The 56,743-nt window shown below is 72.8% G+C and carries 49 protein-coding genes (2 of these 49 running past the window's edge); 28 read left to right on the top strand and 21 right to left on the bottom strand.

Translation table 11 applies throughout. The features are described 5' to 3' along the window. Nucleotides 1–678, top strand: partial view of a lysylphosphatidylglycerol synthase domain-containing protein gene (locus J3A75_RS24350; RefSeq protein ID WP_012320526.1) — the 3' portion only. The gene continues 411 nt to the left of window position 1, outside the view; 678 of the gene's 1,089 nt are visible here — the last part of the coding sequence; its start codon lies off the left edge, out of view; its stop codon occupies nt 676–678. Between the two features lie 18 nt (nt 679–696). After that, on the top strand, nt 697–1,968 hold the full coding sequence (locus J3A75_RS24345) for an ATP-binding protein (RefSeq protein ID WP_012320525.1): 1,272 nt from the start codon (nt 697–699) through the stop codon (nt 1,966–1,968). Here J3A75_RS24345 and J3A75_RS24340 read toward each other — a convergent pair. Beyond that, the gene (locus J3A75_RS24340; protein ID WP_029359597.1) at nt 1,950–2,561 is read right to left on the bottom strand and encodes a glutathione S-transferase family protein; all 612 of its coding nucleotides are present in this window, start codon (nt 2,559–2,561) and stop codon (nt 1,950–1,952) included. The genes J3A75_RS24345 and J3A75_RS24340 overlap by 19 nt on opposite strands. A gap of 175 nt (nt 2,562–2,736) precedes the next feature. Here J3A75_RS24340 and J3A75_RS24335 point away from each other — a divergent pair, with 175 nt between their 5' ends. From J3A75_RS24335 to chrA, 4 genes are all read left to right on the top strand, one after another. Then, complete coding sequence (locus J3A75_RS24335; protein WP_209650793.1) at nt 2,737–5,211, top strand: heavy metal translocating P-type ATPase; 2,475 nt, start codon at nt 2,737–2,739, stop codon at nt 5,209–5,211. Further along, nucleotides 5,208–5,666 (top strand): Cu(I)-responsive transcriptional regulator, encoded by a 459-nt coding sequence (gene cueR, locus J3A75_RS24330; RefSeq protein WP_012320522.1) that lies wholly within the window; start codon nt 5,208–5,210, stop codon nt 5,664–5,666. The genes J3A75_RS24335 and cueR overlap by 4 nt, the downstream gene beginning before the upstream one ends. 65 nt (nt 5,667–5,731) lie before the next feature. Next, on the top strand, nt 5,732–6,904 hold the full coding sequence (locus J3A75_RS24325; RefSeq protein WP_012320521.1) for a M20 aminoacylase family protein: 1,173 nt from the start codon (nt 5,732–5,734) through the stop codon (nt 6,902–6,904). Further along, entirely contained in the window at nt 6,862–8,244 is a 1,383-nt protein-coding gene (gene chrA, locus J3A75_RS24320) for a chromate efflux transporter (RefSeq protein WP_024829232.1), read from the top strand. The genes J3A75_RS24325 and chrA overlap by 43 nt, the downstream gene beginning before the upstream one ends. A 37-nt stretch (nt 8,245–8,281) precedes the next feature. Here the strand turns inward: chrA and J3A75_RS24315 are convergent, their stop codons facing one another. Next, on the bottom strand, nt 8,282–9,682 hold the full coding sequence (locus J3A75_RS24315; protein WP_024829233.1) for a leucyl aminopeptidase family protein: 1,401 nt from the start codon (nt 9,680–9,682) through the stop codon (nt 8,282–8,284). 126 nt (nt 9,683–9,808) lie between these two features. Between J3A75_RS24315 and J3A75_RS24310 the strand changes: the two genes are divergently transcribed. The 5 genes from J3A75_RS24310 (at nt 9,809) to J3A75_RS24290 (ending at nt 17,549) form a co-directional block, all read left to right on the top strand. Beyond that, on the top strand, nt 9,809–10,627 hold the full coding sequence (locus J3A75_RS24310; protein WP_012320518.1) for a hypothetical protein: 819 nt from the start codon (nt 9,809–9,811) through the stop codon (nt 10,625–10,627). 464 nt (nt 10,628–11,091) lie between these two features. Next, the gene (gene acnA / locus J3A75_RS24305; protein WP_012320517.1) at nt 11,092–13,791 is read left to right on the top strand and encodes an aconitate hydratase AcnA; all 2,700 of its coding nucleotides are present in this window, start codon (nt 11,092–11,094) and stop codon (nt 13,789–13,791) included. A 162-nt stretch (nt 13,792–13,953) separates the two neighbouring features. Continuing rightward, on the top strand, nt 13,954–14,640 hold the full coding sequence (locus J3A75_RS24300) for a hypothetical protein (RefSeq protein WP_012320516.1): 687 nt from the start codon (nt 13,954–13,956) through the stop codon (nt 14,638–14,640). A gap of 253 nt (nt 14,641–14,893) precedes the next feature. After that, nucleotides 14,894–16,555: an OFA family MFS transporter gene (locus J3A75_RS24295; protein ID WP_024829235.1), complete on the top strand. Its 1,662-nt coding sequence runs from the start codon at nt 14,894–14,896 to the stop codon at nt 16,553–16,555. 76 nt (nt 16,556–16,631) lie between these two features. Further along, nucleotides 16,632–17,549, top strand: coding sequence for a LysR family transcriptional regulator (locus J3A75_RS24290; protein WP_024829236.1), 918 nt, complete (start codon nt 16,632–16,634; stop codon nt 17,547–17,549). Nucleotides 17,550–17,939: 390 nt separating this feature from the next. Here J3A75_RS24290 and rpmG read toward each other — a convergent pair whose 3' ends face one another. The 6 genes from rpmG to J3A75_RS24260 form a co-directional block, all read right to left on the bottom strand. Beyond that, nucleotides 17,940–18,107 (bottom strand): 50S ribosomal protein L33, encoded by a 168-nt coding sequence (gene rpmG / locus J3A75_RS24285; protein WP_012320513.1) that lies wholly within the window; start codon nt 18,105–18,107, stop codon nt 17,940–17,942. Nucleotides 18,108–18,213: 106 nt separating this feature from the next. Next, on the bottom strand, nt 18,214–19,401 hold the full coding sequence (locus tag J3A75_RS24280; protein ID WP_234740692.1) for an MFS transporter: 1,188 nt from the start codon (nt 19,399–19,401) through the stop codon (nt 18,214–18,216). Next, entirely contained in the window at nt 19,398–20,144 is a 747-nt protein-coding gene (locus tag J3A75_RS24275) for an NUDIX hydrolase (protein ID WP_012320511.1), read from the bottom strand. The genes J3A75_RS24280 and J3A75_RS24275 overlap by 4 nt, the downstream gene beginning before the upstream one ends. Further along, nucleotides 20,101–20,565, bottom strand: a complete 465-nt coding sequence (locus J3A75_RS24270; RefSeq protein WP_058606206.1) for a DUF983 domain-containing protein — start codon at nt 20,563–20,565, stop codon at nt 20,101–20,103. The genes J3A75_RS24275 and J3A75_RS24270 overlap by 44 nt, the downstream gene beginning before the upstream one ends. A gap of 23 nt (nt 20,566–20,588) precedes the next feature. Further along, the gene (gene rnr, locus J3A75_RS24265; protein ID WP_209650792.1) at nt 20,589–22,910 is read right to left on the bottom strand and encodes a ribonuclease R; all 2,322 of its coding nucleotides are present in this window, start codon (nt 22,908–22,910) and stop codon (nt 20,589–20,591) included. Nucleotides 22,911–23,047: 137 nt separating this feature from the next. Beyond that, nucleotides 23,048–23,386 (bottom strand): hypothetical protein, encoded by a 339-nt coding sequence (locus tag J3A75_RS24260; RefSeq protein ID WP_012320508.1) that lies wholly within the window; start codon nt 23,384–23,386, stop codon nt 23,048–23,050. A gap of 114 nt (nt 23,387–23,500) precedes the next feature. Here J3A75_RS24260 and J3A75_RS24255 point away from each other — a divergent pair, with 114 nt between their 5' ends. Both J3A75_RS24255 and J3A75_RS24250 read left to right on the top strand, forming a co-directional pair. Continuing rightward, complete coding sequence (locus tag J3A75_RS24255) at nt 23,501–26,584, top strand: FAD-binding and (Fe-S)-binding domain-containing protein (RefSeq protein WP_209650791.1); 3,084 nt, start codon at nt 23,501–23,503, stop codon at nt 26,582–26,584. A gap of 8 nt (nt 26,585–26,592) precedes the next feature. Next, nucleotides 26,593–27,483, top strand: coding sequence for a ketopantoate reductase family protein (locus J3A75_RS24250; RefSeq protein ID WP_029359585.1), 891 nt, complete (start codon nt 26,593–26,595; stop codon nt 27,481–27,483). A 51-nt stretch (nt 27,484–27,534) separates the two neighbouring features. Here J3A75_RS24250 and J3A75_RS24245 read toward each other — a convergent pair whose 3' ends face one another. The 4 genes from J3A75_RS24245 to J3A75_RS24230 form a co-directional block, all read right to left on the bottom strand. Next, nucleotides 27,535–27,849 (bottom strand): hypothetical protein, encoded by a 315-nt coding sequence (locus J3A75_RS24245; protein WP_012320505.1) that lies wholly within the window; start codon nt 27,847–27,849, stop codon nt 27,535–27,537. Between the two features lie 17 nt (nt 27,850–27,866). Further along, nucleotides 27,867–29,486, bottom strand: a complete 1,620-nt coding sequence (locus J3A75_RS24240) for a hybrid sensor histidine kinase/response regulator (protein WP_070999971.1) — start codon at nt 29,484–29,486, stop codon at nt 27,867–27,869. A gap of 132 nt (nt 29,487–29,618) precedes the next feature. Next, nucleotides 29,619–31,592, bottom strand: a complete 1,974-nt coding sequence (locus J3A75_RS24235; RefSeq protein ID WP_070999970.1) for an AI-2E family transporter — start codon at nt 31,590–31,592, stop codon at nt 29,619–29,621. Nucleotides 31,593–31,648: 56 nt separating this feature from the next. Then, on the bottom strand, nt 31,649–32,029 hold the full coding sequence (locus tag J3A75_RS24230; RefSeq protein ID WP_012320502.1) for a response regulator: 381 nt from the start codon (nt 32,027–32,029) through the stop codon (nt 31,649–31,651). 196 nt (nt 32,030–32,225) lie between these two features. Between J3A75_RS24230 and J3A75_RS24225 the strand changes: the two genes are divergently transcribed. The 3 genes from J3A75_RS24225 (at nt 32,226) to J3A75_RS24215 (ending at nt 35,209) form a co-directional block, all read left to right on the top strand. Continuing rightward, entirely contained in the window at nt 32,226–32,861 is a 636-nt protein-coding gene (locus J3A75_RS24225) for a glutathione S-transferase family protein (RefSeq protein ID WP_024829243.1), read from the top strand. A gap of 119 nt (nt 32,862–32,980) precedes the next feature. Beyond that, complete coding sequence (locus tag J3A75_RS24220; RefSeq protein WP_012320500.1) at nt 32,981–33,886, top strand: amino acid ABC transporter substrate-binding protein; 906 nt, start codon at nt 32,981–32,983, stop codon at nt 33,884–33,886. Between the two features lie 81 nt (nt 33,887–33,967). Beyond that, the gene (locus J3A75_RS24215; RefSeq protein WP_024829245.1) at nt 33,968–35,209 is read left to right on the top strand and encodes an MFS transporter; all 1,242 of its coding nucleotides are present in this window, start codon (nt 33,968–33,970) and stop codon (nt 35,207–35,209) included. 2 nt (nt 35,210–35,211) lie between these two features. Here the strand turns inward: J3A75_RS24215 and J3A75_RS24210 are convergent, their stop codons facing one another. Both J3A75_RS24210 and J3A75_RS24205 read right to left on the bottom strand, forming a co-directional pair. Next, nucleotides 35,212–36,450, bottom strand: coding sequence for an NAD(P)/FAD-dependent oxidoreductase (locus J3A75_RS24210; protein WP_024829246.1), 1,239 nt, complete (start codon nt 36,448–36,450; stop codon nt 35,212–35,214). Then, nucleotides 36,447–37,394 carry a LysR family transcriptional regulator gene (locus J3A75_RS24205; RefSeq protein WP_024829247.1) on the bottom strand — a complete coding sequence of 316 codons (948 nt, stop codon included), beginning with the start codon at nt 37,392–37,394 and terminating at the stop codon, nt 36,447–36,449. Before J3A75_RS24205 ends, J3A75_RS24210 begins: the two co-directional genes overlap by 4 nt. 194 nt (nt 37,395–37,588) lie before the next feature. Here J3A75_RS24205 and J3A75_RS24200 point away from each other — a divergent pair, with 194 nt between their 5' ends. From J3A75_RS24200 to J3A75_RS24185, 4 genes are read left to right on the top strand one after another with little or no spacing between them, the layout of a single operon-like run. Further along, nucleotides 37,589–38,644, top strand: a complete 1,056-nt coding sequence (locus J3A75_RS24200) for a class 1 fructose-bisphosphatase (RefSeq protein WP_070999969.1) — start codon at nt 37,589–37,591, stop codon at nt 38,642–38,644. Nucleotides 38,645–38,667: 23 nt separating this feature from the next. Then, on the top strand, nt 38,668–39,528 hold the full coding sequence (locus J3A75_RS24195) for a phosphoribulokinase (protein ID WP_024829249.1): 861 nt from the start codon (nt 38,668–38,670) through the stop codon (nt 39,526–39,528). 20 nt (nt 39,529–39,548) lie between these two features. Beyond that, on the top strand, nt 39,549–40,235 hold the full coding sequence (rpe, locus tag J3A75_RS24190; RefSeq protein ID WP_012320494.1) for a ribulose-phosphate 3-epimerase: 687 nt from the start codon (nt 39,549–39,551) through the stop codon (nt 40,233–40,235). Next, the gene (locus J3A75_RS24185; RefSeq protein ID WP_012320493.1) at nt 40,229–41,017 is read left to right on the top strand and encodes an HAD-IA family hydrolase; all 789 of its coding nucleotides are present in this window, start codon (nt 40,229–40,231) and stop codon (nt 41,015–41,017) included. Before rpe ends, J3A75_RS24185 begins: the two co-directional genes overlap by 7 nt. A 332-nt stretch (nt 41,018–41,349) precedes the next feature. Here the strand turns inward: J3A75_RS24185 and J3A75_RS24180 are convergent, their stop codons facing one another. Beyond that, nucleotides 41,350–42,390: an SDR family oxidoreductase gene (locus tag J3A75_RS24180; RefSeq protein ID WP_029359578.1), complete on the bottom strand. Its 1,041-nt coding sequence runs from the start codon at nt 42,388–42,390 to the stop codon at nt 41,350–41,352. A gap of 229 nt (nt 42,391–42,619) precedes the next feature. Here J3A75_RS24180 and J3A75_RS24175 point away from each other — a divergent pair, with 229 nt between their 5' ends. Then, complete coding sequence (locus J3A75_RS24175) at nt 42,620–43,366, top strand: YebC/PmpR family DNA-binding transcriptional regulator (RefSeq protein ID WP_012320491.1); 747 nt, start codon at nt 42,620–42,622, stop codon at nt 43,364–43,366. A gap of 189 nt (nt 43,367–43,555) precedes the next feature. Here the strand turns inward: J3A75_RS24175 and J3A75_RS24170 are convergent, their stop codons facing one another. Next, nucleotides 43,556–44,542: an alginate O-acetyltransferase AlgX-related protein gene (locus J3A75_RS24170; protein ID WP_070999968.1), complete on the bottom strand. Its 987-nt coding sequence runs from the start codon at nt 44,540–44,542 to the stop codon at nt 43,556–43,558. A 137-nt stretch (nt 44,543–44,679) separates the two neighbouring features. Here J3A75_RS24170 and ada point away from each other — a divergent pair, with 137 nt between their 5' ends. Further along, nucleotides 44,680–45,789: a bifunctional DNA-binding transcriptional regulator/O6-methylguanine-DNA methyltransferase Ada gene (gene ada / locus J3A75_RS24165; RefSeq protein WP_012320489.1), complete on the top strand. Its 1,110-nt coding sequence runs from the start codon at nt 44,680–44,682 to the stop codon at nt 45,787–45,789. 43 nt (nt 45,790–45,832) lie between these two features. Here ada and J3A75_RS24160 read toward each other — a convergent pair whose 3' ends face one another. Both J3A75_RS24160 and J3A75_RS24155 read right to left on the bottom strand, forming a co-directional pair. Continuing rightward, nucleotides 45,833–47,149, bottom strand: a complete 1,317-nt coding sequence (locus J3A75_RS24160) for a DUF5666 domain-containing protein (RefSeq protein ID WP_070999967.1) — start codon at nt 47,147–47,149, stop codon at nt 45,833–45,835. Nucleotides 47,150–47,160: 11 nt separating this feature from the next. Continuing rightward, nucleotides 47,161–48,006, bottom strand: coding sequence for a DUF6502 family protein (locus tag J3A75_RS24155; protein ID WP_012320487.1), 846 nt, complete (start codon nt 48,004–48,006; stop codon nt 47,161–47,163). A 152-nt stretch (nt 48,007–48,158) separates the two neighbouring features. On the opposite strand from J3A75_RS24155, the gene J3A75_RS24150 reads away from it, so the two are divergent. The 4 genes from J3A75_RS24150 to J3A75_RS24140 all read left to right on the top strand — a co-directional run bounded on the left by J3A75_RS24150 (nt 48,159) and on the right by J3A75_RS24140 (nt 49,944). Beyond that, on the top strand, nt 48,159–48,488 hold the full coding sequence (locus tag J3A75_RS24150) for a hypothetical protein (protein ID WP_070999966.1): 330 nt from the start codon (nt 48,159–48,161) through the stop codon (nt 48,486–48,488). Then, complete coding sequence (locus J3A75_RS37090; RefSeq protein WP_012320485.1) at nt 48,485–48,613, top strand: hypothetical protein; 129 nt, start codon at nt 48,485–48,487, stop codon at nt 48,611–48,613. The genes J3A75_RS24150 and J3A75_RS37090 overlap by 4 nt, the downstream gene beginning before the upstream one ends. Nucleotides 48,614–48,649: 36 nt before the next feature. Beyond that, nucleotides 48,650–49,387 carry an outer membrane protein gene (locus J3A75_RS24145; RefSeq protein WP_012320484.1) on the top strand — a complete coding sequence of 246 codons (738 nt, stop codon included), beginning with the start codon at nt 48,650–48,652 and terminating at the stop codon, nt 49,385–49,387. Nucleotides 49,388–49,566: 179 nt separating this feature from the next. Next, nucleotides 49,567–49,944: a hypothetical protein gene (locus J3A75_RS24140; RefSeq protein ID WP_029360505.1), complete on the top strand. Its 378-nt coding sequence runs from the start codon at nt 49,567–49,569 to the stop codon at nt 49,942–49,944. A gap of 19 nt (nt 49,945–49,963) precedes the next feature. Here the strand turns inward: J3A75_RS24140 and grpE are convergent, their stop codons facing one another. From grpE to J3A75_RS24125, 3 genes are all read right to left on the bottom strand, one after another. Further along, on the bottom strand, nt 49,964–50,578 hold the full coding sequence (grpE, locus tag J3A75_RS24135; RefSeq protein WP_012320482.1) for a nucleotide exchange factor GrpE: 615 nt from the start codon (nt 50,576–50,578) through the stop codon (nt 49,964–49,966). A 103-nt stretch (nt 50,579–50,681) separates the two neighbouring features. Continuing rightward, nucleotides 50,682–53,474, bottom strand: coding sequence for a [protein-PII] uridylyltransferase (locus tag J3A75_RS24130; protein ID WP_024829253.1), 2,793 nt, complete (start codon nt 53,472–53,474; stop codon nt 50,682–50,684). Nucleotides 53,475–53,525: 51 nt separating this feature from the next. Then, nucleotides 53,526–54,944: a TAXI family TRAP transporter solute-binding subunit gene (locus J3A75_RS24125; RefSeq protein WP_012320480.1), complete on the bottom strand. Its 1,419-nt coding sequence runs from the start codon at nt 54,942–54,944 to the stop codon at nt 53,526–53,528. 224 nt (nt 54,945–55,168) lie between these two features. Between J3A75_RS24125 and J3A75_RS24120 the strand changes: the two genes are divergently transcribed. Next, a complete protein-coding gene (locus tag J3A75_RS24120) occupies nt 55,169–55,705 on the top strand; it encodes a regulatory protein RecX (protein WP_107645307.1) in 537 nt (178 codons plus the stop codon). A 76-nt stretch (nt 55,706–55,781) separates the two neighbouring features. Then, a protein-coding gene (locus tag J3A75_RS24115) for a putative DNA modification/repair radical SAM protein (RefSeq protein WP_012320478.1) crosses the window boundary here: on the top strand, nt 55,782–56,743 show its 5' portion. It continues 250 nt past the right edge of the window; 962 of the gene's 1,212 nt are visible here — the first part of the coding sequence; the start codon lies at nt 55,782–55,784; its stop codon lies off the right edge, out of view.

The following is a 56,743-nucleotide window of genomic DNA, read 5'->3' as shown; positions in this document are numbered from 1 at the left end:
TGGATCTACGCGCGGCAGGGCCTCTCGACGGCCAAGATCGCCGCGCTCACCGTCATCGCCGGCTTCACCTTCTGGCTCGGCATGGGCGTGGTGCTGGGCCTGAGCCTGATCATCGAGGCCGGCCAGCTCGCCGGGCTCGCCTTCACGTCGATCCGGATCAACCAGGGTGTCGGCCTCGCGGCGCTCGCCCTGGTGCTCGGCTACCTGGCCTGGGTCTCGGCCAAGAAGCGCAGCATCACCGTGAAGCACTGGCGCCTGGAGCTGCCCGGGGCGTCCGTGTCGATCGGCCAGATGATCGTCGGCATCGGCGACGTCTGCGCGGCGGCGGCTGTGCTCTACGTCCTGCTGCCGCAGGAGACGACGCTGGGCTTCACCACCTTCCTGGCGATCTACGTGCTGGCCGCCATGCTGGGGATCGCGTCGAACGCGCCCGGCGGCATCGGGGTGTTCGAGGCCACCGTGCTCCTCGCCCTGTCGAGCCTGCCGCGCAACGAGGTGCTGACCTCGCTGCTGCTGTTCCGGGGCTGCTACTACGTCGTGCCGTTCGTGACCGCCCTGGCGATGCTCGGCCTCTACGAGATCGTGAAGCGTGCGGGCGGTGCCCGCGATCCCGGCCCGCCGGAGGGCACGGCCGGGCCGTCCGGCCGGGCGTGGCGCGACGAGTCCGAGTCCCGCTGATCGGCCGGCGCGCCCGCCATGTCCGGCCGCCTGCGCAGCTCCCCCGCCTGGACTGGCGCCGCGATCGCCGCGGGCCTGCTCGGGCTCGCCACCGCCCTGGCCGGGCGGCTCGACCTCCCGCTGATCCTGATCGGGCTCGCGGCGGTCTGCCTGGGCGGCTGGCTCGGCGGGCGCGGCCGCGAGGCCCCCGTCGCGCGACCGGCCGCCGCCACGCCGCGCCACGCCGTCGCCGAGGCGCTGCTCGCCCACGTGCCGGACCCGGTCATCCTCGTGGACCGGCGTACCCTGGTGCTGGAGGCCAATCCCGCCGCCCGGGCGCTGCTGCCGGCGCTCCATCAGGCCCGGCCCCTGTCCTTCGCGCTCCGCGACCCGGAGGTCCTCGACGGCATCGAGGCGGTGCTGAGTTCCGGCCTCCCGCGCCGGGTCGCGCTGTCGACCCGGGTGCCGCTGGAGCGGACCTTCGAGGTCCAGATCGGCGCGCTGCCGATGCCCGACGGGTCCGGCGTGAGCGCGCTGCTGTTCCTGCGCGACCTCACCTCGGCCCGGCGTCTCGAGGCGATGCGGGTCGATTTCGTCGCCAACGCGAGCCACGAGCTGCGCACGCCGCTCGCCACCCTGATCGGCTTCATCGAGACCCTGCAGGGTCCGGCCCGCGACGACGCGCAGGCCCGGGAGCGCTTCCTGGAGATCATGCGCGTCCAGGCCCAGCGGATGACGCGGCTGATCGACGACCTGCTGTCGCTGTCGCGGATCGAGCTGCGCGAGCACGTGGCGCCCACCGCGGTGGTCGATCTCGGGGCGCTCGCCCGCCAGATGGTCGACGCCCAGGGCCTGCCCGCCGAGGCGCGGGGCGCCACGATCCGGCTGGAGGAGGGGGCGGGCCCCTACGCGGTCCCCGGCGACGCCGACGAGCTCGCCCGGGTGATCGAGAACCTGATCGAGAACGCCGTGAAGTACGGCGGCGGCCGGATCAGCGTCGGGCTCGCCCGCGAGGACGACCCGCGCCTCGGGCGCCGCGTCGTCCTGTCGGTGGCCGACGACGGGCCGGGCATCCCGCCCGAGCACATCCCGCGGCTGACGGAGCGCTTCTACCGGGTCGACGTCGCGTCGAGCCGCGCCCGCGGCGGCACGGGCCTCGGGCTCGCCATCGTCAAGCACAGCCTCAACCGCCACCGCGGGCGGCTCGCCATCGAGAGCGCGGCCGGGGAGGGCACGACCGTGCGGGTCAGCCTGCCGGAATACGGCGCCGCGCCGCCGCAGGCCGCGGCCGATCAGGCCGGCCCGGCGTAGGGGCCGATCCCGAGCCCGCCCTCGACGCGCCCGACCCAGGCGCGGATCGCCGGGTAGTCCGCGAGGTCGAAGCCGCCCTCGTGGGCCATGCGCGTGTAGGCGACGAGCGCCACGTCGGCGAGGGTCAGGGTGCCGCCCGCCATGAAAGCCGAGCGCGCGAGGGTTCGTTCCATCAGCCGCAGGGCGTCGGCGCCGCGCTCGGCGAGCTTCGGGTCGAGATCCTCCGGCGACCGCGCGAGATAGTGGAGCTGGTAGCGGCGGACCGCGATGTAGGGCTCGTGGCTGTACTGCTCCCAGAACATCCACTGCAGCATGCGGGCGCGGGGCAGGGCCTCCGCGGGCACCAGCGCCGAGCCCTCCGCGAGGTAGACGATGATCGCGTTCGATTCGGACAGCACGGTGCCGTCGGACAGGACGACGATCGGCACGCGGCCGGCGGGGTTCAGGGCGAGGAACTCGGGCCTGCGCGTCCCGCCGCCCGGGACGTCGACGTCGCGCCAGAGCGCCGGGATGCCGAGATGGGCCGCGACCCACTTGACCTTGAGGCAGTTCCCGGAACCCGGGTCGCCGTAGATCGTCAGCGCTTCGCCCATCCGTGTCCCCGCCGCTCCGGTGGCGCGGACCTTGGCCGGGCGCGCGCGATTCGACAACGGCGGCGGCCCCGCATCGGCGGGCCCGACCGGGGAGGTCGCCCGCCAACCCCTTGACCTTCCCATGATGGGAAGCCCCATCTGACCGGGCATGGACGCTTCGAACCGGATCACTGCCATGTCGAAATCCGTCGCCCTCACCCTGCCCGTCGAGGGCATGTCCTGCGCCTCCTGCGTCGGCCGCGTCGAGCGCGCCCTCGCGGCGCTGCCCGGCGCCCGAGACGTGGCGGTGAACCTCGCCACCCACCGCGCCAGCCTCGTCCTCGACGGCGCCACGGGCCCGGGCGACGTCGCGACGGCGCTCGCGGATGCCGGCTACCCCGTCCCCGAGACGCAGAGCCTGCTGGCCGTCGAGGGCATGTCGTGTGCGAGCTGCGTGGGCCGGGTCGAGCGTGCGCTGGCCGCCGTTCCGGGGGTGACCGGGGCCAGCGTCAACCTCGCCGCGGGCCGGGCCGCGATCCGCCATCCCGAGGGCGTGGTGCCGATGGACGCGCTGGTGGCGGCCGTCGAGACGGCCGGCTACGAGGCCCGGCCGGTCGAGGCCGGCCATCCGGCCGACCCCTCGGCCCGTCAGGCCGAGGAGGGCCGCGCCCTGCGCCGCGACCTGATCGTCGCCGCCCTGCTGTCGGCGCCCGTCGTGGTCCTCGACATGGGCGGCCACCTCCTGCCCGCCCTGCACGGAGGCCCCGTGACGGCCCTGATCCAGGCGGTGCTGGCCACCCTGGTCCTCGCCGGCCCGGGGCGGCGCTTCTTCCTGCGCGGCGTTCCGGGCCTGCTGCGCGGCCATCCCGACATGAACGCCCTGGTCGCCCTCGGTGCCGGCGCCGCCTACCTGTACTCGCTGGTCTCGACGCTGGCGCCCGATCTCCTGCCGGCGGGGGCGGCGCACCTCTACTTCGAGGCGAGCGTCCTGATCGTCACGCTGATCCTGCTCGGCCGGACGCTGGAGGCGCGCGCCAAGGGGCGCACCGGCCAGGCGATCGCGCGGCTGATGGACCTGACGCCGAAGACCGCCCGCGTCGTCCGCGACGGTGCGGAGAACGAGCTCCCCCTCGACGCCCTGCGCGTCGGCGACGTGGTCCGGGTGCGCCCGGGCGAGCGCGTGGCGGCTGACGGCGCCGTGGTCTCGGGCACCAGCCACGTCGACGAGAGCATGGTCACGGGCGAGCCGGCCCCGGTGCGCAAGGGGCCCGGCGATCCCGTTGTCGGCGGGACGCTCAACGGCCGCGGCAGCCTCGACCTCCGGGTCGGGGCCGTGGGCGGCGCCACCGTGGTGGCGCAGATCGCCGCCATGGTGGAGCGCGCCCAGGGCGGTAAGTTGCCGATCCAGGCGCTGGTCGACCGCGTCACCGGGCGGTTCGTGCCGGCGGTGATCGGCATCGCCGCGGTGACCTTCCTGGCCTGGCTGATCCTGGCGCCGGCCCCGGCCCTGGGGCCGGCCCTGGTGAACGCCGTGGCGGTGCTGATCATCGCCTGTCCCTGCGCCATGGGGCTGGCGACGCCCACCGCCATCATGGTCGGCACCGGGCGCGCGGCGGCGCGCGGCGTGCTGTTCCGCGACGGCGCGGCGCTTCAGGGCCTGCGCGACGTGCGGGTCGTGGCCCTCGACAAGACCGGCACCCTGACCGAGGGGCGCCCCCGGCTCACCGAGATCGTCCCGGCCGCCGGTGTCGCGGAGGACGCGGCGCTGGCCCTCGCCGCCGCGCTGGAGACCCGCTCCGAGCACCCGCTGGCCGGCGCCGTCGTGGCGGCGGCCCGCGACCGCGGCCTCGCCACGCCCGAGCCCGACAGCTTCGAGGCGGTGGCGGGTTTCGGGATCTCCGGACGGGTCGCGGGCCGGGCCGTGGCCCTCGGCGCGCCGCGCTACCTGGATCGCCTCGGAGTCGCCCTGGACCCGGATCTCGCCGCCCGGGCCGCGTCGCTGGCGGGCGCGGGGCGGAGTCCGATCCACCTCGTCCTCGACGGCCGCCACGCGGCGATCCTGGCGGTGGCCGATCCCGTGAAGCCGGGCGCCCGCGCGGCGGTGGCAGCCCTGAAGGCGCGCGGGCTCGCGGTGGCGATGGTCACGGGCGACGATCCCGTCACGGCGGCCGGCGTGGCGCGGAGCCTCGGCATCGACGCCGTGGCCGCCGGCGTGCTGCCCGGCGGGAAGGTCGAGGCCGTGCAGCGGTTCCGGGCCGCGCACGGGCCGGTGGCCTTCGTGGGCGACGGCATCAACGACGCGCCGGCGCTGGCCGAGGCCGATGTCGGGCTGGCGATCGGCACCGGCACCGACATCGCCGTCGAGAGCGCCGACGTGGTGCTGATGTCGGGCGACCTGGAAGCCCTGGTCGAGGCTCTCACGCTGTCGCGGGCGGTGATGGCCAACATCCGCCAGAACCTGTTCTGGGCCTTCGCCTACAACGCCGCGCTGATCCCGGTGGCGGCGGGCGTGCTGGTGCCGTTCGGCGGCCCGGCCCTGTCGCCGGTCCTGGCCGCGGGCGCCATGGCGTTCTCGAGCGTGTTCGTCCTCGGCAACGCCCTGCGGCTGCGCCGGGCCGGCGGGCGGCCCGCGGCGGCCGCGACGCCGGCCCTCGCCGCGAGGCCGGCATGAGCGCGGCGAACCTGACGATCGGCGAGGCGGCGCGCCGCACCGGCGTCTCGGCCAAGATGATCCGCTGGTACGAGGCGACCGGCCTGCTTCCGCCGGCCGCCCGGTCCGAGGCCGGCTACCGCCATTACGGCGAGGCGGACCTGCACACGCTGCGCTTCATCCGCCGCGCCCGCGACCTCGGCTTCAGCGTGGGCGCGATCGCGGATCTCCTGGCGCTCTGGCGCGACCGGGCCCGGCCGAGCGCCGGGGTGAAGGCGATCGCGCAGGAGCAGATCGCCGATCTGCGCCGCCGCATCGCCGAGATGGAGGGGATGGCCCGGACGCTGGAGCATCTGGCGGAGGCCTGCTGCGGCGACGCGCGTCCAGAATGTCCGATCCTCGATGATCTCGCGGCGCCGGATCACGGGCCGACGCGGCAGCGGGCGATCCGCGCGCTCGCCAAGCGTGGCCGTTGACGGCGGCTCTGGCCCCGGCTTTGCTGGTCCGACCCACCCGCAAAGGCCACGAGAGCCCCGACCCGATGCCCGTCCTCGAACGGATCCACGCCTTCGCCGACACGATGACGGCGTGGCGGCACGACCTGCACGCCCATCCCGAGCTGCTCTACGACGTCGACCGCACCGCCGGCTTCGTCGCCGAGACGCTGCGGTCCTTCGGCTGCGACGAGGTCGTTACCGGTATCGGCCGCACCGGGGTGGTCGGCGTCATCCGCGGCCGGGGACGCAGCTCGAACCGCGCCATCGGCCTGCGCGCCGACATGGACGCCCTGCCGATCCAGGAGGTGCGCGACCTGCCCTACCGCTCGACCGTGCCGGGCAAGATGCACGCCTGCGGCCACGACGGGCACACCGCCATGCTGCTCGGCGCTGCCAAGTACCTCGCCGAGACCCGGGATTTCGACGGGGCGGCCGTGCTGATCTTCCAGCCCGCCGAGGAGGGCGGCGGCGGCGGCGAGGCGATGGTCGACGACGGCCTGATGGAGCGGTTCGGGGTCGAGTCGGTCTACGGGATGCACAACATTCCCGGCATGGCGGTCGGCACCTTCGCGATCCGGCCGGGGCCGATCATGGCCTCGACCGACCGCTTCACCGTCACGATCGAGGGACGGGGCGGGCACGCGGCCCTGCCGCAGAACGCCGTCGACAGCGTGCTCGTGGCGAGCCACGTCATCATCGCCCTGCAGAGCATCGTGTCGCGCAACCTCGACCCGGTGCAGTCGGCCGTCGTCTCGGTCTGCGCGCTGGAGGCCGGCGAGGCCTTCAACGTGCTTCCGCAGACCGTCACCATGCGGGGCACGATGCGCACCCTGTCCCAGGCCGTGCGCAGCCAGATCAAGGCGCGGATCGAGACCCTGGTGGCCGAGATCGCCGGCGGCTTCGGCGCGCGGGGCCGGGTCGAGTACGGGGCGAGCTACCCGGTGACCGAGAACCATCCCGCCGAGACCGACTTCATGGCCGGCGTCGCCGCGGCGCTGGTGGGTGGGGAGAACGTCGACCGGGCGGTGGCGCCGATGATGACCGCCGAGGACTTCTCCTACATGCTCGGCCGCCGCCCCGGCGCGTACATGTTCATCGGCAACGGCGACAGTGCCTCGCTCCACCACCCGCACTACGACTTCAACGACGCGGCCGCGCCGTACGGGGCTTCCCTGTGGGCGCGCCTGATCGAGACCGGGCTGCCGCGCAGCGCCTGAGCGCGCCGCCCGCCGCCCCGTCGCTGGCCGAGGCCGTCCCGGTCTGGCTGCGGGTGGCGGCGCTCTCCTTCGGCGGGCCGGCCGGGCAGATCGCCGTGATGCACCGCATCCTGGTGGACGAGCGGCGCTGGATCTCGGAGCGGCGCTTCCTGCACGGGCTCGGGTTCTGCACCCTGCTGCCGGGGCCGGAGGCGCAGCAGCTCGCCACCTATATCGGCTGGCTCATGCACGGGCCGGCGGGCGGCCTCGTCGCCGGGGGGCTGTTCGTGCTGCCCGGGCTCCTCGCCCTGATGGCCCTGAGCTGGCTCTACGTGCTCTACGGCCATGTCGACGCGGTCGCCGGGCTGTTCTTCGGCCTCAAGGCGGCGGTGCTCGCCATCGTGCTGCACGCCCTGTGGCGGCTCGGCGGCCGCGCCCTGCGTGACCGGACGGACCGGCTCGTGGCCCTCGCGGCCTTCGTGGCGATCTTCGCCCTCGCGGTGCCGTTCCCGCTGGTCGTGGTCGCCGCCGGCGCGCTCGGCCTCGCCCGCGGCCGGCGCCCGGCCGCCGAGCGCGCGGTGGATCCGGCGGAGGAGGCGGACGTCCTGATCGGCGAGGCGGCGCTGCCGCGGGAGCGCGTCGGCGCCGCGTCCTCGCTGCGGACGGCCGCGCTCTGGCTCGCGGTCTGGCTCCTGCCGGTGGCGGCGCTGCTGGTCCTGCCCGGCGTGCCGCCGGTCTTCGGGCAGGTGGCGCTGTTCTTCTCCAAGATGGCCCTCGTGACCTTCGGGGGCGCCTACGCGGCGCTCGCCTACGTGGCGCAGCAGGCCGTGGAGCAGTTCGGCTGGCTGAAGCCCGGCGAGATGCTCGACGGACTCGGGCTCGCCGAGACCACGCCCGGCCCGCTGATCATGGTGCTCCAGTTCGTGGGCTTCCTGGCGGGCTTCCGGGCGCCCGGCGCCCTGCCGCCGCTGCTCGCCGGGACGCTCGCCGGGCTGCTGACGACCTGGGTCACCTTCGTGCCGTGCTTCCTGTGGATCTTCGCCGGCGCGCCGCTGATCGGGCGCCTGCGCGGCAGCCGCCGGCTGGCCGGCGCCCTCTCGGCGATCACCGCCGCGGTGGCGGGCGTGATCCTCAACCTCGCGGTGTGGTTCGGGCTGCGGACGCTGTTCGCCCAGGTCGAGACGGTGCCGCTCGGGCCGCTCAGGCTCGACCTGCCGGTGCCGGGCAGCCTGGACCCGGCCGCCCTGCTGCTGACCCTGGCGGCGATCCTCGCGGTCTTCCGGTTCGGGCTCGGGACGCTCCAGACCCTGGCGCTGTGCGCCGGGGCCGGGATCCTGCTGCGGCAGGCGGGGCTCGTTTGAGCCGCTCCGTCGTCCCGAGCGCAGCGAAGAGCGGCGATCAGCCGCCGTAGCGGGCCTTGAGCAGCGCGTAGGTCAGCCGCGCGGTCTGGACCTCGCCGCCCTCCGGCCGGCCGGGCTTGGTCGAGGGGTTCCAGCCGTAGAGGTCGAAATGGCCGTGCGCCCTCGTGTTGGGCGCGAAGCGGCGCAGGAACAGGGCCGCGGTGATCGCCCCCGCGAACGGCCCGCCGGAGACGTTGTTGAGATCGGCCACCTTGGAGTCGAGCAGGCTCGCGTAGGGCGCGTGCAGCGGCATGCGCCAGACCGGATCGATCGCCGTCCGCCCGGCCCGCGCCACCGCCTCGGCCAGCGCGTCGTCCTCCGTGAAGAAGGCCGGCAGGTCCGGCCCGAGGGCCACCCGGGCCGCACCGGTCAGGGTCGAGAAGTCGAGGATCAGCTCGGGCGCGTCGGCGTCCGCGAGGGCGAGCGCGTCGGCGAGGATCAGCCGGCCCTCCGCGTCGGTGTTGCCGATCTCGACGCTGAGCCCGGCCCGGCTGGGCAGCACGTCGCCGGGGCGGAAGGCGTTGCCCGCGACCGCGTTCTCCACCGCGGGGATCAGCAGGCGCAGGCGCAGGGTCAGGCCCGCGCCCATGACCATGTCGGCGGCGGCCAGCGCCGCGGCGGCGCCGCCCATATCCTTCTTCATCAGCAGCATCGCGGCCGACGGCTTGAGGTCGAGGCCGCCGGTGTCGAAGGCGACGCCCTTGCCGACCAGGGTCACGCGCGGCGCGTCCGCCGGCCCCCAGGTCAGGTCGATCAGCCGCGGTGCCCGGGGCGAGGCGGCGCCGACCGCGTGGATCAGCGGGTACCCCTCGGCGAGGGCCGCGCCCTCCGTCACCGTGACGGTGGCGCCGTGACGGTCGCCGAGTGCCCGGGCAGCCGCCTCGATCTCGGCGGGTCCGAGATCGTTGGCCGGCGTGTTGACGAGATCCCGGCCCAGCGCGACCGCGGCGGCGATCCGCTCGACCTCGGCCGCGTCGATGCCGGCCGGCGCCGCGAGCCGGGCCTTGGTCCCGCCGCCGGACCGGTAGCGGCCGAAGCGGTAGCTCCCCATCAGCCAGGCGAGGGCGGCCTCATGCGGCTCGGCGGCGTTCTCGAGGCGGAAGATCCCCTCCGGCAGCAGCCCCGGCAGCTTGCCGACGAGGAGACGGTCGTAGGCGGCCGCCTCCGGATCGCCGAGGCCGAACAGGACCCGCGCGAGGCTGCCGTCCGGGCCGGGCAGGAGCGCGAGGCTGCCCGCCTTCGGCGTGAAGCCGATGGCCTGGGCGAAGCTCCGCTGGGCCGGCTCCAGGCCGGACTCGACGACCGCCCAATCCCCCGTCGTGACCAGCGTCACCGGTACGGCCTGGGTGTCGCCGGGCAGGAGCCCGCGGGTCGTCGCCGGAATCTCGGCCTGGGTCATGTGCCTCTCGCGTGCCGCCCGGAGCGGCGGCTTAACCGGTGATTAGGGTTAACGCTCTATCACCGGCCGGCCGGGAGCGTGAAGCGCGTGCCATCGCGTCCGGTCCAGATGCCGGCGGAGCGCACCATGATGACGGCCCTGTTCCGGGTCACCCAGTCCCAGGCCCGTGCCGGACGCCGCGCGGCCCTCGCGGCCGCCGTCGCGCTCGGCCTCGCCGGCTGCAACACCGGCTCTCCGGAAACGACCGGCTCGATCGGCCCCCTCGGCGGCCCATCCGCGGCCGCCGCGGCGCCCTCGCGGCAGGACGTCGACCGGCTGGCCGAGCGCTTCAACGCCGACCCCGCCGACGGGCGCACGGCGATGGCCTACGCCCGCGCCCTGCGGGCCACCGATCAGATCAGCCAGGCCTCGGCGGTGCTGCAGCAGGCCGCCCTGCGCAACCCGCGCGACCGGGCCCTTCTCGGCGCCTACGGCAAGTCGCTGGTCGAAGCGGGCCGCTTCCGCGAGGCGATCGACGTGCTGGCCAACGCGCACACCCCCGCCAATCCCGACTGGCGCATCCTGTCGGCGCAGGGCTCGGCCTCCGCCCAGCTCGGCGAGCAGGCCCGCGCGCAGGGCTTCTACGAGGCCGCCCTCAAGATTCGGCCGAACGAGCCCTCGCTCCTGTCCAATCTCGGCCTGTCCTACGCGCTGTCGCGCAACCTCGATCAGGCCGAGCAGACCCTGCGGCTCGCCGCCGACCAGCCCGGCGCCGACGCGCGGGTGCGGGCAAACCTCGCCATGGTCCTGAGCCTCAAGGGCCGCTTCGCCGACGCCGAGGCCGTCCTGCGCCGCGACATGAGCGCCGAGGAGGCGGCCACAAACGTCGCGTCCCTGCGCCGGCTCGCGGCCCAGCCGAACCGGTCGAAGGCGCTGTCCGGCGCGGGCGCGCCGGGGCAGGGGTGATCGGCGACCCGACGGCCGGCCGCGCCGTCATTCCAGGGGGCCGAAGGCGAGGCCGGAGGCCAGGACCAGCGTCGCAGCCGGATCGCCCCGCGCCGGCGACTCTGGGTTCCGGGCTCCGCTGCGCGGCCCCGGAATGACGTTGCACTGCGGCGCGGGGCTGGCCCCGCGGTCACAGGGGACGGCCCGCGCCAGCCGACCGGAGCCGTATCTCTGCGCCCCGCGCCCGACAGGAAAACGCGCCTGTCATGACGACCCGGTAGCGGCCAGATTCGAAAAGTTCTATATCCCTCCGCGGCTGCGCCGCGCGGCATCACGGGCGTCCAAATCGCCCCCGCGCATCGTCCTGCCCGGGCACTCCCGGGGCGGCGCGCGCCCGTCGGGCGCTACACAGGCCGAACACAGATCTCGTAGCGCAGGTCTTGCCTGCGCGTGTTCGACAACCCGCAGCGAGGATAGAACCAGCCGTGCCCTCACTCGACAGCTTCAAGGCCCGCCAGACGCTCGAAGCCGGCGGCAAGACCTACACCTACTACTCCATTCCCGCGGCCGAGAAGAACGGCCTCGCCTCCGCCGCCGCGCTGCCCTTCTCCATGAAGGTGATCCTGGAGAACCTGCTGCGCTACGAGGACGACCGCTCGGTCAAGAAGGCCGACATCGAGGCCGCCGTCGGCTGGCTCGACCAGAAGGGCAAGGCCGAGGTCGAGATCGCGTTCCGCCCCTCGCGGGTGCTGATGCAGGACTTCACCGGCGTGCCGGCGGTGGTCGACCTCGCCGCCATGCGCGACGCCATGGTGGCGCTCGGCGGCGACCCGCAGAAGATCAACCCGCTGGTGCCGGTCGATCTCGTGATCGACCACTCGGTGATCGTCGACGAGTTCGGCACCCCGAAGGCGCTGGCCGACAACGTCGCCCTGGAATACGAGCGCAACGGCGAGCGCTACACCTTCCTGAAGTGGGGCCAGTCGGCCTTTGACAACTTCTCGGTGGTCCCCCCGGGCACCGGCATCTGCCACCAGGTGAACCTAGAATACCTTGCCCAGACCGTCTGGACGAAGTCGGAGAACGGCGCCGACGTCGCCTATCCCGACTCGCTCGTCGGCACCGATTCGCACACCACCATGGTCAACGGCATGGCCGTGCTGGGCTGGGGCGTCGGCGGTATCGAGGCCGAGGCGGCCATGCTCGGCCAGCCGCTGTCGATGCTGATCCCCGAGGTCGTGGGCTTCAAGCTGTCGGGCAAGCTGCCCGAGGGCACCACCGCCACCGACCTCGTGCTCACCGTCACCCAGATGCTGCGCAAGAAGGGCGTGGTCGGCAAGTTCGTGGAGTTCTACGGCCCCGGCCTCGACGACATGGCCGTCGCCGACCGGGCCACGATCTCCAACATGGCGCCCGAGTACGGCGCGACCTGCGGCTTCTTCCCGGTCGACCAGAAGACCATCGACTTCCTGAAGGTCACCGGCCGCTCCGACGATCGGATCGCCCTGGTCGAGGCCTACGCGAAGGCGCAGGGCATGTGGCGCGACGCCCAGACCCCCGACCCGGTCTTCACCGACACGCTGGAGCTCGACATGGGCGAGGTCCGGCCCTCGCTCGCCGGCCCGAAGCGCCCGCAGGACCGGGTGCTCCTCGACGGCGCCAAGGCGGGCTTCGCCGCTTCCATGGAGACCGAGTTCAAGAAGGCCGCCGACCTCGCCCGCCGCTACCCGGTCGAGGGCACCAACTTCGACATCGGGCACGGCGACGTGGTGATCGCCGCGATCACGAGCTGCACCAACACGTCGAACCCCTCGGTGATGATCGGCGCGGGGCTGCTGGCCCGCAACGCCGTCGCCAAGGGCCTGCGCTCCAAGCCCTGGGTGAAGACCTCGCTCGCGCCCGGATCGCAGGTGGTCGGCGAGTACCTGGAGAAGTCCGGCCTGCAGGAGCCGCTGGACGCGCTCGGCTTCAACCTCGTGGGCTTCGGCTGCACGACCTGCATCGGCAATTCCGGCCCGCTGCCGGAGGCGATCTCGAAGGCGATCAACGACAACGACGTCGTCGCCGCGGCGGTGCTCTCGGGCAACCGCAACTTCGAGGGCCGCGTGAACCCCGACGTGCGGGCGAACTACCTCGCCTCGCCGCCGCTGGTCGTCGCCTACGCGCTCGCCGGCTCGCTCCAGATCGACATCACCACCGAGCCGCTGGGCCAGGGATCCGACGGCAAGCCGGTCTACCTGAGGGACATCTGGCCGTCCTCGGCCGAGGTGCAGCAGTTCATCGAGGAGAACATCACCTCGGCGCTGTTCAAGTCCCGCTACGCGGACGTGTTCGGCGGCGACCAGAACTGGAAGGACGTCGAGGTCACCGAGGCCGAGACCTTCGCGTGGAACCCGGGCTCCACCTACGTGCAGAACCCGCCCTACTTCGTCGGCATGGAGAAGACCCCGAAGCCGGTCGAGGACATCGAGGGCGCGCGCATCCTCGGCCTGTTCCTCGACTCGATCACCACCGACCACATCTCGCCGGCGGGCAACATCCGCGCGGCGTCGCCGGCCGGCGAGTACCTGCAGTCGCACCAGGTGCGCGTGCAGGACTTCAACCAGTACGGCACGCGGCGCGGCAACCACGAGGTGATGATGCGGGGCACCTTCGCCAACATCCGCATCAAGAACCAGATGGTGAAGGACGCCTCCGGCGGCGTGGTCGAGGGCGGGTGGACGCACTTCCAGCCGTCCGGCGAGAAGATGTTCATCTACGACGCGGCGATGAAGTACGCCGAGCAGGGCACGCCGCTCGTCATCTTCGCCGGCAAGGAGTACGGCACCGGCTCGTCGCGCGACTGGGCGGCCAAGGGCACGAAGCTGCTCGGCGTCCGCGCCGTGGTGGCCGAGAGCTTCGAGCGCATCCACCGCTCGAACCTCGTCGGGATGGGCGTGGTGCCGCTGGTCTTCCAGGGCGACACGAGCTGGCAGTCGCTGGGCCTGAAGGGTGACGAGACCGTCACCATCAAGGGCCTCGCCGGGGAGCTGAAGCCCCGCCAGACGCTGACCGCGGAGATCAAGTCCGCCGACGGCTCGGTGAAGCAGGTTCCCCTGACCTGCCGCATCGATACGCTCGACGAGCTCGAGTACTTCCGCAACGGCGGCATCCTGCCCTACGTGCTCCGCTCGCTCGCGGCCTAGCCTCCTGCGGCGGCCCTCGGGCCGCCCGACCGACCCATGAGGCGGCGCTCAACCGGGCGCCGCCTTATTTGTTTCACAGGCCCGGCATTTCGCTTGCGCACAACCTTGTTTCGCGCGCGAGGCGCCCCATAACCCGGCTCCCGAAGCCAGGATGGGACCTCGATGAAGCATCTCAGCAAGACCCTCGCCGCCGCCGGCCTGACAGCCCTGCTGTCGAGCGCGGCCTTCGCCGCGCAGGTCGAGCGCGTCCGCGGGACCGTCGACAAGGCCGACGGCAGCACGCTCACGATCAAGACCGAGGACGGCAAGACCGAGACGGTCGACGTCGCCGGCGCCAAGTTCGCCTGGGTGGTCCCATCCAGCCTCGACGCGATCAAGGACGGCGTCTTCATCGGCACCGCCACCAAGGGCGAGAACCCGATGACCGCCCTGGAGGTCGTGCTCTTCCCCGAGTCCATGCGCGGCACGGGCGAGGGCCATTACGGCTGGGACTCGATCACCGACCACACCGCGGGCGCCGGCGCCAAGGTGAAGAGCGCGATGACCAACGGCACCGTGAAGGCCGAGTCGTCGAACGCCCCGAAAGTGAAGAGCGCGATGACCAACGGCACCGTGAAGGCCGACAAGGCCGCCTCGGGCGGCGAGCGCACCCTGACGGTGAGCTACGGCAAGGATGGATCCAAGGAGATCGTGGTGCCGTCCTCGGCGCCGATCGTCGCCTTCGAGCCCGCCGACAAGGCGATCCTGACGCCCGGCTCCAAGGTCTTCGCCGTGGTCGCCAAGGACGGTCCCAAGGCGGAGGGCAAGCTCGTGGCGGTCGGCAAGGACGGCCTGACCCCGCCGATGTGAGAAGGACCGCGGGGCCGGGCGCCGGACAAGACCGCTGCCCGGCCCCGCGGAGATCTCCGCGCGGTCGGCTGCACGGCAGAGCCGGTTCCCGACCGCGCCTCGCCACCCGTGCACGCGGAATATGCATACAGGCGGCGGCCAACGGGATTAAAAACGCCGGCTCAGCGTGTCGCGCGCTGGCACCCTGCACACAGATCGCGCATGGTCGCCCGCCGAGCGGCCCGCCAACGAGGCCGCGGCGGAGGAGTCCATCATGAGTGCTGGAGTGGCAGGCGCGATCGCGCCTGAGGGAACGCCGAGTCTGCTGTCGCGCGAGCGGATCGTCGCCAAGCCGGGCTTCAATCGCTGGCTGGTGCCGCCGGCGGCCCTGGCGATTCATCTCTGCATCGGGATGGCCTACGGTCTGTCGGTGTTCTGGCTGCCGCTGACCCGGGCGCTCTCCGTGGGCAAGCCGGCGCCCGCCGCCTGCCCCGACATGGGCGTGATGACGGCCCTGTTCACCACCACCTGCGATTGGCGCGTCAGCGACCTCGTCACGGTCTTCTCCATTGGCATCGTCGTGCTCGGCCTCTCGGCCGCGCTGTTCGGCGGCTGGCTGGAGCGGGCGGGCCCGCGCAAGGCCGGCATCGCGGCGGCCCTCTGCTGGGGCGGCGGCTTCCTGATCGGCGCCTTCGGCGTCTACATCCACCAGCTCTGGATCGTCTGGCTCGGCATGGGCCTGATCGGCGGCGTCGGGCTGGGCCTCGGCTACATCTCGCCGGTCTCGACGCTGATCAAGTGGTTCCCGGATCGCCGCGGCATGGCAACCGGCATGGCGATCATGGGCTTCGGCGGCGGCGCGATGATCGGCTCGCCCCTGGCCGACAGCCTGATCAAGGGCTTCCGGACCGCGGATTCGGCCGGCGTCTGGCAGACGCTGGCGGTGATGGGAGTCGGGTACATCCTGTTCATGCTGGGCGGCGCGTTCGGCTACCGGGTGCCGCCGGCCGGCTGGCGGCCGGACGGCTGGACCAGCCCGACTGCCAAGAACGCCATGATCGCCTCGGGGCACGTCCACCTGCGCGACGCCCACAAGACCTTCCAGTTCTGGATGATCTGGCTCGTCCTGTTCCTCAACGTGTCGGCCGGCATCGGCGTGCTGGCCCTGGCCTCGCCGATGCTCCAAGAGATCTTCGGCGGCGAGCTGATCGGCCTGCCCGGCACCGGCTTCTCGGCCCTCGACGCCGGCCAGAAGGCGCAGGTCGCGGCCATCGCGGCCGGCTTCGTCGGCCTGCTGTCCCTGTTCAACATCCTGGGCCGGTTCTTCTGGGCCTCGATGTCGGACCGGATCGGGCGGAAGGGCACCTACGCGATCTTCTTCGCGCTGGGCGGCCTCCTGTACGCGGCGGCGCCCTGGGCCGCCGGCATCGGCTCGCAGGCGCTGTTCGTCGCGATCTTCTGCGTGATCCTGTCCATGTACGGCGGCGGTTTCGCGACGGTGCCGGCCTACCTCGCCGACGTGTTCGGCACGCAGTTCGTGGGCGCGATCCACGGGCGCCTGCTCACCGCGTGGTCGATGGCCGGCATCGTCGGGCCCTTCGTCATCACCAAGATCCGCGAGGCGCAGGTCGCCGCGGGCGTGCAGGGGGCCGATCTCTACGGCCGGACCATGTACGTGCTGGCGAGCTTCCTGGCGGTCGGCTTCCTCTGCAACCTGCTGGTCCGGCCGCTGGCGCAGCGCTGGTTCATGTCCGATTCCGAGCGGGCCTCCCTGGACGTCCGCGCGGGCGCCACGGCCTCGGGACCGTCCGGCTCCTTCGGCATCGGCCGCGGCGGGTTCAGCGCCGGGGCCGCCGTGGCCTGGGCGGTGGTCGGCATCCCGATCGTCTGGGGCATCGGCATCACCCTGTCGAAGGCGTTCATCCTGTTCCGCTGAGCGGGCGCGCTCGGTTGTGGCGGGCACGGCGGGTCGCTAGGTTTCCGGCGCCTCGCCGTGCCGGGATGCCGTCGTCGTGATCGACAAGCTGGACTTCCTGCTCGCGCTCGCCCGCGAGCAGCATTTCGGGCACGCCGCCGAAGCCTGCGGCGTGACCCAGCAGACGCTCTCGGCCGGCGTGAAGCAGCTGGAGAACCGCTTCGGCGTGCAGCTCGTGCTGCGCGGCTCCCGCTTCCAGGGCTTCACCCCCGAGGGCGAGCGGGTCCTGGAATGGGCGCGGCGCATCGTGGCCGACGCGCGGGCCATGCACGAGGAGGTCACCGGCCTGCGCCGGGGCCTGACCGGCCACCTGCGCATCGCCGCCATCCCCACGGCGTTGCCGATGATCGTGAACCTCACGACGCCCTACCGCGAGCGGCACCCGGACGTGCGGCTGACGGTCGAATCCGCCACCTCGGCCGACATTTTCTCGTTGATCGAGAACCTGGAGGCGGATGCGGGCCTGACCTACCTCGACAATGAGCCCCTCGGGCGGGTGATCTCCGTTCCCCTCTACCGGGAGCGCTACCGCCTCGTGACGGCGATCGGCGGCCCGTTCGACGATCGCGCCAACGTCACCTGGGCCGAGACCAGCCGGCTGCCCCTCTGCCTGCTCACGCCGAACATGCAGAACCGGCGGATCATCGACCATCAGATCCGGGAGGCGGGTGCGGATCCCGCCGCGACCCTCGAATCGAACTCGATGATCGTGCTGCTGACCCATGTGCGCACCCTGCGCTGGGCCTCGATCATGCCGGAGATTCTGGTCGACGCCCTCGGCCCCATGGCGGGCGTGCGTAGCCTCCCGATCACCGCGCCGGACCTGGAGCACACGATCGGCCTCGTCGCCCCGCGGCGCGAGCCGTCCACGCCGATGGTCACGGCCCTCGTCTCTATCGCGCGGTCCCTGGCGCGGACGCTCGATCCGGATCTGGCAGCGTCGGGGCCCGCGTGAGCGATCGGCTCCGCGCCCGGACCGGGGCGCGGCGTGCCGGGAGCAATCCGCGAGTCGCACGGAGCGCGTGCACCGGCAGCGTCAGGAGGAGCCAGAGCGCGAGTACCGCCGCGGTGATGAGAAGCGCCAGCAGGATCCGCTGCATCGAACCCGCCCTCCACCTGTCGGGCTGGCCGAACCCGCGGGCCGGTGATCGGCCGGCGAATCGAGCAGCCTCCGGGACGAGCGACGGTTAACGATTCGTGCTGGTGCCAGGCTGTCGGCCGTTCGGGCCGCGGCGCTCCGAGTTCGCCCGGCCGCGGGCGGGATCGCGGTGTCGGGCAAAGAAAAAGCCGCCCCGTGTCGGAGCGGCTTCCCGTCGGCCGTGGGGCCGCGATGCGGCCCGCGGGCTTACTTGATCTTGGTTTCCTTGAACTCGACGTGCTTGCGCGCGACCGGATCGTACTTGCGCATCGTCAGCTTCTCGGTCTGCGTGCGGGAGTTTTTCTTGGTGACGTAGAAGTAGCCCGTGTCGGCGGTGGAGACGAGCTTGATCTTGACGGTGACGGCCTTGGCCATGGCGCGGCGCTCCTGCAGGGTGCGGCATTCCGCGTGAGCGAAACGCAAATGGCCGGGAGGGCCCGGCCGAATACGGGCGGGTGAATGCCCGATCGGGCCCGGCAGGTCAAGAGCGGGCGCGTCGGCGCTCCGTCGCGGCGAGCCAGCCGGCGAAGGCCAGGAACAGGGCGAGCAGCGCCAGCGCGAACCCGTTCGGCGGCACGAGGTCGAGCCCGCCGCCGATCACCGGCGGTCCCAGCATCAGGCCGACATTGTAGAGCACCACGAAGGCCGCGTTGGCGCCCGCGAGGTCGTTCAGCGGCGTGCGGTCGCCCAGCATCGCGAGGCCGACCGTGTAGAGGGTGCCGGCGATGCCGCCCCAGACGAGGAGGAGCAGACCGAACGCCGCCGGATGGCCGGCCGCGAGGGGGATCAGGGCCGAGCCCGCGGCGCCCGCGAGGCCCGCGCCGAGGAGCACCGCGCCCCGGTCGAGGCGGTCGGCGAGCCAGCCGAACGGGATCTGGAACAGGACGTTGCCCAGCGCGATCAGGCTGACGAGGCCGGCCGCCCCCTGCGCGTCGTAGCCGAGGCGCAGGCCGTAGAGCGGCAGGATGGCGAAGATGCCGGTCTCCACCGCCCCGTAGGCCAGGGCCGCCGCCAGGGCGCCGGGGGCGAGCCGGACGTAGCCGAGGATGCCGCGGCCGGAGCCCGTCTCGATCGTCGGGGACAGGCCGCGGGCCAGGGCGATGGGCAGGCCGCCGGCCAGCATGAGGGCGGCCCCCGTCGCGTAGGGCGCCAGCCCCTCGGTGCCGACCAGGGCCAGCAGCAGCGGTCCGACCGCGAAGCCCGCCGCCAGGACGGTGGCGTAGATGCCCATCACCAGACCGCGCCGCTCCGGCGGGGCGGCGGCGTTGATCCAGTACTCGGAGAGGACGAACAGCGCGCCGAGCGTCGCCGAGAAGACGAAGCGCAGGGGGAACCACAGGGCGATGCCCGGCAGGAGCGGGAACAGCGCGAGGCTGACCGCCCCGACGAGGAGCGCCAGCCCGAGCAGCGGGGCGACGCCGACCCGCGCGGCGAGGCGCGGCACGAACGGCACCGTGCAGATGCTGGCGATGCCCGCCACCGCGGTGTTGAGCCCGATCAGCGTGCTCGAGGCGCCGCGACGCTCCATCTCGATCGAGAGGAGCGGGATCGACAGGCTGAGGCCGATGCCGACGACGGTGACGCAGGTCACGGCCGCCGAGATCGCCGCCACCTCCTCCGACCTGATCCCGCGCCGCTGCTCCTGCTCCAATCCGTTGGAACCGCTCACAAGGCCACCCGCTCGCGCCGCCCGTAGCGCTCGTAGTGGAAGGGGATCATCCGGTAGGGCGCGAAATCGGCGGCGATCTGCGCCTCCAGATCGTCCAGGATCGCGCGGGTTATGGTGGGCAGGTCGAGCTTGCGGGCGGCGTCGAGCCTGACCCAGGCGAGCTCGGTGAACTCGGCGTCGGCCTGGACCCGCCCCGGCTCCTCGGCCGCCACCATGCGGCGGTCGACGGTGAAGAAGCGCGTGTCGAAGCGGCGCACCCGCTTCGGCGGGGTGATCGCGCGGGCGACGAGGTGCAGCGCCTCGAGGTCCGGCAGGACGCCGTGCCGCGCGAAGCCTTCCCAGCCCGCCGGAACGTCCTCGGGAGCGCCGTGCTCGGTCGTGCCCAGCAGCAGGCCGGTCTCCTCGTAGGTCTCGCGGATGGCGGCGAGCGCCAGGGCCCGGCCGAGATGGTGCGGGGGCCGGGAGACCTGCCGGGTCAGCGCCGCCTCGGCGTAGTCGGGCAGCGCCCCAGCCACCGGCATGTGGCGGTCGCCGAGCTCGATCCGACCGCCCGGGAAGACGAACTTGCCCGGCATGAAGGCGAGGTTCGGGTTGCGCCGGCCCATCAGGACCTTCGGGCTGCCCCGTCCGCGCCGGTCGATCACGATCATGGTCGCGGCGTCCCGCGGCCGCAGGCGCGCGGCAGCGGCGGGCTTCCGCTCAGGAGCTGTGGCGATCTGGGGCTCCTGCTGCGGCAGCGGCAAGGCGTGTCTCCTCCGGTCCTGGGGCGGGGCGGCTCCGCGGTAGCGTGGCGAAGCCGTGCATGCCAAGGGCGTATTGCAGCCCGACGACGGCGCCCTTCACGGGCTGGAGCAGGACCAGCGCGAAGACCAGGGTGAAGACCGGCCAGACGCCCATCTCGACCCAGAGCGGCACGTCGTAGGCGCTCTCAGTCTCGAGGATCAGGTAGCCGACGATGTGGGCGACGATGAAGATCACCACGTAGGGCGGCAGGTCGTCGGCCCGGTGGTGGTGCAGCTCCAGGCCGCAGACGTCGCATGCCGGCCGCACCTTGAGGAAGCGCCCGAAGATCCGGCCTTGGCCGCAATGCGGGCAGCGGCCGATGAAGCCCCGGGCCATCGCGGGGATCAGGCGGGTGCGCTCGGGTATCGCGTCGGCGGCCATGTCCAGGGTCTACACCGCCCGGGTCAGCGGCGCGAGCCGCGGTGGCGCGACCCGGTGTTGCGGATGCCGGGGGGGCGGCCGGGCGGCGCGGCCTTGAAGGCCCGGCCGCCGGCCTTCTTGCCGGGCCCGGCAGTCCGGCCACCGGAGCGGGTCCGGCCCTCGCTGAGCAGCTCGAAGCGCAACGCCCCGGCCACCGGTGCGGCCTCCACGAGCCGCACTTCGACCCGGTCGCCGAGGCGGAACGTCTCCCCGGTGCGCTCGCCCACCAGGGCGTGGCGGCCCTCCTCGTGGCGGAAATAGTCGGCGCCGAGCTGCGAGACCGGCACGAAGCCGTCCGCGCCGGTCTCGTCGAGCTTGATGAACAGGCCGGCCCGGGTGACGCCGGCGATCTGGCCCGCGAAGGTCGCGCCGACCTGGTCGGCGAGGTGGTGGGCGATGAGCCGGTCGATCGTCTCGCGCTCGGCCGCCATGGCGCGGCGCTCGGCCGCCGAGATCTGCTCGCCGATCTGCGCCAGCTCGCCGAGGGAGACGTCGCTCGCGAGCCCGTCCGATCCGAGCCGGCAGGCGGTGATCAGCGCCCGGTGCACGATCAGGTCGGCGTAGCGCCGGATCGGCGAGGTGAAGTGCGCGTAGCGGCGCAGGTTCAGGCCGAAATGCCCGAGATTCTCGGGGGCGTAGACGGCCTGGGCCTGGCTGCGCAGGATCACCTCGTTGAGGAAGACGCCGTGCTCGGTCTCGGCCGCCGTGGCGAGGATCCGGTTGAACAGGGCGGGGCGCAGCGCCCCTTCCTTGGGCAGCTTGATGCCCACCGAGGCCAGGACCTCGCCGAGCGCCCGCATCTTCTCCAGGGCGGGCTCGTCGTGGACGCGGTAGATCAGGGGCTGTCGGGCCTGCTCCAGGGTCTCGGCGGCGGCGACGTTCGCCTGGATCATGAACTCCTCGATCAGCCGGTGGGCGTCGAGGCGCTCCGGCACGATCACCCGGTCGACCGCGCCCTCGGGCGAGAGCAGGACCTTGCGCTCGGGCAGGTCGAGGGCCAGCGGCCCCCGGCGGTCGCGGGCCGCGCGCAGGGCCGCGTAGGCCGCCCAGAGGGGGCGAAGGGCCGTCTCCAGAAGCGGCCCGGTCGCATCGTCCGGGCGCCCGTCGATGGCGGCCTGCGCCTGCGCGTAGGCGAGCTTCGCGCGGGAGCGCATCATCACCCGGTGGAAGCCGTGGCGGCGCTTCTCGCCGTCGGCGGCGATGACCATCCGCACCGCCAGCGCCGGCCGGTCCTCGCCCTCGCGGAGGGAGCAGAGGTCGTTCGAGATCCGCTCGGGCAGCATCGGCACGACCCGGTCGGGGAAGTAGACCGAGTTGCCCCGTTCCAGGGCCTCGCGGTCGAGGCTGGAGCCCGGCCGGACATAGGCGGCCACGTCCGCGATGGCGACGGTGAGGATGAAGCCGCCGGGATTGGCCGGGTCGGGATCGGCCTCGGCCATGACGGCATCGTCGTGGTCCTTGGCGTCCGGCGGGTCGATGGTCAGGAGGGGCCGGTCGCGCCAGTCCTCGCGGCCCTTCAGCGTGGCGGGCCTGGCGGCGTCGGCCTCCGCCAGGGTCGCGTCGGCGAAGACGTGCGGGATGTTGTGGAGGTGCAGCGCGATCAGGCTCACCGCCTTCTCGGAACCGAGCGAGCCCAATCGCTCGCGCACACGCCCCTTCGGCAGGCCGAACCGGGTCTCGCGCTCCAGCGAGACGCTGACGAGGTCGCCGTCGCGGGCCTGCCCCTCCTCGCCGGGCGGGATCAGGATCTCGCGGCCCTGCGCGCGCTTCTCGACGGGCACGATCCGGCCGCCCTGCGCGCCGGCCCGGTAGACGCCGATGATCTCGGCCTTGTTCTTCCCGATGACCTTGACGACCCGGCCGGCGTAGCCGCCTTCCGCGTCGCGCTCGACCCGGATCAGGGCGCGGTCGCCGATGCCCGGGGCCGGGCGGTTGCCCTTCCGGGGGCCGCGCGGCTGCACCAGAACGATGGCGGGCGGCTTGCCGGTCCCGGTCCACTCCACCGGGATCGCCAGGAAGTCGCCGTGGCGGTCGCGGGAGCGGATGTCGGCCAGCACGACCGGCGGCAGGTGGCCCGCCGGGGCGAGGCCGCCGCGGCCGCGGTCGAGGGCGCCGTCCTCTTCGATCTCCTTCAGGACGCGCTTCAGGTCGATCTTTGCGGCCCCCTTGATGCCGAAGGCCTTGGCGATCTCCCGCTTGCCGACGCACTCCTTCGACTCGGCCACGAAGGCGAGGATCTGCTCACGGGTGGGGAAGGGCTGCGGAGCGGCGGGCTCGGCCGCCGGGGCGGTGGTGCGTCGTGCCAAAAGGGGGGTGCCGGAGAGTTCTGCGATAGACGGGACCCGCGTGCGGGCGCGGGACCGAGGCGTCGGTCCTGTGAGGCTAACATGGGTGTCCGGCCCGCGCGCGGCAACGCCGTGCCGGCACTCCTCAACAGGCGCGATCAGCCGGTCGAGGCGCTCTTGCGGATGCGCGCCACGGCCTGATCCACGTCGAGGCCGGGTGCGAGGAGCTCGTCCAGGGTGAAGGGGCAGGCGCGCGGCAGGGTCAGGTTCACACGGCCCTCCAGCGGCGCGAGTTCCGGGCTCTCCGCCGCCTGGACGGCGAGCGTCCAGGCGCCGTCCATCCGCAGGCTCTCGGGCTCGGGCGGGTCGCCCGCGAGGTCGGCGAGCTTGGCGCGACCCGCGTCGCGGCAGGCGCGGCTCAGGCCGTCATCGGAGAGAAGTGCGGCCTTGATCAGCTCGGCCAGGGCATCCCTGACCCGTTCGACGCTCGCGTTCATGGGCATCCGTCTCGAAGGCCGCGGCCGGTCGCAGGTGCGTGGCAAGCCGGATGCCAGCGCGCCTCGTCCCGTCGCCGATGGTCTCCCGCGATCCGTCGGGTGTAGAAGGCGCGGATGATCCCGGTCCTGACCCGCCACACCGAGGCCGTGCCGCTCTACGCCGCGGCCTGCGCCGAGCTGCGCCTGCGCGGCTTCGAGGGCGACCTGACGCTGTCGGATGCCGACCGCACGGTCTTCTCCACGGACAACTCGATCTACCAAGTCGCGCCCGGGGGCGTGGCGTTTCCGCGCACCCGCGACGACCTCGTGCGCATCGCCAAGCTCCTCGACGACCCGCGCTTTTCCGAGATCGTGATCCGGCCCCGGGGCGGCGCGACCGGCACCAACGGTCAGTCGCTGGGCCACGGCCTCGTGGTCGACACCTCCCGGCACATGAACCGCATCCTGGAGATCGACGTCGTCAACCGCGTCGTCCGGGTCGAGCCGGGGGTGGTGAAGGACCAGCTCAACCGGGAGCTGGCCAAGCACGGCCTATTCTTCGCGCCCGAGCTCTCCACGTCGAACCGCGCCACGATCGGCGGCATGATCTCCACCGATGCCTGCGGGCAGGGCTCATGCCTCTACGGGAAGACCCGGGACCACGTCCTGGCCCTGACCTGCGTGCTCACCGACGGCACGGTCTGGACCGCCGAGCCCCTGGACGCGGAGGGCCTCGCCGCCGCCAAGGGCCGCGACGACCGCGTCGGCGAGATCCACCGCACCGTCGACGCCGTCGTCACCGAGAACGCGGCGCTCATCGCCGAGCGCTTTCCCAAGCTCAACCGCTGCCTCACCGGGTACGACCTCGCGCATCTGCGCGACGCGGCCGGCCGATTCGACCTCAAGAGCGTGATCTGCGGCTCCGAGGGGACGCTGGCGCTGATCGCCGAGGCGCGGCTCAACGTTCTGCCGATCCCGAAGGCCGCGGTCCTGGTCGCGCTGTCCTACGTGGATTTCGACGCGGCGCTCCGCGACGCGCAGGCGCTGCTGCCCTTCGGCGCCGCCTCGGTCGAGACCATCGACTCGACCGTGCTGGCGCTGGCCCGCAAGGACCCGATCTGGGCCGAGGTGCGGGCCTTCTTCCCCGACGACCCGGCCGGGCGACCGGTGGACGGCATCAACCTCGTGGAGTTTGTCGGCGACGACGAGACCGTCGTGGAGGCCGCCCTCGCGCGGCTCACCGGGATGCTGGAGGCCGAGCGCTGCACCGACACCAAGCGCCTCGGCTTCACCATCGCCCGGGGCGAGGCGATCGAGCGGCTCTGGACCATGCGCAAGAAGGCGGTGGGCCTGCTCGGCGCCGCCAAGGGCGACGCGCGCCCGATCCCGTTCGTCGAGGACACGGCGGTCCCGCCGGAGCGGCTCGCCGACTTCATCGCGGAGTTCCGCGCGCTGCTCGACGGCAAGGGGCTCCGCTACGGCATGTTCGGCCACGTCGATGCCGGCGTGCTGCACGTCCGGCCGGCCATCGACCTGAAGGATCCGGCCCAGAACGGCCTGATCCGCGAGGTCACGGAGGGCGTGGTCGCCCTGACCGCCAAGTACGGCGGCCTGCTCTGGGGCGAGCACGGCAAGGGGTTCCGCTCGGAATTCGTGCCGGCGACGTTCGGGCCGCTGATGCCGGCGCTGGAGGCGGTCAAGCGCGCCTTCGACCCGGGCGACCGGATGAACCCGGGCAAGATCGCCTCGGCCAGGGGCGCGGGCCTCACCCGGATCGACGGCGTGCCGCGGCGGGGCGAGCAGGACCGCGCCATCCCGGCGCCGGTCCGGCACGACTTCGACGCGGCGCTCCACTGCAACGGCAACGGCGCCTGCTTCAGCTTCGACGCGGACGAGGCCATGTGCCCGTCCTGGAAGGCGACGCGGGAGCGGCGCCACTCGCCCAAGGGTCGTGCCTCCCTGATGCGCGAGTGGCTGCGCCGCGCGGCGGAAGCCGGGGTCGACCCGGCAGCCGAACTGGCGCGGCAGCGCGCCGGGTGGCTGCGCGACGTGGCGGCGACCCTGCGGAGCCGCCTCCGCGGCCGGTCCGAGGCCGACGACTTCTCCCACGCCGTCAAGGAGGCGATGGACGGCTGCCTCGCCTGCAAGTCATGCACGGGGTCGTGCCCGATCAAGGTCGACGTGCCGACCTTCCGGGCCAAGTTCCTGGCGCTCTACCACACGCGCTACGCGCGGCCGCTGAAGGACCATCTCGTGGCGGCGCTGGAGCCGCTGCTGCCGCTGGCGGCGCGGGCGCCGCGCCTGAGCAACGCGATCCTGGCCAATCCGGTTGCCCGGCTCGCTCTGGCCCGGGCCGGGCTGGTGGCGATCCCGGCCCTGTCGCCGGTCGCTCTCGCGGCGCGGCTGGCGGAAAGCGGCGTCGCCGTCGCGACCTCGGACGCCCTGGCCCGACTGGACGCGCAGGAGCGCGCGCGGTCCGTGCTGGTGGTGCAGGACGCCTTCACCAGCCACTTCGACGCGGCGGTCGTGGCCGACAGCTGCGACCTCCTCGTCGCCCTCGGCTTCCGGCCCTGGCTCGTGCCCTACCGGCCGAACGGCAAGCCGCTGCACGTGCACGGCTTCCTGGCGCGGTTCGCCGCCGTCGCCCGGTCCAACGCCGCGATGCTGCGCGACCTCGCCGGGCACGGCGTGCCCCTGGTCGGGATCGACCCGTCGATGACGCTGACCTACCGGTCGGAGTACGCGCAGGCGCTGGGCGGCGATCTGCCGAAGGTCCACCTCCTGCAGGAGTGGCTCGCCGCCCGGCTCGACCGGATCGCGCCGGGGCAGGGCGGGCGCACGCTGCGGTTGCTGCCGCACTGCACCGAGCGCACAAACGCGCCGGGTGCGGTGCGGGACTGGCAGGCCGTGTTCGCCCATCTCGGCCTGCGGCTCGAGGTGCCGGCCGCCGGCTGCTGCGGCATGGCGGGGACCTACGGGCACGAGGCGCGCCACCGCGCCACCTCCGAGGCGATCTACGGCCTGAGCTGGGCCCGCCACGTCGCCGAGGCGCCCGGCTGCACGCTGCTGGCGGACGGCTATTCCTGCCGCTCGCAGGCCAAGCTGGTCGACGGCGTGCGGCTGCGGCACCCGGCCCAGGCGCTGCTCGAGCATGTCCGTGCGGCCGCGGCGGCCGCCGCGCCGTTCCATCCCGAGCGCGCCGCGGCGGTGGCGCCGTGAGCCCCGCCATGAACGTCGCGGTCGTGGGGGCCGGCGCGGTCGGCTGTTACTACGGATTTCTCCTGGCGCGGGCCGGCCACGCGGTGACGCTGATCGGCCGTCCCGCCCTGGTCGAGGCGGTTGAGAAGGACGGTCTCGTGCTGGAGAGCGCGGCCGGGACGGCCTCGGTGCCCGTCCGGGCGACCGATGCGGGGGCGGGCGTGTCGGGCGCCGACCTCGTGCTGGTCTGCGTGAAGTCGGGCGACACCGAGGCGGCGGGCGCGATGATCGCCCCCCACCTCGATCCGGCCGCCACGGTCCTCAGCCTCCAGAACGGCGTCGACAACGCCGAGCGGCTCGCCGCCGTGCTGGGCCGCCCGGTCGTGCCGGTGGCGGTCTACGTCGCCACCGCGATGGCGGGCCCCGGCCACGTCCGGCACAACGGACGCGGCGACCTGATCCTCGGCGCGTCCGAGACGAGCGCGCGCGTCGCCGCCGCGTTCGCGGCGGCCGGCATCCCGACCACCGTCTCGGCGAAGGCCGTCGACGCGCTCTGGGCGAAGCTGATCATCAACTGCGCCTACAACGCCCTGTCGGCCCTGACGCAGCTGCCCTACGGCCGCCTGGTGGAGGGCGATGGCGTGGCCGCGGTCATCGCCGACGTCGTCCAGGAATGCGCGCGCGTCGCCGAGGCCGAGGGCGTGTCGGTGTCGCCCCGCATCCTCGACGACGTGATGGCGCTCAGCGCCGCCATGGCCGGCCAGCGCTCGTCCACCGCCCAGGACCTGGCCCGCGGCCGGCCGAGCGAGATCGACCACCTCAACGGCACGATCGTGCGCAGGGGCGCGGCGCACGGAATCCCGACGCCGGTCAACCGGCTGCTGCACGCGCTGGTCAAGCTCGCCGAGCGGCGGGACTGAGGTCGTCCTTGCACGGGCATGGACGTCGGCGGCCCGGTCCGCGGCGGGCGGTCACGCCCGCGCGGCGGCGTTGGCCTTGCGGGTCGCGGCGGCCTTCCGGGCGGAGGCGGAGCGCTCCGCGGCCGTCCGCCCGGCCGAGGCCTTGCCGCCGGACGCGCCGCCCTTGTGGGCGGCCGGGTGGCCGGTGGCCTTGCCGCGGCCCGATCCGCCCGGCTTCTTGCCGCCGCCGTCGTCCTTGTTGACGGTGGCCCAGGCCCGGGCCTCCGCCTCCTTCTCCGGCACGCCGCGGGACTCGTACGACTCGGCGATGTGCTCGGCCTTGCGCTTCTGCTTGTCGGTGTATTTCGACTTGTCGCCCTGGGACATGGGCCGTCTCCCGAAGCTCAGCCCACGCCGGTCGGACCGTCGAGGATCGCGCGCACGCGGCGGATCAGCTCCGTGCGACGGTAGGGCTTGTTCAGGAGATCAAACTCCGAGCCGCCGATATCGGTTCGCTCCAGGCTCGCCTCCGCGTAGCCCGTCGCGAGCAGGACCTTGAGCTTGGGCTGGCGGCGCCGGGCCTCGCGGGCCAGCAGCACCCCGTTCATGCCCCCCGGCATGATCAGGTCGGTGAAGAGCAGATCGACCTTCCCGCTCGAGTCCAGGATCTCCAGCGCCTCGCGGGCGTTGCTCGCCACCAGCGTCGTGTAGCCGAAGTCCCGCAGGATCGTGCGGGCGAGTTCGGCCACGTCCTCGCGGTCGTCGACGATCAGGATCGTCTCGGTGCCCTGGCGGTCCACGGCCCGCAGCGAGACCTTCGCGGGCGCGTTGACGTCGCCGTCGGTCGCGGGGAACGACAGGCGCACCGTCGTGCCGGCCCCCACCGCCGACTCGATCTGCGCGGCGCCCCCCGACTGCTTGGCGAATCCGTAGACCATCGACAGGCCGAGGCCCGTGCCCTTGCCCTCCTCCTTGGTGGTGAAGAACGGGTCCATCACCCGGGCGAGCACGGCGGGCGGGATGCCGGTGCCGGTGTCCTTGATGGCGATGCTGACGTAGCGGCCGTCGCGCAGCGGCCCGATCTCGCGACCGCGCGAGGCGACCTCGCTGTTCTCGGTGGAGATCCGGACGGTGCCGCCCTCCGGCATCGCGTCGCGGGCGTTGATCAGGACGTTCAGGATCGCGACCTCGGCCTGGGTCGGGTCGACGCGGCAGTTCCAGAGATCCGGCGCGAGATCGAGTTCGACCTTCACGGCCTCGCCCACCGAGCGGGCGACCATCTCGCCCATGCCCTCGATCAGGGTGTTGAGGTTGACCGCGCGTCCGTCCAGCCGCTGCTTGCGGGCGAAGGCCAGCAATTGCTGCGTCAGCGTCGTGGCGCGCTCGGCCGCCTGCCGGATGTTCTCGGTGGCGCGGCCGAGCCGCGCGCGGTCGGCGTCGGGCTTCTCCAGGCCGGCCGCCAGGATGTCGACGTAGCCGACGATCACCTGCAGCAGGTTGTTGAAATCGTGCGCGATGCCGCCGGTGAGCTGGCCGAGTGCCTCCATCTTCTGGGCCTGACCCAGCGCCTCCTCGGCGTCGCGGCGGCGCGAGACGTCGAGCTGCGAACCGAAGTAGTACACGAGCTCGCCGTCGGCATTGTAGACCGGAGAGACGAACAGGGCGTTCCAGAACGTCGAGCCGTTCTTGCGGTAGTTCAGGATCTCGGTGGCGAATTCCCGCTTCTCGGCGATCGCCGCGCGGACCTGCGCGACGCTGTCGCGATCGGTGTCGGGACCCTGGAGGAAGCGGCAGTTGCGCCCGATCAGCTCTTCCGGCGTGTAGCCGGTCATCGCCAGGAATGCCCGGTTGGCGAAGATGATCGGGTTGTCGGGCTGGCGCGGATCGGTGACGATCATCGGCATCCGCGTCGTCTCGACGGCCGCGAAGAAGATGTCGCTCTTGCGGTCGCTGATGTCGCTCGGGGCGCTGTCCCGGATCGGCGGACTCGGCCCGGAGGGCGGCGTTTCTGGCGTCTCAGACATGCGAGGCGGTCGTCACCTTCCAGGCCGGGAAAGACCTCTGCGCGCGGTCGATCACGAAATGCGTGCGCGAGATTAGCGGCCGGACGGCCGAAGTCGACCTTGTATCCCCAGCGGCGGTGTCGCGCGACGAGCTCATGCCGCGGCGGGCCGCGCCGCCTCGGAGGGCGTGCCCACGGGCGCCGGGACGAGCCGGGGCGGCGCGGGTTCACGGCAGGCGCCCAGCACCGCCGACAGCGCCTCGTTGAGCGACGTCACGAGAAAATCCGCCGAGGTCGCTCGGCGCAGCCGCTCCAGCGTCGCCGGATCGCGCTCCCGCCAGAAGCCGACCATGATGCGGACGCCCGGCACCGCGGCCCGGGCCTGCCGGACGGTGAACCGGATCTGCGACAGGCTCACCGGCTCCAGGTAGGAGAAGCAGATCAGCGCGAGGCCGTCCGGGTTCTCGGGCCGCTCCCCGGCGCGGATCGCCGCCATGGACAGGATCTGCGAGGCCAGCCCGTGGCGCGCGAGGATCTGGCTCAGCATCAGCGTCGCCGCCTCGTCGAATGGGCCGCGGCTCGACACGCACAGGACCGGCGTCGCGCTGCGCCAGTTCGGCGCGAGGTCCTCGCGCTCGAGGACGATGCCGGCCACCTGCCGGTCGGGTCCGACGGCCGCCAGCGCCGCCGCGGTCTCGGTGTCGGGCCCCCGGCCGGATCCCCGCCGGGACCGGCGGCCGACCGGTGCCGTGCCGAGGCGGTCCACCACCGTCCGGATCGCCGCGCCGACCTCCTCCTGCCGCGCGCGGTCCAGGGTGCCGCGCGACAGATCCTCCTGCGCCAGCAGCAGGCCCGCGAGGGCGACCTCGTCGTAGTAGGTGACGAGGGCGCGTTCCTTCAGGAACTGCCAGCCCTGGTCGATCGCCTCCACCGGGTCGCCGGCCAGCATGCGCTGGTAGAAGATCTCGGGCGGCGACAGCGCGGGCTGATCGCCGAGCAGCACGTCGAGGTACCAGAGCCGCTCCACGTGCCGGCCCAGCACCACCAGGCACACGGTGAGCGGCGTGGCCAGCACGAGGCCGATCGGCCCCCAAAGGAACGTCCAGATCGTCGCCGCCAGGATGACGGCGACCGGCGAGAGGCCGGTGGAGTGTCCGTAGAGCAGCGGCTCGACCACGTGGCCGCAGATCGGCTCGACCACGAGGAACAGGGCCGCGGTGGCGATCACCATGCTCCAGCCGGGATCGACGGCGGCGGCCAGGATCAGCGGCAGCAGGGCGCTGATCGCCGCGCCGATGTAGGGCACGAAGCGGAGGATCGCCGCGAGGACGCCGAACAGGGTCGGGCTCGGGACGCCGATCACCCAGAGTCCGAGGCCGATGACGAGGCCGAAGGCGATGTTGAGGGCGAGCTGGGCCAGGAAGAAGCGGCTCAGCCGGCTCGTGGCGTCGTCGATCGCCGCCGTCGTGCGCCGCAGATCGCCCGAGCCGCCGGCGAGCCGGATCGCCCGGTTCCGCAGGTCCTCGCGCTGGAGCAGGATGAAGATCGTGAAGATCAGGATCAGGCCCGTCGTGGCCAGCGGGTGCAGGATCGGGCCCGCGAAGGTCTGAAGCGTGTCGACGACGCTGGCGCGGGCGGGGGTGAGCTCGACCGTCAGGGGATGCGTGCGCGATCCGGGCTCGCCGCGGACCTCCGCGGCCGGCGGCGGCTGCAGGGTGGCGCTGAGATCCTGCACCATGTCGACGATCCGCGAGAGCGTGCCGGTCCCGGCCGTCGCCCCGCGCAGATCCTTGATCTTGGTGCGCATCACCTGGGTGTAGCGCGGCAGGTCGGAGGCGAGCTGGGACGCCTCGCTGGCGATCAGGCTGCCGATGCCGAACAGGGCGCCGAAGACGATCACCACCACCAGCAGGACCGCCGGGGCGCGGGGCACGCGCAGCCGCCGCAGCACGCGCACCGCCGGCACGAGGACGAAGCTCAGAAGGATCGCCAGCGTCACCGGCACGAGGATCTCGCGCGCCAGGTACAGGGCCGCCATCGTGGCGACGACGAGGAGGATCGACGCCAGCGCAACGAAGATCGGCAGGCCCTGCCGCAGGCGCTGGGCAGTGACGGGATCCTCGCTCACGGACACGCTCCACTCACATCGGGTCTCGGGGCCACAGGTCGCGCGTCCGTCGCGGGTCAGCTCGCCTGCGCGGTCTCGCCCAGGGCGGCGCTGATCTGGCTCAGCAGCTTCGAGAAATCGACGGGCTTCGGGTGGTAGTCGTCGCAGCCCGCCTGGATCGCCTTGTCGCGGTCGCCCGACATGGCGTGGGCCGTCAGCGCGATGATCGGGATCGCCCGCGTGTCGGTGCCGGATTTCAGCGTCCGGGCGACCGACCAGCCGTCGAGGACCGGCAGGTTCATGTCGAGGAGGATCACGTCGGGCTGGCCCGAGCGGGCCTGCCGGACGCCGGCCTCGCCGTCATGCGCGAGGATCACCTCGTAGCCGCGCCGCTTGAGGCGCCGGGAGAGGAAATCCCAGATCTCTTCGTGGTCCTCGACCAGCAGAATCTTCGCCATCAGAACTCGTAACCCCCGGCTCGCGTCGTGCCGGCCGGATGCCCAACGCGCGGCAACGCACAATCGCCCAACGTTCCTGCCGCGATTCCGGTCCCTGGAGAAGTGGCGCTCCGGTCCGCGGTTGACCCGTCGGTTCGCCGGTAAGAGCGTGCACGCCCACGAATCGACAATCCTCGGACGGGACGGAACGGCCAGTATGCCTGACATCGAGCTCTATCATTCGCCCAATACCCGCTCGTCGGGCGTGCGCGTGCTGCTCGAGGAACTCGGCGTCCCGTACCGGCTGCACGCGCTCAACATGCGCGCCGGCGAGCATCTCCAGGACGCCTACCGCGCCGTCAACCCGATGGCGAAGGTGCCGGCGATCCGCCACGGCGACGCCCTGGTGACCGAGCAGGCGGCCGTCTACCTCTACCTCGCCGACCTGTTCCCCGAGGCGGGGCTCGCCCCGGCGCCGACCGAGCCCGACCGGGCCACCTACCTGCGCTGGATGGTGTTCTACGGCTCCTGCTTCGAGCCGGCGGTGATCGACCGGTACCTTCAGCGGGAGCCGGGCCCGCGCGCCATGTCGGCCTACGCCGATTACGACAGCGTCATCGCGCGGGTGAGGGAGGCCCTGACGCCCGGCCCGTACCTGCTCGGCGCGCGCTTCAGCGCCGCCGACGTGCTGTGGGGCGGCGCCCTCGGCTGGACGACGGGCTTCGGCCTCGTCGCGCCCGATCCGGTGCTGAGCGCCTACGTGGAGCGCATCCGGTCCCGCCCGGCCTCCCGGAAGGTCGCGGCCGCGGACGCGCAGCTCGCCGAGGCGCACCAGGCGGCCGCGCCCGCCTGAGCGCGGCCGGACTCTTGCTGGGGCTCGGGCCGGGGGGCGGTTCCGGCGCGCGGTCCGGTCTCCCGCCGCCGGCTCACTCCGCCGGGCGGCCCCCTCGCGCGTCCGGAACCCGTCGGCCCATGCGTCTGCTCGCTCCCCTCCTCGCCGCGCTCCTTCTCGCCGCCCCTGCCGAGTCCGCCGAGCTCACCGGCACGCTCAAGAAGATCCACGACAACAACAGGCTGGTCCTCGGCGTGCGCGATACCGCCACGCCGTTCAGCTACCTGGACCAGAACCAGAAGGTCGTCGGCTTCGCGGTCGACATCTGCCTGAGGATCGCCGACGCGGTGAAGCGCGAGCTGAAGATGCCGGGCCTCGAGGTCGGGATGGAGTTCGTCAACTCGTCGTCCCGCATCCCGCTGATGACCAACGGCACGGTCGATCTCGAGTGCGGGACGACCACCAACAACGCCGAGCGCAAGAAGCAGGTCGACTTCACCAACACGCACTTCCTGACGGCGACCCGCTTCGTGTCCCGCAAGGACCAGCACATCGCCGGCCTGGACGACCTGCGCGGCAAGACGGTCTCGTCGGTCGCCGGCTCGACCAACATCCTGATGCTGATCAAGGCCAACAACGAGCGCAAGCTCGGCATCACGGTGATCGCCGCCAAGGACGTCCCGGAGGGATTCCTCATGGTCGAGACCGGCCGGGCGGCGGCCTTCGTCATGGACGACGTGCAACTCAGCGTGATCGCGGCCCAGTCCAAAGAGCCCGCCGCCTACGTGGTCAGCGAGGAGACCCTGTCCAACCCGGAGCCCTACGGGATCATGCTGCGCAAGGACGACCCGGCCTTCAAGGCGGTGGTCGACCGGGCGACGGCCGATCTCTACCGGAGCCCCGAGATCACGGCGCTGTACGACCGCTGGTTCCTGAGGCCCGTGCCGCCGCGCGGCCTCAACTACAACGTGCCGCTGTCGTCGGCCCTGCGCTGGGCCTTCGCGCACCCGACCGACAATTCGGATCCCGCGTTCTACGCGCACTGATCTGTCGCGCGGCGGGGTTCCGCTCCGGCGAGGGAGATGCGATGCCGCGAGTCTGATCCCGCCCGCGTCGCGAAGCGTGCCATGACCGACAGCACAGAGCCGGCTCTCTCGTCCCGTGCGGCCGTCTCCGCGCCGCCGGCCACGTCGATCCCGCGGCTGATCCTCGTGCTGGCCTGCGCGGGGTTCGGAAGCACCTTCGCGCTCCGCTCGGTCGAGCCCCTGGTCGGCGTGCTCGCGCGGGATCTCGCGAGCGACGCCCACACGGTGGCGCTCCTCTCCACCGCCTTCGCGTTGCCCTACGCCTTCATCCAGCCGGTGCTCGGCCCGATCGGCGACGCGCTCGGCAAGGAGCGGGTGATGAGCACCTGCCTCGCGGTGCTCGCCGTCGCGCTGACGCTGTGCAGCGTCGCGCCGGATATCGGCAGCCTGTTCGGCCTGCGCATGCTGGCGGGGGCGGCCGCGGGCGGCTGCATCCCGCTCTCGCTGGCGCTCCTGGGCGACCGGGTGCCGATGGAGAGCCGTCAGGTGGCGATCGGGCGCTTCCTCGTGGCGGTGATCCTCGGCCAGCTCTCGGGCTCGACCTTCGCGGGCCTGATCGAGGCGGCGATCGGCTGGCGCGGCGTCTTCGCGGTCACCGCCGCGGTGGCGGCCCTGGCCTGTGCGGCGACCGTCTTCGGCTTCGACCGGGCCGGCCGGGCCCCGGCCCGCCGCCCCGCCTTCGGCGAGGCGGTGACGCGCTACCGGACGATCCTGCGCAATCCGCGGGCGCGGGTGCTGTTCGCGGCGGTGTTCATCGAGGCGATCGCGATCTTCGGCGTGTTCCCGCATCTCGCGCCGCTGATCGAGGCGCGGGGGGAGGGTGGCCCGCGCGAGGCCGGTCTGGTCCTGGCGGGGTTCGCGGTCGGCGGCCTGCTCTACTCGGCGCTCGTCGGGCTGCTGGTGCGGCTGCTCGGCCTGCCGCGGATGCTGATCGGCGGCGGGCTGATCTGCGGCGCATCGCTCACCGTGGTCGGGCTCGCGGGCTCCTGGCAGGTCGACTGCGCCGCGCTCACCGCCATGGGCCTCGGCTTCTACATGCTGCACAACACCTACCAGACGCAGGTCACCGAGGTCGCGCCCAAGGCCCGCGCCTCCGCGGTGGCGCTCCACGCCTTCTCGTTCTTCTGCGGTCAGGCGCTCGGCGTCGCGGTGATCGGGCAGGCGCTGCTCCGGCTCGGCCAGCTCGGGGCGCTCCTGGGGTGCGCCGTCACCATCCTGGCGCTCGGGATCGCCACGGCCATCGCCCTGCGGCAGAAGCCGGCGCCGGTGGCGTTCCCCGGCTGAGGTCAGGGCCGCCGCAGCGCCAGACCTTTCAGGTCGAAGTCCGGATCGGCCGCCTGGTCGGGCGTCAGCGGCGTTCCGGCCGTGAGCAGGCGCCGCGCGATCATGTGGTCGCCCGCCCGGTCGACGGATTCCACCGCGCTCAGGTGCCCGTCGCGGAAGCGGAAGACCGAGAAGGCGTCGCCGGTCCCGCGGACGACGCTGGCATCGCCGGGCCCCGACAGGCCGGCGATCTGCAGCTTGTGGGGACCCTGGTCGCTCCAGAACCACGGCAGCGCGCCGTAGGAGGCGGGCTTGCCGGTGAGCCGCGCCGCGAGGCAGCGGCCCTGGTCGATGGCGTTCTGCACGGACTCGATCCGCACCGTCCCGTCCGGCGTCAGCCCGCGGGCGAAGGGGATGGGGAAGCGGGCGCAGTCGCCGATCGCCGAGATGGCCGGGTCGGGCGTCGCCAGGAACGCGTCGACCCGCACGCCGTCCTCGGCCGGCAGGCCGGCCTCCGCGGCGAGTTCCCGGTTCGGCAGGACGCCGATCCCCACGAGGATCAGGTCGGCCGCGAGTTCCCGTCCGTCCGCCAGGGCGACGCCGGCGGCGCGGCCGTCCCGCCCGACGATCGCCGTCACGCCGGCCCCGAAGGCGAAGCGCACGCCCATCGCCGCGTGGGCGCGGCGGAAGAACGCGCCCATCTCGGACGAGACCGCCCGGGCCATGGGCCGCTCGGCCGCCTCGATCACCGTCACCGGGAGGCCGCGCGCGGCCGCGACGGCGGCGAATTCGAGCCCGATGAAGCCGGCCCCGACGACCACGATGGCCCGGGCCGTCGCGAGCGATTCCTTGAGGGCGTCGGCATCCGCGAGGCCGCGCAGCTGGCGCACGCCCGCGAGCTCGGCGCCCGGGACCGGCAGGGGGCGGTTGCGCGCGCCGGTGGCGAGCACGAGGTGGTCGTAAGGGAGGTCGGTGCCGTCCGAGAGCTGCAGGCGGCGCGCATCCCGGTCGATCGCGACGGCGCGGAGCCCCGGACGGTGCGCGACGGCGTGCTCGGCGAAGAAGCCGGGCGGGCGCAGGAACAGGCCCTCCTGGTCGGTCTTGCCGGCGAGGTAGGCCTTCGAGAGGGGCGGCCGCTGGTAGGGCAGGGCGGCCTCGTCGCCCACCAGGGTGATCGGGTCCCCGAACCCGCCCTCCCGCAGGGAGGCGGCGAGCTGGAAGCCGGCCTGCCCGGCCCCGGCCACGACGACGCCGGCGCTCACGCCCTGGCTCCCGCCGGCACGAGACCGCTCTGGGCGACGCCCGGGAGGCTGCGCGCGCCCTCCGACATCAGGTAGGACCAGACCGCGGAGGCGGCCGGACCCAGCACCTTGTCGGCGCGCCGGACCGCGTACCAGTCGCGCCGGATCGGCAGGCCCCTGACGTTGAGGAGGACGAGGCGCCCGCTCTCCAGCTCGGCCGCCACGGAATGCACCGAGAGCAGCGCGATCCCGAGCCCGGCCATCACCGCCTGCTTGATGGTCTCGTTCGACCCGGTGTCGATGTCCAGCGGCGCCCGCTTGACCAGGACGCCGCTCATGAACTCCTCGAAGACCATGCGGGTGCCCGAGCCCTCCTCGCGCAGGAAGAACGGCTGGTCGGCGAGGTCCTCGCGGTTCAGGTCGGTCCTGCCCGCCAGGGGATGGCCCGGCGGCGCGATCAGCACGATCGGGTGCGGCCCGAACGTGGCGGCCTCGATCGGGAAGTCCCGGGGCGGGCGGCCCATCAGGGCGAAGTCGATCTCGTAGCCGCGGAGTGCCTCCACGGTCTGGCCGCGGTTGCGCACCGACAGGCTGATCTCGACGCCGGGGTGCTTCTTGACGAAGCCCGCGATCACCTGCGGGGCGAAGTACTTGGCGGTGGAGACGACGCCCAGTGCCACGCGCCCGCCCTCCGCGCCGCGCAGGGTGCGCAGGCGGTCGGTGCAGGTCTCCAGCACCGTGTTGATGCTGTCGATCGCCCAGAGCATCTCGCGGCCGGCATCCGTCGGCTTGAGGCCGCCCGGCGTCCGGTCGAACAGCAGCAGACCGGCCTCCTCCTCGAGCTGTCGGATGCGCGCATAGAGGGCGGCCGAGGTGACGTTCAGCTCCTGCGCAGCCCGGGTCATGGTGCCGAGGCGGGCCACGGCAGCGACCGCCTGAAGCTGCTTGAGGGAGAGGTTGCGCATGGCGGATTTCTCGGCGGACATCTCGTTTTTTTCGTCCTATGGCACAAGATCGCACAGAAATCTTGAAGGCCCGGCCGCGGGTTCCTGTCGATCCGGCGGCAGAGACCGCTATCCTGGCAGCGAGGCGGCCGCTACAGAGCCGGCGCGGAACGCGCGATCCCGGCGGACGGGATCCGAGCAGGAGGAGTAGGCCGATGGCAATTTCAGCGGCGATCGGGACCCCCCTCGAGACCTGCCTGGCGCAGGCCGTGGACGCCAATCCGGCGCTGAAGGACGCCGCCGCGGTGGTCGCGGCCGTGGCGCGGTCGGCGGTGGAGATCAGCGAGCGGATCGGGCGCGGCGCGCTCGGCGGCGACCTCGCGGCGGCCGGCGATCACAACAGCGACGGCGACGTCCAGAAGGCCCTCGACGTCATCGCCCACGAGAGCGTGACCGCGGCGCTGCGGGGCGCCCCGGTCGCCGAGGTCGCCTCCGAGGAGGCCGAGGAGGTGATGCGCCTGAACCCGGACGCGCCTCTGGCCGTCGCCATCGACCCCCTCGACGGCTCCTCCAACATCGGCGTGAACATGGCCGTCGGGATGATCTTCGGCATCCGGCCGTCGATCAAGGATCCCGCGAACCCGCTGGCCTCGTTCACGACCCCCGGCTCGACGCAGATCGCCGCGGGCTTCGTCACCTACGGCCCGGCCACCGCGCTGATCCTGACGCTCGGCGAGGGCACCCAGTCCTACGTGCTCGACCGTGCCGAGGGCCGGTTCAAGCTGACGAGCCCGGCCATGTCGGTGCCGGCCTCCACCAAGGAGTTCGCCATCAACGCCTCGAACGCCCGGCACTGGGACGCCCCGGTGAAGGCCTATATCGAGGATTGCCAGCGCGGCACCGAGGGGCCGCGCGACAAGGACTACAACATGCGCTGGCTCGCCTCCCTGGTGGCCGACATCCAGCGCGTTCTGACCCGCGGCGGCGTGTTCCTCTATCCGGGCGATGCCCGGAAGAACTACGCCCGCGGCCGCCTGCGGCTGCTCTACGAGGTCGCCCCCGTGGCGATGCTGGTCGAGCAGGCCGGGGGCGCCGCCACCGACGGCCAGACCCGCATCCTCGACATCGTGGCCAACGGCATCCACGAGCGGGCGCCGCTGGTCTGCGGCTCCACCGAGGAGGTGACGTGCGTCGCCACCTACTATGCCGGCGGCAAGCCCGATGCCGGCCGCTCGCCGCTCTTCGGCCAGCGCGGCCTGATGCGGTCATAACCGCACCGTGAAGTCGTAAAGGCATGTCGGCGCGGCACCCCATCATCTCGGTGACCGGCTCCTCCGGGGCCGGGACCACCTCGGTGCGCAACACCTTCGAGCAGATCTTCCGCCGCGAGGACGTGCGGGCGGTCTTCATCGAGGGGGACGGCTTCCACGCCTTCGACCGCGACACGATGCGGGCGATGATGGCGAACGAGCCGACACTGTCCCACTTCGCGCCGCGGGCCAACCTCCTGCCCGAGCTGGAGGCGGTGTTCCGCAGCTACGCCGAGTCCGGGACGGGCCGGACCCGTCACTACGCCCACGATCAGCACGACGCGCAGGTCTACGGCATCCCGGAGGGCAGTTTCTCGGACTGGGAGACGTTCCCCCCCGATTCCGACCTGCTGTTCTACGAGGGCCTGCACGGCTGCGTCGCCGATCAGGACGTCGACATCGCCCGCTACGCCGACCTGAAGATCGGCGTCGTGCCGGTGATCAACCTCGAATGGATCCAGAAGCTGCACCGGGACCGCTCGTTCCGCGGCTACTCCACCGAGGCGGTGACCGACGTGATCCTGCGGCGCATGCCCGACTACGTGCAGACCATCTGCCCGCAATTCTCGTTCACCGACATCAACTTCCAGCGGGTGCCGACGGTCGACACGTCGAACCCGTTCATCGCCCGCTGGATTCCCACCGCCGACGAATCGATGGTCGTGATCCGCTTCAAGGACCCGAAGGGGATCGACTTCTCGTATCTCGTCTCCATGATTCACGACAGTTTCATGAGCCGGGCCAACTCCATCGTGATCCCCGGCGGCAAGCTCGACCTGGCGATGCAGCTGATCCTGACACCGATGATCATGCAGCTCGTCGAGCGCCGCCGCCGGCTGGCCTGAGCCGATCCCGAAAGCCTCCCATGCTCGCACCCGTCATCGCCCCGTCGATCCTGTCCGCCGACTTCTCGAAGCTCGCCGAGGAGACGCGCGCCGTGGACGCGGCCGGGGCCGACTGGATCCACCTCGACGTGATGGACGGCCATTTCGTGCCCAACATCACCTTCGGGCCGCCGGTGGTGAAGGCGCTCCGGCCCCACACCCAGAAATACTTCGACGTGCACCTGATGATCGCGCCAGCGGATCCGTACCTGGCGGCGTTCGCGCAGGCCGGCGCCGACGGCATCACGGTCCACGCCGAGGCCGGGCCGCACATCCACCGCTCGCTTCAGACCATCCGCGACCTCGGCAAGCGCGCCGGCGTGGCGATCAACCCGGGTACGCCGGCCGCCATGGTCGAGCCGGTGCTCGACCTCGTGGATCTCGTGCTGGTGATGACCGTCAATCCCGGCTTCGGCGGCCAGAGCTTCGTCAAGGGCGCGATGGAATCGGTGGCGCGGGTGCGCGCCATGGTGGCGGGCCGGGACATCCGCATCCAGGTCGACGGCGGGATCGATCCCGAGACCGTGAAGGTCGCGAGCCGCGCCGGGGCCGACACGTTCGTTGCCGGCAACGCCGTGTTCAGCGGCGGCCCGGACGCCTACGCCGAGCGCATCGCGGCGATCCGCGAGGGCGCGGAGGGCGCCTCCGGTCGCGACCTGTCGTGCTGAGGGCGCTGATCTTCGACGTCGACGGGACCCTCGCCGAGACGGAGGATCTGCACCGGCAGGCGTTCAACCGCGCCTTCGCGGAGCTCGGCCTGCCCTGGCGGTGGGACGAGGCGCTCTACGCCGACCTGCTGGCCGTCATGGGCGGCAAGGAGCGGCTCGCCCACTTCATCGACAGCGCGCACCCGGCGGACGCGGAGGCGCTCCACGCGCGCGCGCCGGAGATCCACGCCCGCAAGACGCGCGCCTACGGCGACCTCGTCGCGCAGCACGGCCTGCCGCTGCGTCCCGGGATCGCCCGGCTGATCGCCGAGGCCCGGGCGGCGGGAATCCGGCTCGCCGTGGCCACCACGACGAGCCGCCCGAACGTCGACCGGCTGCTCGCCGCCAACTTCCCGCCGGGCGCCGCGCCCTTCGACGTGATCGCGGCCGGCGACGAGGCGAGCCGCAAGAAGCCCGCACCCGACGTCTTCCTGCTGGCGCTCGCCGGTCTGGGCATCCCGGCCTCCGAGGCGGTGGCCTTCGAGGATTCGGCCGCCGGCATCAGCTCGGCCCGTTCCGCCGGTCTGCCGGTCCTGGCGACCCGGAGCCGGTACACCGAGAGCCACCGGCTCGACGGCGCCTTCTCGGCTGTCTCGGATCTCGGCGAGCCGGAGCGGCCGCATCGGCACCTCGCGGGCGTCGCGTGGCCCGGCGGGGTCGTGGATCTGGCCGCCCTGATCCGGTGGCACGAAGCGCCGGACGGTCAGAGCGCGCCGTTCGAGGCGATGGGCACCGGCCGGTAGCCCGACCCGTCGCCTGCGCCTGATCGGCATCGCGATCGTACATCACGTGCCAGTCCGGGTGCTTCAGGAAGAGGGTCGGGATGTCGGTCACGTCGGACCGGGCCAGAGGGCGTCCGTCCCCGATGCGATCGCGACTGCCGTGTGGCCCGGCCTTCGGCCGGGCGCCGCTGCCGAGACCCAGGGCAGCCCCGCCGGCGAGCGCGCCGCGCACCGGATCGCGACGGTCCGTGACCGGCACCGGATCCTCCCAGAGGCCCGCGCCCACGGGGCGCGACGTGGCCCCGTGGGCGAGGCCCTCGCGGCGGCGCGACGGGCCCGCGAAGGCCCGGGTCCTAGCGTCGGCCCAGCCGGCGGTCGGCGCGGGCATCCGCACGTCCGTGCGCCTCGGTGGCGAACAGCATCGTGCCGGCGACGACACCGAGCGCGGCCGCGAGCCCGAACTTGAGCCAGCGGGGATCGGCCGCCGCGACGTCGCCGGTCGCGCGGGCGTCGAAGCGGCCGTGGGCGCCGGGATCGGTGTCCACCGGGTCGTAGAGGTTGTCGGGGCGGTTCTTCTGTGCCTGCACGCCGGTCATCTCCCCGCGATAGCCGTGCCGGGCGAGGTAGCCGTCGATCCAGCCCGGAATCAGCATGTTCCCGATGATCGCCTTCCAGGCCGAGGCCCCGATCCACATTTCCCGCGGCGCGTCGTGCGCCGCTCGGAAGACGTGCCGGGCGATGGCCTCGGGCTGGTAGATCGGCGGCACCGGCTCGAGCTTGCGCGGCAGCCGCGAGCGGGCCCAGTCGAACTGCGGCGTGTTCACGGCCGGAAGCTGCACCATCGTCAGGCGTACCCGGCTGCGATCGTGCAGCAGCTCGCTGCGCAGGGAATCGACGAAGCCCCGCACGGCGGCCTTCGCGGCGCAGTAGCTCGCCTGGAGCGGGATCGACCGGTAGGCGAGCGCCGAGCCGACATGCACGATCGTGCCCCGGTCGCGCGGCACCATGTGGCGGAGCGCCGCCAGCGTGCCGTGCACCTGGCCGAGATAGGTCACCGCGGTGGCGCGGTGGAACTCCTCCGGGCTCGTCTCCTGAACGGGCGCGTAGACCGTCACCATCGCGTTGTTGACCCAGACGTCGATGCCGCCGAACGCCTCGGCCAGCTCGTCGGCCGCCTGGGCGACGGCCTCCGCGTCGGCGACGTCGGCCGCGAAGGCCAGGGCCCGGCCTCCGGCCCGCTCGACGTCGCGGATCGTGCCCCGCAGCCCCGCCTCGCCGCGCGCGATCAGCCCCACGTTCCACCCGTGCCGGGCGAACTCGTGGGCGACAGCGCGGCCGACGCCGGCGCTCGCACCCGTGACCATGACCGTGCTGCGTCCGTTCCGGCTCGACATCGGGTTCCCAGCTGCGCGTGAAGTCCAGCGCCAACGCCCGAGGCGGCCGTTCTTTCCGCGGTCACGGGATTGCGAAGTCCGGGCGAGCCTGTCCGCCGACGCTGTATCGGACGGCGGCGGGCGCGTTGCTTCGTCCGAAGGCGGCGGCCTATATACGGCGCGACCTCACAGCCGCGACGGCGGGGTCCCGCACGCCCGCCCTCGCCAACGAACAAAAGTCTGAACCGTCATGGCAGGCCATTCGCAGTTCAAGAACATCATGCACCGGAAGGGCCGGGTGGACGCCGTCCGCTCGAAGGTGTTCGGCAAGCTCGCCCGCGAGATCACGGTGGCGGCCAAGCTCGGCACGCCCGACCCGGCGATGAACCCGCGCCTGCGTGCCGCGATCCTGGCGGCCCGCGCCGAGAACATGCCCAAGGACAATATCGAGCGCGCCATCAAGAAGGCCGCCGGCGCCGACGGCGAGAACTACGAGGATATCCGCTACGAGGGCTACGGGCCCGGCGGCGCCGCGCTGATCGTCGAGGCGCAGACCGACAACCGCAACCGCACCGCCTCGGACGTGCGCTCGGCCTTCACCAAGTCCGGCGGCAGCCTCGCCGAGACCGGGGCCGTCGCCTTCATGTTCGACCGCGTCGGCGTGATCGCCTATCCCGCCTCCGTGGCCGATGCCGACACGATGCTGGAGGCGGCGATCGAGGCCGGCGCCGACGACGTCAGTTCCGGCGAGGACGGCCACGAGGTCATCTGCGCCCAGGATTCCTACGGCGAGGTCACGAAGGCCCTCGAGGCGCGCTTCGGTGAGCCCGCCCGCACGGGCCTGATCTGGAAGGCGCAGAATACCATCAACGTCGACGACGAGACCGGCGAGAAGCTGATCCGCCTCGTCGAGGTGATCGAGGATCAGGACGACGTCCAGCACGTCTACGTCAACTTCGCCCTGTCGGACGCGCTGGTCGCGAAGCTGCAGGCCTGAGAGGCGTCGCCGCCCTGCCGGGTCTCGCTACCCGTGAGACGAACGCACCGCCATTCCGGTGCGCCGCAGGCGAGCCCCGGCTCGAAGGGGCCCGCCGAGGTTCTGAATGCCGGGCGCTGCCACGCAGTCCCGGAATGACGGAGCTCCCGCTCCGGGACGCGAGACGGTCTTGAAGCCCACGTCCGTTCCTCAGGTGCCGGCCGCCGCGAGCTCGGCCCCGAAGCGGTCCTGCGCGTAGCGCTCCACCGAGAAGGTGTCGTCGGGCAGCTGAACCATGAAGCGCTCGGCCACCTCGGTCAGCACGATGTTGGGGCGGACGCGCTCGATGTACGACCAGTCCAGCGAGGTGCTCCAGACGAAGTGCACCTCGCGGAACGTCTCGGCCAGCATGATCGTCAGCATGTACGGCATGACGTGAGAGAAGGAATCGCCGAACAGCGCCAACCGGCGCGGGTCGGTGGCCTTCGTGTTCCCGTAGATCACGTGCGCACCGACATGCAGCGTGTGCAGCAGGCCGGCCTTCTCCCGGGCTTCGACGATCGGGCTGCCGTAGATCCGGACCGCGTCCTGCTGCATCTGGACGGTGCGCGAGCGCGCCCGCCGGGGCGGATCGAAGGCGCTGCCCAGATCGCCGTCGTGGTCGGTCTCGAAGGACGGCCGCTCCCGCAGATCCTGCCGGGGCTCGGCGCCCAGCGCCCGGCAGATCTCCGCGTAGGCGAGATAGCAGCCGTCGGCGGACCAGTGGGTGTCGGTCCGGCAGTAGAGGTCGGCCGCGTCGCGCTGCGCCCGCATCGGCGTGACCAGGTCGATGCAGGTCTGCTGCCAGCGCTTCCGTCGGCGCCAGGCCGCGTACAGACCGACCGGACCCGGGAAACGGCCCGCCGGGGGCTCGCTGTGGAGGAGCCGGTAGGCCGGCGACGCGCTCGGCCGGATGGCGAGCCCGTCGAGCCGGTGATCGTAGATCATCAGCTTCTCCGGGGCGACGACGTGGCGGTACAGGATCCCCTGGGCGCGCAGGCGCCGCTCCCGCGTCGTCACGAGGCTGCGCCACTGCCAGATCAGCTCGGTCGTCTCCTCCGGCCGCTCGTACTGGCCGAGCACGTCGTTCGTTCCCGTCTTCAGGAACAGCCAACCGTCCTGGCCGACATGGATGTGGTCGGGCGTAGTCGAAGCCATGGCGCACTCGTGGGGGCGAAACGCCCGTCCCGGCGGCCGCCGCGGATATCGAATTCGGCCGCAAGGAGCGGGATGCCGGCGCGGCAGCGGACCGACACAGTCCTGCGCGCGTCATCCACCACCCGGCAGGCCCCGTCATGCCCCTCCTCAACGCCTACGCCAAGCCGCATAGTGCCGCCGCCATGAGCCCTGTACCCGCGACAGACCCCGACGATGCCGCGCGCTGGGCAGCCCTCGCCGCCCGCGACGCGCGGGCCGACGGCACCTTCGTGTACGCGGTCCGCACCACCGGGGTGTACTGCCGGCCGAGTTGCGCCGCGCGCGCGGCGCGCCCCGAGAATGTCAGCTTCCACCGGACCTGCGCCGAGGCCGAGGCGGCCGGCTTCCGGCCGTGCCGGCGCTGTCGTCCGGACGAGCCCGCCCTCGCCGAGCGCCGGGCCGAGGCGGTCGCCCGCGCCTGCCGCTCGATCGAGACAGCCGAGACGATGCCGTCCCTCGCCGCGCTCGCGCGCGCCGCCGGCCTGAGCGCCTACCACTTCCACCGGGTTTTCAAGGACGTCACCGGCGTGACCCCCAAGGCCTACGCGGCCGCCCACCGCGCCGCCGCGGTGGCGCGGCGGCTGCCCGGCGCCGCGTCGGTGACGGAGGCGCTCTACGAGGCCGGCTACGGCGCGGCGAGCCGGTTCTACGCGGGTGGCGCGCCGCGCCTCGGCATGGCGCCCGCCGCCTACCGGACGGGCGGCGCGGGCCTGCGCATCCGGTTCGGCATCGGCGCCTGCAGCCTCGGGGCGATCCTCGTCGCCGCCACCGAGGCGGGCGTCTGCGCGATCCTCCTCGGGGACGCGCCCGAGCCGCTCCTGCACGATCTCCAGGACCGCTTCCCCGCCGCGGAGATCGAGGGCGGCGACCCGGCCTTCGAGGGCTGGATGGCGCAGGTCATCGGGTTCGTGGAGGCCCCGGGCACCGGCCTCGACCTGCCGCTCGACATTCGCGGCACGGCGTTCCAGCAGCGGGTCTGGGCGGCGCTGCGCGAGATCCCGGTCGGCTCCACCGCGACCTACGCGGAGATTGCCCGGGCGATCGGCCTTCCGACGGCGACGCGCGCCGTCGCGCAGGCCTGCGGGGCGAACCCGGTCGCGGTGGCCATTCCGTGCCACCGCGTCGTGCGCTCGGACGGCGCCCTGTCGGGCTATCGCTGGGGCGTCGCGCGCAAGCGCGCGCTGCTCGATCGGGAGGCGGAGGCCTGAAGCGTCCCTGTCCCGCGCGCTCCGGTGCTCAGCACACGCTGCCCTAGCGTCGACCACCGCCGGGACCGCCAGGACCGCCGAAGCCGCCGCCGAAGCCGCCTCCGCCCGGGGCCGGGCCGGGTCCGCCGGGCGGCCCGCCGAAGCCCCCGGGTCCGACCGGGAACGCCCCGGGGCCTGCGGACGGCGCGCCGCCGAAGCCGCCGCGGGGCGCCCCGAAGCCGCCGGGGCCCTCCGATCCGGGGACGACCGCACCGCCCGGCCGGGTGTCGATCGCGGGGCCGCGCGGCTCGCCGATGCCGCCCAGGCCACCCTGGCGGCCGCCGGACCCGGCGCCGAAGCGGCCGGGCAACTCGTCGGGGAGGTTGCGCAGGTCGAGCCGGTCGCGCTCCCGCTCGAACCGCGGGGCGTCCGGTTGCTGCGGCTCGGGCGCGACGCGGTTCTCGATCCGCAGCCGCTCCACCGTCAGGTCCCCGTCCCGCGCGATCGCCGCGGTCAGCACCGCCCGCACGCTCCCGTCGCGCGGAACCCGCGCGACCGGACGGCCCGCCACGGCGTAGCCCGCGCCGATGTCGAGCCCGCTGCCGGCCCGGCCGATATAGGCCTCGATCGACACCCGCTTCAGACCCGGCGGGAAGGGCAGGCCGACCTGCGCGGCGCTGGTCACGGTGAGGACTCCGTTCGCAGCACGGCCCGTCACCAGGGCGCGCTTGCCCGGCGGCAGGGCGTCGGCGCCCGCGAGCCGGAGGCCGCCGATCCCGAGGCCGCCCGCGAGACGCCGCACCGGGCCGGCGACGCGGTCGGGACCGGAATCCCGCGGCTCGATCAGGCTCGCCACGATCACGCCGTCGGGCCGGCGCAGCCCGCTCACCGCGACCCGCGCGCCCGGCTGCCACGCGCCGCTGAGACCGGCGGTCGAGACCCGTTGCCCGAGCACCACGAGCCGCCCCGGCGCGACCGATTCCACCGGCCCGACCACCTCGCTGGTGACGTCGATCCGCCGCGTGGCGAGCCCGCCGCCCTCGGACCGCGCCACCACGTGGACGACCTGCCCGATCTTCAGGTCGGCGGCTCTCGCGGCCGTGCCGTCGATGCGCACCTCCACCTCGGGTGGGTAGGCGATGCGCAGGTCGTTGACGACGATCGAGCCGAAGCGGCGGATCGTGCCGATCACGCCGGTGCCGCCGATGCCGCGGTCGCCCTCGCCGAGGGACCCGTTCCGCGGCTCGTCGGTCCGCATCATGCCGGTGCCGCCGATGCCCTGGTCGCGCGGCGATTCCTGCGACCGGATCGTGCCGGGCAGCAGGGTCGCGGCGCCAGCGAGCAGGCGCAGGACGAACCGGCGGTTGAGCGAGGCGCGCACCGGCCGGCCTCTCACCGCTCGTCCGCTTGCCGCGCCGGCGGCGCCGCCTCGGTGTAGACGTAGAGGCCGAAGTTCCAGCGATGCGTGCCGCCGGGATCGGTCTGGCAGGCGGCGTGCGCCTCCCGGTTGGCCTGCTGCAGCGCCTCCATGGCGATCTCGCGGGCGCGTTCCTCGAGCCTGATCGCGAGGTCCTCGGACAATCCGTCGTAGTGGACCGCCCGCTCCAGGAAGCGGGGCGCGTCGCCGACGATGTTGGCGACCGCGGCCGCGATGTGGTCGTGCAGGTTGCGGCCGAAATAGTAGAGCTGCGGCCCCTCGGCGCCGTCGCCACGGGGGACGTAGGCGGCCTCCGCCAGCACGATCCGGTCCTGCGGATCGGTGAAGGCCAGCCCGCGGTCGAGCCACTCGTCGAGGACAGCGCGGGGCCGGAGATCCCGCGTCACGCCCGCGACCAGCGACTCGAACGAGGGCGCGCCGCCCTCGGCCGTGCGCGGGAGCTTCAGGGGCTGGCCCTGCGGATCGGTGAAGGTCGGGTCGGCGATCCAGCGGGCGATGATCCGACTGGTGCGGGAGACGACCGCCGGCACGGCGCTGACCGGAGCACCGGCGCCCCGCAGGCGCCGAACTTCCTTGCGGTGGATGCCGGTGAGGAGGGAGACGCGGCTGTCGGTCTGCTCCTTGCCGGTGAGAGCGAAGTCGTACTCGGCGACGTTCACGTAGAGCTCGCGCAGCAGGTCCGTGAGCGCCGGGAAAGTGATGCCGCGGGCGACGAGCAGGCGCACGAGAGGGCGCAGCAGCCGCGCCAGCGGCGCGTGCAGGCTGGCGCCCTCTCGCGGTGTATCGGCAGTCTCAGACATCGGCGCATCGTGACGGCTCGCGTCGTGGGATACAATCCCACCAAGTGTGGCGGCGCACACGCGACCGCTCTTTTCGCGTTGACGTGGGATTTTTGCACACGTACACCGATCTCGTGGTCAAATTTCCCACGCCAGTCCGGAGGCACCGGCCGATGACGGTTGAAACGCGCATCCTCGTGGCGAAGTCCCTGCCGCCGCTCACGCTGCCCGTGGCCCCGGCGGGCCGCCCGCGCCCGAGCGACACCCTTCCGCGGCTCCGGCGCCTCGTCTGCGTCGTCGCCGCGCTCTCGCTGCCCGTCCTCGGTGTCGCTGTCGCGGAAACGGTCCACCGCGCCAGTTCATCGCGGGCGCCGCAGGCCGCCGCTCCCGCCTTCCCCTCAGGCGGGGCGGCGGCACCCTCGAACGCCGTCGTGCCCGGGCGCGCCGCGCGGACCGCGAGGATCGCGGCCCGTTCCGACGAGAACCAGTGGGTCCGGTCGTGAACGCCCTGTTCGTCTCCGGGAGCGCCCGCGCTGTGCCGACCTGCGGCGGAGCGGCCATCCTCGATCTCGCCCTCTGCCTGATCCTGTCCGTGACCGTCGTCGGCCTGCTCCTCCTGGCCCTCTGATCCCGCGGCGCCGCCGCGTTCCAGAACGAGACACCCATGAACGCTCGAATTCACGCAGCCCTCGCGGGCGCCGCTTTCGGCTGCCTGGCCCTCGCCGCCCAGGCGGCGGATCTGCCCCGCCGCGCGCCGCCGCCGCCGCCGCCGTCGCTGCCGGTCTTCACCTGGACCGGCTTCTACGCCGGCGTGAACGCCGGGTACGCGTTCCCGACCGGCAGCGGCGGCTTCACCGACCCCACCTACGGCACCGTCACGGGCGGCGGCCGGTCCGGCGGCTTCGCCGGCGGCGGCCAGGTCGGCTACAACTATCAGTTCACGCCGGGTTCCGGCGTCGTCGTCGGCGTCGAGACCGACATCCAGGGGACGGCCTTCGCCAAGGCGGACGCCGCCTATCTCGGCACCGCGCCGTACTACAGCGTCCGACCGAGCCTCGACTATTTCGGCACGGTCCGCGCCCGGCTCGGCTACGCGTTCGACCGGGTCCTCGTCTACGGCACCGGCGGCTTCGCGTACGGCGGCGGGGCGCGCTCGACCTACGCGGCCTCCTACCCCTACACCCTGCCGTCGACCGACCGGACCGGCTACGCGGCCGGCGGCGGCATCGAGTACGCCTTCACCGAGAAGCTCTCCGCCAAGGTGGAGGCCCTCTACCTCCATCTCGGCCGCGGAACGACCGCCGCCACGTACTACAACGCCAGTGTTCCGGCATTTTATGGCGCCGGCAAACAGGATTCCGGCCTCGCGTTGGTCCGGGCCGGTGTGAATTACCGATTCTGAGTAGTATTCGCAGGCCGAGAGCTTGACGGGACGGCCGGGCTGGGCCGCAATGCCCGGCGTTCGGCTTCGCGAATCCGTCGGCCGCGCGAGCCTGTCCACGGCCGAGGGCTGTCGGTGAAGCCGGATACCGCGCGGGTCGCGCCCCGCGGGACCAGGGTCTCTCTCCGAGAGGATCGGCCGTGAGCATTCCCAGCACGACCTCCCTCACGACAAGGCTGCTCGCCGTCGCGCTCGCCGCCTGCGCCGTCCCGGCGCGGGCCCAGGAGATCGTCCCGCCCGGGCCCGCCGGGCGGGGCGCCATCTTGATCTACGGGAACTTCTGCGGCCCCGGCAGCCGCGGCCCCGGCTACCCGCCGATCGACGCGCTGGACCTCGCCTGCGCGCACCACGACGCCTGCTCCCCCGAGCCGACCGCGGGAACGCTGCCGACCTGCGCCTGCAACCACCGCCTCCGCGTCGAGGCGGGGCTCGTCGCCCGGGATCCGGCCGCGCCGGCCCAGACCCGCCAGACCGCGCAGTTCATCTCGGATTTCGCCGCGGCACTGCCCTGTCAGTAGGGCACGCCGCGGTGACCGCTCAGGCGGCGTCGGCCGGGTTGGCGGCCGCCTTCGGGCCACCCTTGGCGACGCCGACCAGGGCCGGGCGCAGCACGCGCTCGCCGATGACGTAGCCCGCCTGCACGACCTGCACGACGGTGCCGGCCGGAACCTCCGCGTTCGGCACCTCGAACATCGCCTGATGGCGGTTCGGGTCGAACTTCTGGCCCTGCGGCTCGACGATCTTGACGCCGTGGCGCTCGAGGGTCTTGGCGAGGTCGCGCTCGGTGAGCTCGATCCCGTCGATCAGCCCCTTCAGGGCGCCGTCGGCCGTGGCCTTCGCGTCGGCCGGGACGCTATCGAGGGCGCGGCGGATGTTGTCGGCGACGTTGAGCACGTCCCGGGCGAAGTTGGTCACCGCGTAGGCGCGCGCGTCGGCGACCTCGCGCTCCGTCCGGCGGCGCAGGTTCTCCATCTCGGCGAGGGTGCGCAGCGTCCGGTCCTTGAGCTCGTCGCGCTCGGCGGTCAGCAGGGCCAGGGCCTCCGCGACCGGATCGACGGTGGCCGACTCGCTGCCCTGACCCGCGGGCGCGGGATCCTGGGCCGCGCCGGCACCGGCTTCGACCGTGGTCTGGCGCTGGTCATCCTGGGGCATGTCGTTGCTCGTCATCACGTTTCAGTCGTGGGCGGGAATCGGTGAGGGATGATGGAATCGGCGCTGATATCTGGCCACGGGGCCGCGAAATCAACCCGCACGCTCACGCCTCGCGCGGCGGCGGCGCCGCCACGAGCGCCTCCAGACCCTCGGCCTTGAGGGTCGCGACGTCGTGCGCGAACACGTCCATCACGGCGGCCCGGATCGCGGCCTGCCGGTCGGGCTGCGTCACCCGCGTGCCGGTCAGGTCGGTGACGTAGAAGACGTCCACGGCGCGCTCGCCGAAGGTCGCCACGTGCGCCGACGTGATGTTGAGCGACAGCCGGCTGAAGGCGGTGGTCAGCTCGTAGAGCAGGCCCGGCCGGTCGAGGCCGGTGATCTCCACCACGGTCTCCCGGCTCGACAGGGCGTTGTCGATGATGACGTCCGGCGGGACCGGGAAGGTCTTGGCGCGGGTGCTCGTCGGCGGGTGCTTGTCGGCCACGAGGTCGGCGATCTTGATCTCCCCCTTGAGCGCCCGCTCGATCGCCGCGGTGATGCGCTTGGTCCGCCGCAGCTCGTCGTCGTCGCGCTCGAAGGCGCGGGAGATGAAGATCGTGTCGAGGGCGAACCCGTCCGTGGTGGTGAAGATCTGCGCGTCGACGATGTTGCTGCCGGCCGCCGCGCAGGCGCCGGTGACGATGGCGAGCAGGCGGGGATGGTCCGGCGAGTAGACCGTGATCTCGGTCACGCCCCGGACGGGATCGAGGGCCACGTCGGTCGCGCTGGTCCGCCCGTCGCGCACGACGTCGCGCAGGAAGATCGCGTTCTTGAGCTGGCGCGTGCCGTCGACCTTGAGCCAGTAGGCCTGGCTGTGGCGGGCCGCGTAGGTGTCGAACTCCTCCGAGCCCCAGCCGGGCAGCTGCTCCCGCAGGCCCATCTGGACGAGGCGCACCCGGTCGGTGCGGGCGATCTCGGAATGGCCGCCCGACAGGTAGACCTCGGTCTCGTCGTAGAGCGTGCGGAGCAGCGTGCCCTTCCAGGCTGTCCAGACGCCGGGCCCCACGGCGGTGATGTCGGCCACCGTCAGGATGGTCAGGAGCTTCAGCCGCTCCAGGCTCTGCACGCTCGCGGCGAAACGCTCGATGGTCTTGGCGTCCGAGAGGTCGCGGCTCTGCGCGGTCATCGACATCAGCAGGTGGTGTTCGACGAGCCAGCGCACCGTCTCGGTCTCGGCCTGGTTCAGGCCGAAGCGCGGGCAGAGCTTCTCGGCGATGGCGGCGCCCGCGATGGAGTGATCCTCCGGCCGGCCCTTGGCGATGTCGTGCAGCAGGATCGCCACGTAGAGCGCGGTGCGGTTGTGGATCGAGTGCACGAGGCGCGAGACCAGCGGGTAGGTCTCCTGGGCACGGCCCGACTCGATGTCCGCCAGCACGCCGACCGAGCGCAGCAGGTGCTCGTCCACGGTGAAGTGGTGATACATGTTGAACTGCATCATCGCGACGATGCGGCCGAAATCCGGGATGAAACGGCCGAGCACGCCCGCCTCGTTCATCTCGCGCAGCGCCTCCTCCGGCGCGTTCCGCGAGGTCAGGATCTCGACGAACAGCCGGTTCGCCTCGGGGTCCACGCGCAGCGACGGGTTGACGAGGCGCAGGGACCGGTTGGCCAGCCGCTTGGCATCCGGGTGGATCGCGAGGTTGTGCCGGTCGGCGAGCCAGAACAGCCGGATCAGGTTGACCGGGTCGCGCTCGAAGGCGTCCTCCGCGCGCAGGTTCACCCGGCCGTGGTCGATCCAGAAATCCTCCGCCTCCATGGCGGTCGCCCGGAAGCGGTCGCGGAACCGGCCGATCCAGCGGTCGAGCACCGGCGTGCGCTTGGCGTGGCGCGCCTCCAGCTCCGCGCAGACGATGGCGGTGAGATCGCCGACATCCTTGGCGATGCGGAAATAGGCCTTCATGAAGCGCTCGACGCCGGAGAGGCCGCCGCGGGCCTCGTAGCCGAAGCGCTCGGCGATCCGCGGCTGCAGGCCGAAGGACAGGCGCTCCTCGGCGCGCTTCGTGGCGAAGTGCATGTGGCAGCGCACCCGCCACAGGAACTCCTCGCAGCGCTCGAACAGCGCGTACTCCTCCGGGGTGAACAGGCCGGCGCTCACGAGCTCGATCTGGTCGCGGACCCGGTAGGTGTACTTGGCGATCCAGAACAGCGTGTTCAGGTCGCGCAGGCCGCCCTTGCCGTCCTTGACGTTGGGCTCGACGAGGTAGCGCGAGGTGCCGGCCTTGGACACGCGCATGTCGCGCTCGCGCAGCTTCGCCTCCACGAACTCGGCGGCGGAGCCGACCACGAGTTCGGCGTCGAAGCGCGTCACGAGCTCCTCGTAGAGGACACGGGTGCCGAACAGGAACCGCGCCTCCAGGAGGGCGGTGCGGATCGTCATGTCGGCCCGCGCCTCGCGCAGGCACTCCTCGACCGAGCGGGTGGCGTGACCGACCTTCAGCTTCAGGTCCCACAGGACGTAGAGCATCCCCTCGACGACGCTCTCGGACCACGCGGTCTGCTTGTAGGGCAGCAGGAACAGCAGATCGATGTCCGAGCCCGGCGCCATCGTGCCCCGGCCGTAGCCGCCGGTGGCGACCACGGCGAGCTGCTCGCCGGTCGACGGGTTGTCGTTGGGGTAGAGCCGCCAGACCACGGCGTCGTGGATCGCCCGGACCACCGCGTCGGTGAGGTTCGACAGCGTCTGCGCGCAGAGCAGCCCGTTGCGATCCTCGAGGAGCTGCGCCTCGGCGGCCCGGTGGCCCTCCTCGATCACCCGGCGCAGCTGCGGCACCAGCGCGGCCCGGAGCTTGGTGGGCTCGCGGGCCTCGCGGTCGAGGTTCTCAAGGACCGTATCGAGGGCGGCGACGGGATCGAACATGGTTCCCGTTAGCATGATATCCCTACGCCGCCAGCCATGCGGCGCCCGCCGCTATTCCGCGGCCGGCAGGTCGAGGGCGAGCAGCCGCGCCGTGCGGTTGCGGGTCGCGGCCCGGGGCTCGGTCTCGCTCGTCTGACGCCGCGCGTCGGCGATGGCCGCGTGCACGCCGTCGACCGCCAGGATCAGGGCGCTGACCGTCCGCGCGTCGATGCTGCGCTCGCGGGCGTAGCAGACGACGTCGGCCACCAGCCCGTCGGTCTCGATCGCGATCGCGTCGAGTTCGGCGGCGCTGGTCGCCGCGCGCACTTCGCGCATGATGTCGAGCAGCCGGTCGAGGACGAAATCGACGCGCTCCCGGCGCTTGCGGGCGAGGCGCTGGCCGATCCAGGCGAAGCCGGAGCCGATCGTGCCGCCGAAGAAGGCGAACAGGTAGATGTAGTCCTCGTAGCGGTCGAGGAAGGTCTGCTGCTCGCGCTCGAAATAGTCGACGGCGCCGGGGTGGTTCGGCAGGCGGGCCGAGGTCGCCGCCACCGTCGTGTCGAAGTCCGGCGCCTTCATCAGCTTGGCCACCGGCGCGGTCGAGGCGAGCCGCGAGCGCCACTCGAACAGGTGCTGCGTCGCCGAGGCGACCGCGACGCGGCTGACCGTGCCCCGGGCCATCAGCCGATAGGAGGCGCCGACGGTCTTGATCTCCTCGTCGGGCCGCTTCGGACGGCCGCCGAAGGTGCCGGCCGGGATCGTCACCGATTGCAGCTCGGGGAAGCGCTGCAGGATCGCGTCGCCGTCAGGGATCGAGACGAACCCGACCTTCCGGTCCGGCGAGCCCAGCTCGACGGCGCGGACCACCGCGGCGGCCGGTTTGGAGGCCGGGCTCGCGATCACCGCCACGGCGTCGACGCGCTTCTCGGCGAGCGCGGCCGTGACGTCGCCGACCTTCAGGGGCACCACGACCACGTGACCGGGCTCCGCCTCGGCGGCGTGGCCGGCCTCCGCCGCGTCCTCGCCCGCGCTGTCCGGCACGAGGTCGTAGAAGGAGAGCAGGTTCGTGAGGAACGACAGGTCGGCGCTGTGGCGGACCACGATGCCGAGCCGCTTGCGCGCCAGGGCGGGCACGTCGTCGATATCGGCCGCCTCGGGCGCCGCGATGACCAGGGCCTCGTCGTGCAGGATCGCCAGGGTCAGCCCGTTCTCGGGCAGGAACACGTCCGGCCGCACCACCGCGAGGTCGGCCTTGTTCCGCTGCAGCGCGAGGGCGCTGTCGCGCACGTCGCCGTAGCGCACCACCTTGAGCCGGACATCCTCCCGGGCCCGGTCGAGGGCGCCGGCGTAGGCCTCGATCAGCGCGGCCTCGGGCCCGTCCTGCGGGCCCACCGCCACCGTGAGGGTGTTCGGGCGTGACAGGTAGACGATCGCGGCGGCGGCCGCGGCGAGCCCCAGGGCCACGAGGACCAGGAGCCACTCGCGCCGCATCAGAATAGCCGCCGCGCCGTGCAGCCGCCGGTGCCATCGGCCCTGCGGAGTGCCGGGCGAAGAACGGTGGTTCGGGCCATGGCCGAGCCTGTCGCGTTGCGCGCGTTCCATACCCGAGTCATGGAACGCAAACCTGTCGAGATCGTGAAGAACCGGTGAAATCTCCATTCGTTGCAGGATCTGCGCCAGAACGTCGCGACCGGGAGATCAAGCCGCCCGGCCCCGTGAGCCCGGCCTGGCTCGAGCGGGCGGCGCTCCACTACCTAGAGCGCTACAGCGCCTCGACCGAGATGCTGCGCCGGACGCTCGCGCGCCGCGTGCAGAAGCGGGCGCGGGCCCGGGGCGAGGATCCCGAACGCTTCGCCGAACTCGTGACGGCGACCGTGGCGCGGGCGGTGTCGGCCGGCCTCGTGGACGACGCGCGCTTCGCCGATACCCGCCTCGCCACCCTGCGCCGCCGCGGCACGTCGAGCCGCGGCGTCTCGGCCAAGCTCGCCGCCAAGGGGGTCCCGCGCGACGTCGTCGAGGCCGCCATGCTGGCGGAGCGCGACGCCCTGCCGGTCGGGGAGGCGGACGCGGTCGAGGAGCAAGCCGCGCAGGCCTACGCCAAGCGGCGACGCCTCGGCCCGTATCGCCGCCCGGATCAGCGGGCGGCGCACCGCGACCGGGACCTCGCCGCCCTGGCCCGGGCCGGCTTCGCCTACGGCCTCGCCCGCCGGGTGGTCGACCGGGAGACCGAAGAACCCGACGCGCCTGCGTGACGGGTGCGGCATCGCGGCCCGGGGCGAGGGCCGCGCCGGCCTTGCACCTTCCGCCGCGTTGTTCATTGTCTGTTCGATGGACGAGACCCTGGCCAAGAAGCTGCGCATCCTCGCGGACGCGGCCAAGTACGACGCCTCCTGCGCCTCCTCGGCCGCGCCGAAGCGGGCGGCCGGCAAGGACGGGCTCGGGTCGACCACCGGCGCCGGGATCTGCCACGCCTACACGCCGGACGGACGGTGCGTCTCGCTCCTCAAGATCCTGCTGACCAACTGGTGCCTGTTCGACTGCGCCTACTGCGTGAACCGGCGCTCCTCGAACGTGCGGCGGGCGAAGTTCACCGTGGAGGAGGTCGTGAACCTCACCCTGAACTTCTACCGGCGCAACTACATCGAGGGCCTGTTCCTCTCCTCCGGCATCATCAAGTCGCCGGATCACACGATGGAACTCCTGACCCGCGTGGCGAAGTCGCTGCGGCGCGACCACGGCTTCGCCGGCTACATCCACCTCAAGTCGATCCCGGAGGCGAGCCCCTGGCTGATCGAGGAGGCCGGCCTCTACGCCGACCGCCTCTCGATCAACGTCGAGCTGCCGACCGAGGCGAGCCTGGAGCGGCTCGCGCCCGAGAAGGACGGCGCCGCGATCCAGGGGGCGATGGCGCAGATCGGCGAGCGCATCGTGCAGGCCAAGGCGGAGAAGCGCCGCTTCTCGCCGGCCGGCCACTCGACGCAGGTGATCGTCGGGGCGGATGCCACCACCGACGAGGCGCTGATCCGCAAGAGCGCGCTCCTCTACGGCAGCGTCGGCCTGAAGCGGGTCTACTACTCCGCCTTCAGCCCGATCCCGGACGGGTCCGCGATCCTGCCGCCGAAGCCGCCGCCGCTGCAGCGCGAGCACCGCCTGTACCAGGCCGACTGGCTGCTCCGGTACTACGAGTTCACCCCCGACGAGGTGGCCGACGCCTCCGAGGGCGGGATGCTGGCCCTCGACATCGACCCGAAGCTCGCCTGGGCGCTCAAGCACCGGGACAAGTTCCCCGT

This window comes from Methylobacterium sp. PvP105, assembly GCF_017876975.1.
Lineage (GTDB): Bacteria > Pseudomonadota > Alphaproteobacteria > Rhizobiales > Beijerinckiaceae > Methylobacterium > Methylobacterium radiotolerans.
Note: the sequence above shows the minus strand (reverse complement) of the source record. Positions and strands in the feature narration are given on the sequence as shown.

Excerpts from the sequence above, each read along its gene's own strand:
- cueR (WP_012320522.1), top strand. The coding sequence starts at position 5,208 with ATGAGCGCGGCGAACCTGACGATCGGCGAGGCGGCGCGCCGCACCGGC.
- J3A75_RS24335 (WP_209650793.1), top strand. The coding sequence starts at position 2,737 with ATGTCGAAATCCGTCGCCCTCACCCTGCCCGTCGAGGGCATGTCCTGC.
- rpmG (WP_012320513.1), bottom strand. The coding sequence starts at position 18,107 with ATGGCCAAGGCCGTCACCGTCAAGATCAAGCTCGTCTCCACCGCCGAC.
- J3A75_RS24195 (WP_024829249.1), top strand. The coding sequence starts at position 38,668 with ATGTCGGCGCGGCACCCCATCATCTCGGTGACCGGCTCCTCCGGGGCC.
- J3A75_RS24215 (WP_024829245.1), top strand. The coding sequence starts at position 33,968 with ATGACCGACAGCACAGAGCCGGCTCTCTCGTCCCGTGCGGCCGTCTCC.
- rpe (WP_012320494.1), top strand. The coding sequence starts at position 39,549 with ATGCTCGCACCCGTCATCGCCCCGTCGATCCTGTCCGCCGACTTCTCG.
- J3A75_RS24250 (WP_029359585.1), top strand. The coding sequence starts at position 26,593 with ATGAACGTCGCGGTCGTGGGGGCCGGCGCGGTCGGCTGTTACTACGGA.
- J3A75_RS24175 (WP_012320491.1), top strand. The coding sequence starts at position 42,620 with ATGGCAGGCCATTCGCAGTTCAAGAACATCATGCACCGGAAGGGCCGG.
- J3A75_RS24315 (WP_024829233.1), bottom strand. The coding sequence starts at position 9,682 with ATGACCCAGGCCGAGATTCCGGCGACGACCCGCGGGCTCCTGCCCGGC.
- J3A75_RS24295 (WP_024829235.1), top strand. The coding sequence starts at position 14,894 with ATGAGTGCTGGAGTGGCAGGCGCGATCGCGCCTGAGGGAACGCCGAGT.
- J3A75_RS24225 (WP_024829243.1), top strand. The coding sequence starts at position 32,226 with ATGCCTGACATCGAGCTCTATCATTCGCCCAATACCCGCTCGTCGGGC.
- J3A75_RS24150 (WP_070999966.1), top strand. The coding sequence starts at position 48,159 with ATGACGGTTGAAACGCGCATCCTCGTGGCGAAGTCCCTGCCGCCGCTC.
- grpE (WP_012320482.1), bottom strand. The coding sequence starts at position 50,578 with ATGCCCCAGGATGACCAGCGCCAGACCACGGTCGAAGCCGGTGCCGGC.
- J3A75_RS24255 (WP_209650791.1), top strand. The coding sequence starts at position 23,501 with ATGATCCCGGTCCTGACCCGCCACACCGAGGCCGTGCCGCTCTACGCC.
- J3A75_RS24325 (WP_012320521.1), top strand. The coding sequence starts at position 5,732 with ATGCCCGTCCTCGAACGGATCCACGCCTTCGCCGACACGATGACGGCG.
- J3A75_RS24345 (WP_012320525.1), top strand. The coding sequence starts at position 697 with ATGTCCGGCCGCCTGCGCAGCTCCCCCGCCTGGACTGGCGCCGCGATC.
- J3A75_RS24145 (WP_012320484.1), top strand. The coding sequence starts at position 48,650 with ATGAACGCTCGAATTCACGCAGCCCTCGCGGGCGCCGCTTTCGGCTGC.
- J3A75_RS24230 (WP_012320502.1), bottom strand. The coding sequence starts at position 32,029 with ATGGCGAAGATTCTGCTGGTCGAGGACCACGAAGAGATCTGGGATTTC.
- J3A75_RS24170 (WP_070999968.1), bottom strand. The coding sequence starts at position 44,542 with ATGGCTTCGACTACGCCCGACCACATCCATGTCGGCCAGGACGGTTGG.
- J3A75_RS24310 (WP_012320518.1), top strand. The coding sequence starts at position 9,809 with ATGATGACGGCCCTGTTCCGGGTCACCCAGTCCCAGGCCCGTGCCGGA.
- J3A75_RS24340 (WP_029359597.1), bottom strand. The coding sequence starts at position 2,561 with ATGGGCGAAGCGCTGACGATCTACGGCGACCCGGGTTCCGGGAACTGC.
- J3A75_RS24270 (WP_058606206.1), bottom strand. The coding sequence starts at position 20,565 with ATGGCCGCCGACGCGATACCCGAGCGCACCCGCCTGATCCCCGCGATG.
- J3A75_RS24240 (WP_070999971.1), bottom strand. The coding sequence starts at position 29,486 with ATGTCTGAGACGCCAGAAACGCCGCCCTCCGGGCCGAGTCCGCCGATC.
- J3A75_RS24180 (WP_029359578.1), bottom strand. The coding sequence starts at position 42,390 with ATGTCGAGCCGGAACGGACGCAGCACGGTCATGGTCACGGGTGCGAGC.
- J3A75_RS24205 (WP_024829247.1), bottom strand. The coding sequence starts at position 37,394 with ATGCGCAACCTCTCCCTCAAGCAGCTTCAGGCGGTCGCTGCCGTGGCC.
- J3A75_RS24245 (WP_012320505.1), bottom strand. The coding sequence starts at position 27,849 with ATGTCCCAGGGCGACAAGTCGAAATACACCGACAAGCAGAAGCGCAAG.
- J3A75_RS24125 (WP_012320480.1), bottom strand. The coding sequence starts at position 54,944 with ATGCGGCGCGAGTGGCTCCTGGTCCTCGTGGCCCTGGGGCTCGCCGCG.
- J3A75_RS24130 (WP_024829253.1), bottom strand. The coding sequence starts at position 53,474 with ATGTTCGATCCCGTCGCCGCCCTCGATACGGTCCTTGAGAACCTCGAC.
- J3A75_RS24200 (WP_070999969.1), top strand. The coding sequence starts at position 37,589 with ATGGCAATTTCAGCGGCGATCGGGACCCCCCTCGAGACCTGCCTGGCG.
- J3A75_RS24300 (WP_012320516.1), top strand. The coding sequence starts at position 13,954 with ATGAAGCATCTCAGCAAGACCCTCGCCGCCGCCGGCCTGACAGCCCTG.
- J3A75_RS24260 (WP_012320508.1), bottom strand. The coding sequence starts at position 23,386 with ATGAACGCGAGCGTCGAACGGGTCAGGGATGCCCTGGCCGAGCTGATC.
- J3A75_RS24220 (WP_012320500.1), top strand. The coding sequence starts at position 32,981 with ATGCGTCTGCTCGCTCCCCTCCTCGCCGCGCTCCTTCTCGCCGCCCCT.
- J3A75_RS24155 (WP_012320487.1), bottom strand. The coding sequence starts at position 48,006 with ATGTCTGAGACTGCCGATACACCGCGAGAGGGCGCCAGCCTGCACGCG.
- ada (WP_012320489.1), top strand. The coding sequence starts at position 44,680 with ATGCCCCTCCTCAACGCCTACGCCAAGCCGCATAGTGCCGCCGCCATG.